The 57671-nt window shown below is 43.5% G+C and carries 46 protein-coding genes, 1 tRNA gene and 2 pseudogenes (1 of these 49 cut by a window edge); 15 read left to right on the plus strand and 34 right to left on the minus strand.

Translation table 11 applies throughout. From position 1 onward, the window contains the following. Positions 1–118 precede the first annotated feature (118 nt). Together NXS09_RS06285 and carA are read right to left on the minus strand one after the other, a co-directional pair. The gene (locus tag NXS09_RS06285; protein WP_259291701.1) at positions 119–1393 is read right to left on the minus strand and encodes an O-acetylhomoserine aminocarboxypropyltransferase/cysteine synthase family protein; all 1275 of its coding nucleotides are present in this window, start codon (positions 1391–1393) and stop codon (positions 119–121) included. Between the two features lie 19 nt (positions 1394–1412). Beyond that, the gene (carA, locus tag NXS09_RS06290; protein ID WP_259291702.1) at positions 1413–2546 is read right to left on the minus strand and encodes a glutamine-hydrolyzing carbamoyl-phosphate synthase small subunit; all 1134 of its coding nucleotides are present in this window, start codon (positions 2544–2546) and stop codon (positions 1413–1415) included. Positions 2547–2993: 447 nt separating this feature from the next. On the opposite strand from carA, the gene pilC reads away from it, so the two are divergent. Together pilC and NXS09_RS06300 are read left to right on the plus strand one after the other, a co-directional pair. After that, positions 2994–6167, plus strand: a complete 3174-nt coding sequence (pilC, locus tag NXS09_RS06295; protein WP_259291703.1) for a PilC family type IV pilus tip adhesin — start codon at positions 2994–2996, stop codon at positions 6165–6167. Between the two features lie 68 nt (positions 6168–6235). Continuing rightward, positions 6236–6311: transfer RNA gene (locus NXS09_RS06300), tRNA-Lys, on the plus strand. A 101-nt stretch (positions 6312–6412) separates the two neighbouring features. Here NXS09_RS06300 and NXS09_RS06305 read toward each other — a convergent pair. The 23 genes and pseudogenes from NXS09_RS06305 to NXS09_RS06415 all read right to left on the minus strand — a co-directional run bounded on the left by NXS09_RS06305 (position 6413) and on the right by NXS09_RS06415 (position 29206). Continuing rightward, a complete protein-coding gene (locus tag NXS09_RS06305; protein WP_259291704.1) occupies positions 6413–6838 on the minus strand; it encodes a hypothetical protein in 426 nt (141 codons plus the stop codon). A 64-nt stretch (positions 6839–6902) separates the two neighbouring features. Further along, positions 6903–8030 carry a glutamate 5-kinase gene (gene proB, locus NXS09_RS06310; RefSeq protein ID WP_259291705.1) on the minus strand — a complete coding sequence of 376 codons (1128 nt, stop codon included), beginning with the start codon at positions 8028–8030 and terminating at the stop codon, positions 6903–6905. 25 nt (positions 8031–8055) lie between these two features. After that, positions 8056–8355 (minus strand): DUF2818 family protein, encoded by a 300-nt coding sequence (locus tag NXS09_RS06315; protein WP_259291706.1) that lies wholly within the window; start codon positions 8353–8355, stop codon positions 8056–8058. Positions 8356–8618: 263 nt separating this feature from the next. Then, a complete protein-coding gene (gene nuoN, locus NXS09_RS06320) occupies positions 8619–10061 on the minus strand; it encodes an NADH-quinone oxidoreductase subunit NuoN (protein ID WP_259291707.1) in 1443 nt (480 codons plus the stop codon). A gap of 9 nt (positions 10062–10070) precedes the next feature. Next, complete coding sequence (locus NXS09_RS06325) at positions 10071–11570, minus strand: NADH-quinone oxidoreductase subunit M (RefSeq protein WP_259291708.1); 1500 nt, start codon at positions 11568–11570, stop codon at positions 10071–10073. A gap of 314 nt (positions 11571–11884) precedes the next feature. Beyond that, positions 11885–13903, minus strand: coding sequence for an NADH-quinone oxidoreductase subunit L (gene nuoL / locus NXS09_RS06330; protein ID WP_259291709.1), 2019 nt, complete (start codon positions 13901–13903; stop codon positions 11885–11887). A gap of 11 nt (positions 13904–13914) precedes the next feature. Further along, positions 13915–14220 (minus strand): NADH-quinone oxidoreductase subunit NuoK, encoded by a 306-nt coding sequence (nuoK, locus tag NXS09_RS06335; RefSeq protein WP_151049666.1) that lies wholly within the window; start codon positions 14218–14220, stop codon positions 13915–13917. Further along, positions 14217–14879 carry an NADH-quinone oxidoreductase subunit J gene (locus NXS09_RS06340; protein ID WP_259291710.1) on the minus strand — a complete coding sequence of 221 codons (663 nt, stop codon included), beginning with the start codon at positions 14877–14879 and terminating at the stop codon, positions 14217–14219. The genes nuoK and NXS09_RS06340 overlap by 4 nt, the downstream gene beginning before the upstream one ends. A 12-nt stretch (positions 14880–14891) precedes the next feature. Continuing rightward, the gene (gene nuoI / locus NXS09_RS06345) at positions 14892–15371 is read right to left on the minus strand and encodes an NADH-quinone oxidoreductase subunit NuoI (protein WP_151049662.1); all 480 of its coding nucleotides are present in this window, start codon (positions 15369–15371) and stop codon (positions 14892–14894) included. A 159-nt stretch (positions 15372–15530) separates the two neighbouring features. Beyond that, entirely contained in the window at positions 15531–16607 is a 1077-nt protein-coding gene (gene nuoH / locus NXS09_RS06350; RefSeq protein WP_259291711.1) for an NADH-quinone oxidoreductase subunit NuoH, read from the minus strand. A 2-nt stretch (positions 16608–16609) separates the two neighbouring features. Further along, the gene (gene nuoG / locus NXS09_RS06355; RefSeq protein WP_259291712.1) at positions 16610–18868 is read right to left on the minus strand and encodes an NADH-quinone oxidoreductase subunit NuoG; all 2259 of its coding nucleotides are present in this window, start codon (positions 18866–18868) and stop codon (positions 16610–16612) included. A gap of 77 nt (positions 18869–18945) precedes the next feature. Continuing rightward, positions 18946–19299, minus strand: coding sequence for a hypothetical protein (locus tag NXS09_RS06360; RefSeq protein WP_259291713.1), 354 nt, complete (start codon positions 19297–19299; stop codon positions 18946–18948). Then, positions 19241–20536: an NADH-quinone oxidoreductase subunit NuoF gene (gene nuoF, locus NXS09_RS06365; RefSeq protein WP_259291714.1), complete on the minus strand. Its 1296-nt coding sequence runs from the start codon at positions 20534–20536 to the stop codon at positions 19241–19243. Before nuoF ends, NXS09_RS06360 begins: the two co-directional genes overlap by 59 nt. A gap of 246 nt (positions 20537–20782) precedes the next feature. Further along, entirely contained in the window at positions 20783–21256 is a 474-nt protein-coding gene (nuoE, locus tag NXS09_RS06370) for an NADH-quinone oxidoreductase subunit NuoE (RefSeq protein ID WP_259291715.1), read from the minus strand. Next, complete coding sequence (gene nuoD / locus NXS09_RS06375) at positions 21256–22512, minus strand: NADH dehydrogenase (quinone) subunit D (protein ID WP_259291716.1); 1257 nt, start codon at positions 22510–22512, stop codon at positions 21256–21258. The genes nuoE and nuoD overlap by 1 nt, the downstream gene beginning before the upstream one ends. Next, complete coding sequence (locus NXS09_RS06380; protein WP_259291717.1) at positions 22505–23092, minus strand: NADH-quinone oxidoreductase subunit C; 588 nt, start codon at positions 23090–23092, stop codon at positions 22505–22507. Before NXS09_RS06380 ends, nuoD begins: the two co-directional genes overlap by 8 nt. Positions 23093–23102: 10 nt before the next feature. Next, positions 23103–23582, minus strand: a complete 480-nt coding sequence (locus NXS09_RS06385; RefSeq protein ID WP_151049648.1) for a NuoB/complex I 20 kDa subunit family protein — start codon at positions 23580–23582, stop codon at positions 23103–23105. Continuing rightward, a complete protein-coding gene (locus NXS09_RS06390) occupies positions 23573–23941 on the minus strand; it encodes an NADH-quinone oxidoreductase subunit A (RefSeq protein WP_259291718.1) in 369 nt (122 codons plus the stop codon). The genes NXS09_RS06385 and NXS09_RS06390 overlap by 10 nt, the downstream gene beginning before the upstream one ends. 382 nt (positions 23942–24323) lie before the next feature. Next, positions 24324–26171, minus strand: a complete 1848-nt coding sequence (locus NXS09_RS06395; RefSeq protein ID WP_259291719.1) for an ABC transporter ATP-binding protein — start codon at positions 26169–26171, stop codon at positions 24324–24326. A 238-nt stretch (positions 26172–26409) separates the two neighbouring features. Then, a complete protein-coding gene (ruvA, locus tag NXS09_RS06400; protein ID WP_259291720.1) occupies positions 26410–26991 on the minus strand; it encodes a Holliday junction branch migration protein RuvA in 582 nt (193 codons plus the stop codon). 397 nt (positions 26992–27388) lie between these two features. Continuing rightward, positions 27389–27838 (minus strand): annotated as a pseudogene (locus tag NXS09_RS06405) (septal ring lytic transglycosylase RlpA family protein); the annotation flags it as partial. 122 nt (positions 27839–27960) lie between these two features. Then, complete coding sequence (gene trmL / locus NXS09_RS06410) at positions 27961–28425, minus strand: tRNA (uridine(34)/cytosine(34)/5-carboxymethylaminomethyluridine(34)-2'-O)-methyltransferase TrmL (RefSeq protein WP_259291721.1); 465 nt, start codon at positions 28423–28425, stop codon at positions 27961–27963. Between the two features lie 64 nt (positions 28426–28489). Next, positions 28490–29206 (minus strand): ComF family protein, encoded by a 717-nt coding sequence (locus NXS09_RS06415; RefSeq protein ID WP_259291722.1) that lies wholly within the window; start codon positions 29204–29206, stop codon positions 28490–28492. On the opposite strand from NXS09_RS06415, the gene bioH reads away from it, so the two are divergent. From bioH to NXS09_RS06450, 7 genes are all read left to right on the plus strand, one after another. Then, the gene (gene bioH / locus NXS09_RS06420) at positions 29205–29948 is read left to right on the plus strand and encodes a pimeloyl-ACP methyl ester esterase BioH (protein ID WP_259291723.1); all 744 of its coding nucleotides are present in this window, start codon (positions 29205–29207) and stop codon (positions 29946–29948) included. The genes NXS09_RS06415 and bioH overlap by 2 nt on opposite strands. A 334-nt stretch (positions 29949–30282) precedes the next feature. After that, a complete protein-coding gene (locus tag NXS09_RS06425; RefSeq protein WP_259291724.1) occupies positions 30283–31086 on the plus strand; it encodes an ABC transporter ATP-binding protein in 804 nt (267 codons plus the stop codon). A 47-nt stretch (positions 31087–31133) separates the two neighbouring features. Continuing rightward, entirely contained in the window at positions 31134–31910 is a 777-nt protein-coding gene (gene mlaE / locus NXS09_RS06430; RefSeq protein WP_259291725.1) for a lipid asymmetry maintenance ABC transporter permease subunit MlaE, read from the plus strand. Between the two features lie 4 nt (positions 31911–31914). After that, a complete protein-coding gene (gene mlaD, locus NXS09_RS06435; protein WP_259291726.1) occupies positions 31915–32424 on the plus strand; it encodes an outer membrane lipid asymmetry maintenance protein MlaD in 510 nt (169 codons plus the stop codon). A 35-nt stretch (positions 32425–32459) separates the two neighbouring features. Beyond that, complete coding sequence (locus NXS09_RS06440; protein WP_259291727.1) at positions 32460–33059, plus strand: MlaC/ttg2D family ABC transporter substrate-binding protein; 600 nt, start codon at positions 32460–32462, stop codon at positions 33057–33059. A gap of 3 nt (positions 33060–33062) precedes the next feature. Next, entirely contained in the window at positions 33063–33341 is a 279-nt protein-coding gene (locus tag NXS09_RS06445) for an STAS domain-containing protein (RefSeq protein WP_259291728.1), read from the plus strand. Between the two features lie 2 nt (positions 33342–33343). Further along, positions 33344–34228, plus strand: coding sequence for an MlaA family lipoprotein (locus tag NXS09_RS06450; protein WP_259291777.1), 885 nt, complete (start codon positions 33344–33346; stop codon positions 34226–34228). Positions 34229–34296: 68 nt separating this feature from the next. Here NXS09_RS06450 and avs4 read toward each other — a convergent pair whose 3' ends face one another. The 7 genes and pseudogenes from avs4 to NXS09_RS06485 all read right to left on the minus strand — a co-directional run bounded on the left by avs4 (position 34297) and on the right by NXS09_RS06485 (position 45131). Continuing rightward, a complete protein-coding gene (avs4, locus tag NXS09_RS06455) occupies positions 34297–39003 on the minus strand; it encodes an AVAST type 4 anti-phage nuclease Avs4 (protein ID WP_259291729.1) in 4707 nt (1568 codons plus the stop codon). Between the two features lie 221 nt (positions 39004–39224). Continuing rightward, the gene (glmS, locus tag NXS09_RS06460) at positions 39225–41060 is read right to left on the minus strand and encodes a glutamine--fructose-6-phosphate transaminase (isomerizing) (RefSeq protein WP_259291730.1); all 1836 of its coding nucleotides are present in this window, start codon (positions 41058–41060) and stop codon (positions 39225–39227) included. A 518-nt stretch (positions 41061–41578) separates the two neighbouring features. Continuing rightward, positions 41579–42241 (minus strand): hypothetical protein, encoded by a 663-nt coding sequence (locus NXS09_RS06465; RefSeq protein ID WP_259291731.1) that lies wholly within the window; start codon positions 42239–42241, stop codon positions 41579–41581. 193 nt (positions 42242–42434) lie between these two features. Continuing rightward, positions 42435–42617: pseudogene (locus NXS09_RS06470) on the minus strand (IS1595 family transposase); the annotation flags it as partial. A 16-nt stretch (positions 42618–42633) separates the two neighbouring features. Continuing rightward, positions 42634–44016: a bifunctional UDP-N-acetylglucosamine diphosphorylase/glucosamine-1-phosphate N-acetyltransferase GlmU gene (glmU, locus tag NXS09_RS06475; protein ID WP_259291732.1), complete on the minus strand. Its 1383-nt coding sequence runs from the start codon at positions 44014–44016 to the stop codon at positions 42634–42636. A 106-nt stretch (positions 44017–44122) separates the two neighbouring features. Then, positions 44123–44386 carry a spore cortex protein gene (locus NXS09_RS06480; protein WP_259291733.1) on the minus strand — a complete coding sequence of 88 codons (264 nt, stop codon included), beginning with the start codon at positions 44384–44386 and terminating at the stop codon, positions 44123–44125. 64 nt (positions 44387–44450) lie between these two features. Next, the gene (locus NXS09_RS06485) at positions 44451–45131 is read right to left on the minus strand and encodes a pyrimidine 5'-nucleotidase (protein WP_259291734.1); all 681 of its coding nucleotides are present in this window, start codon (positions 45129–45131) and stop codon (positions 44451–44453) included. A 104-nt stretch (positions 45132–45235) separates the two neighbouring features. On the opposite strand from NXS09_RS06485, the gene NXS09_RS06490 reads away from it, so the two are divergent. From NXS09_RS06490 to NXS09_RS06510, 5 genes are all read left to right on the plus strand, one after another. Then, a complete protein-coding gene (locus NXS09_RS06490; RefSeq protein ID WP_434803013.1) occupies positions 45236–46240 on the plus strand; it encodes a thiamine ABC transporter substrate-binding protein in 1005 nt (334 codons plus the stop codon). An 89-nt stretch (positions 46241–46329) separates the two neighbouring features. Then, positions 46330–47343: a PTS sugar transporter subunit IIC gene (locus tag NXS09_RS06495; RefSeq protein ID WP_259291736.1), complete on the plus strand. Its 1014-nt coding sequence runs from the start codon at positions 46330–46332 to the stop codon at positions 47341–47343. Positions 47344–47468: 125 nt separating this feature from the next. Continuing rightward, positions 47469–49865 (plus strand): EcoAI/FtnUII family type I restriction enzme subunit R, encoded by a 2397-nt coding sequence (hsdR, locus tag NXS09_RS06500; RefSeq protein ID WP_259291737.1) that lies wholly within the window; start codon positions 47469–47471, stop codon positions 49863–49865. Between the two features lie 17 nt (positions 49866–49882). Next, on the plus strand, positions 49883–51349 hold the full coding sequence (locus NXS09_RS06505; protein ID WP_259291738.1) for a type I restriction-modification system subunit M: 1467 nt from the start codon (positions 49883–49885) through the stop codon (positions 51347–51349). Further along, positions 51346–52962, plus strand: a complete 1617-nt coding sequence (locus NXS09_RS06510) for a restriction endonuclease subunit S (RefSeq protein WP_259291739.1) — start codon at positions 51346–51348, stop codon at positions 52960–52962. The genes NXS09_RS06505 and NXS09_RS06510 overlap by 4 nt, the downstream gene beginning before the upstream one ends. A gap of 100 nt (positions 52963–53062) precedes the next feature. Here NXS09_RS06510 and betT read toward each other — a convergent pair whose 3' ends face one another. Continuing rightward, positions 53063–55075, minus strand: coding sequence for a choline BCCT transporter BetT (betT, locus tag NXS09_RS06515; RefSeq protein ID WP_259291740.1), 2013 nt, complete (start codon positions 55073–55075; stop codon positions 53063–53065). Positions 55076–55287: 212 nt separating this feature from the next. Further along, positions 55288–56973 carry a choline dehydrogenase gene (gene betA, locus NXS09_RS06520; RefSeq protein WP_259291741.1) on the minus strand — a complete coding sequence of 562 codons (1686 nt, stop codon included), beginning with the start codon at positions 56971–56973 and terminating at the stop codon, positions 55288–55290. Positions 56974–57586: 613 nt separating this feature from the next. On the opposite strand from betA, the gene NXS09_RS06525 reads away from it, so the two are divergent. Beyond that, positions 57587–57671, plus strand: partial view of an alpha-hydroxy-acid oxidizing protein gene (locus NXS09_RS06525; RefSeq protein WP_259291742.1) — the 5' end (the start) only. Its footprint extends 1235 nt past the window's final position; only the first 85 of its 1320 coding nucleotides appear in the window; it begins with the start codon at positions 57587–57589; its stop codon lies beyond the right edge, outside the window.

Consider the following 57671-nt stretch of genomic DNA (forward strand, 5'->3'; position numbering starts at 1 on the left):
AATAATTCGATCACTTAAAACCATCTTTTCCGTTTACAAAAATCCTATAAAAAAGGCGGATAAATCAATTATCCGCCTTTTTTAGTTAATGATGATTTTATTTTTGGTCATAAAATACTTAATTACCCGATGCGGCTAAAGCCTGCTGCAAATCGGCAAGTAAATCATCAATATGCTCGATGCCGACCGACAAGCGCACCATGTCTTCACCCACGCCTGCTTGCGCTAATTCTTCCGCATTCAATTGGCGGTGGGTGGTACTGGCAGGATGGGTGGCCAACGATTTGGCATCACCGATATTCACCAAACGGGTAAACAATTTTAGTGCATCAATAAACTTACCACCCGCCTCAATGCCGCCTTTAATGCCGAAGCTCAACAAGCCCGAAGCTTTGCCGCTAAAATCGCGTTCGATTAACGCTTTATACGGGCTATCTGTCAAGCCGGGATAATTGACCCATGCTACTTGCGGGTGGTTTTGCAAAAACTCGGCTACTTTCAGAGCGTTTTCACTATGCCGCTCCATGCGTAAGGCCAGCGTTTCCAAGCCTTGTAAAATCAAAAAGACATTCATCGGGCTAATGGCAGCACCGGTATTGCGCAGCGGCACCACACGGGCACGGGCGATAAAAGCTGCCGCACCGAAATGTTCGCTGTAATTCACGCCATGATAAGACACATCGGGGGTGGTTAATACGCGGAAACGGTCGCCTTTTGTCCAATCGAATTTGCCGCTGTCGATAATCGCACCGCCAATACTGTTGCCGTGACCATTAATATATTTGGTGAGCGACTCCACCACAATATCCGCACCCAATTCTATCGGGCGGCATAAAGCGGGGGAAGCAACGGTATTGTCCACCACCAAAGGCAGGCCTTGCGCATGAGCCGCTTGTGCGAAAGCGGGAATATCCACCACATTAATCGCCGGATTGCCAATACTCTCGCAATAAACCAACTTGGTGCGTTCGTCGGTATATTTGGCAATATCTTCCGGTTTGTCGGCATCGATAAAACGCACTTCGATACCCTGTTTGGGCAGGGTGTGGGCAAATAGGTTATAGGTGCCGCCGTAAAGCGTTTTGGTAGCGATAATATTGTCGCCCGCTTCGGCCAATGTTTGCACGGTATAAGTAATCGCCGCCATACCGCTGGCAACACACAAAGCGGCCATACCACCCTCAATCGCGGCCAAACGCTCTTCCAATACCGCAGTGGTGGGGTTCATAATGCGGGTATAGATATTGCCGGCCACATTCAGGTTAAACAAATCCGCACCATGTTGAGTATTGTCAAAAGCATAGCTGGCGGTTTGATAAATCGGTACGGCTACCGCTTTGGTGGTCGGTTCGGGGCTATATCCGGCATGAATAGCTTGGGTTTCAAGTTTCATCTTGTCATCCTAATGGTTTTCAGACGGCCTTGGCGGCTTTGATATTGTCGATAAATTTATCAAACAGATAAGCCACATCATGCGGGCCGGGACTGGCTTCGGGGTGGCCTTGGAAACTGAAAGCGGCACGGTCGGTTAACTCAATACCCTGCAAAGAACCGTCGAACAGCGAACGGTGGGTCACTTTCACATAATCCGGCAGGCTGTCTGCATCCACTTCAAAACCGTGGTTTTGGCTGGTAATCATCACTTTTTTGCTGTCTAAATCCTGCACCGGATGGTTGGCGCCATGATGGCCGAATGCCATCTTGCGGGTTTTACCACCTACGGCCAAGCCCAATAATTGATGCCCCAAACAAATACCGAATAATGGTTTTTTACTCTCTAATAAAGTTTTCACGGCAGTAATGGCATAATCGCACGGCTCGGGATCACCGGGGCCGTTGGATAAAAATACGCCGTCGGGATTCATCGCCAACACATCTTCGGCAGGCGTTTTGGCAGGCACCACGGTTAAACGGCAACCGCGCTCGGCCAACATCCGCAAAATATTGGTTTTTACACCGAAATCATAGGCAACCACATGATAAGGCTGGGTAGCAGGCTGTTTGAACCCTTCGCCCAAATGCCACTCGCCTTCGGTCCATTCATACTGCTGTTCGCAAGTCACTTCCTGCGCCAAATCCTTGCCCACCATACTGCCGAAAGCGGCAATCAACTCACGCGCTTTGTCTTCGGTAGCATCCGCTCCGGTTAGAATCGCACCGGCTTGTGCGCCTTTATCACGCAGAATACGGGTCAGGCGGCGGGTATCGATATCGGCAATAGCAACGGTTTTGTTGCGTACCAAATAATCTTGCAGGCTTTCTTCGCTGCGGAAATTACTGTGCAAAACCGGTAAATCGCGAATAATCAAACCGGCCGCATGTACTTCTTTGCTTTCCACGTCTTCACCGTTGGTACCGGTATTGCCGATATGGGGGTAAGTCAGCGTTACAATTTGTTTGCGGTAAGAGGGGTCGGTTAGGATTTCCTGATATCCGGTCATTGAAGTATTGAATACCACTTCTCCTGAAGTTCGGCCTTCATAACCGATAGAAATACCGTGAAACACACTGCCGTCGGCGAGAACAAGAATTGCGGGGGTCGTCATGATGGTTTCCTGTAAGATTTGATTTTGTAAGCAGGCCGTCTGAAAAGCATATTAGCAAAAACAATTTTCAGACGGCCTCAAGCATCCGGCTAAAAAAAAACACGCCGCACAGCTGATCGGTAAACTGTGTTACGTGCTTTTTCAGGGCATAACGCTATGCCACACAAGCAATGTATTCTAAGCCAAAAAGGGCCGGAACTCAAGAAAAGAGACAGTACCCCCGCCTTTTGGTATAACCACCCACCCCATCACATAACAACGGCAGATATTGTTTCATTTTTGCAAAAACCACTGCCGAATAAAATCTTGATAACACAAACTAATAAGCCATACCAAATAGATATGCTAAAATCGTTACGAATCCCAACACTTCATTACGATTTCCAACAATAATGATATGCCGCTGTATCCTATAAAAACAGCGCTAAAAATGAAAGACGGCACATTATGAAAAAAACATCACTCCGCTTGCGCACCTCCGTGCGCCCGATTATTTACAGCCTTTTGGCCGCATTCCCGCTACTAGCAGCAGGTGAAGCTGCCGCCCAATTCGCCGATACCCCGCTGTATCTTCAAAAACAAACCACTATTTCCGGCGGTGCCGGGCAAGTTAAGCCTAATGTTATGTTACTGATTGACGATTCGGGCAGTATGCAATGGGTACCGGAAAAGGATGGTACCTTTCCCACCCGAGAAAATGGGTTAAAATCGCGGATGCAGATTACCCAAGATGCCCTCAAAACCGTTGTTAATAAATATACCAATCAAATCAATTGGGGGTTCCAAACATTAAATAACAACTCAAATGTTAATCTTCCAGACTACACTGATGATCATAGTGTTATTTTAAACCATATCAACAGAATTAATCCCGGTGGAGGCACACCGACCACCCGTCGCTACTATGAAGTTTCAAACATTGTAAGAAACAACACACAATATCGCTGTCAGCAAAACTATATTGTGGTTTTATCTGATGGTGATGCGAACCTGAGTTGTGATGACAAAGGCAATCAAATATTTAATCCTAGCGATTCCTACTTTACCAATATAAATAATGTCCCCGGTCAATGCGTACCTAGAAGAGTTAATCCTTATCACTCTTTTTGGGATCTCGACAATGGCACAGAACCCGCCGGCTTAAGATTTCTCAGTCAAATACTTGCTACAAAAGACTTTAAAACATCCGGCACCGACCTTACCGGTAAAAGTTGGAATGGCGATCCGGCAGACCCCAAAGACAGCAGCGGCAGAAGCCGATATACCAGACAGATTGTTGAAACTTATACGGTAGGCTTTGGTAGCGGCCTTTCCCAACAAGGTAGACAGTATCTTGAAAAAGGAGCCAGCCAAGCGGGTTATTTTTATAATGCCTCGAATGAAGATGGATTAATTGAAGCATTCCAAGGTATTTTTAACAGCATCGAAAACCAAAACTTAAACCAAGCAGAAGAAGGTGTCGGCACATCCGCCCCGGCGATTACCGGTAATAGCGGCAACAATAATGTGCCGGATACGGCGGTAACCGTACAGTTGGATCCTCAATATTGGAGCAGCCAACTGCGCTTTTACAATATTAATGCCGACCGCACCATCAGCACATCATACCAACTACCCTATTTCGGCAACCGTAAAACGCTGATTAATAACGGACAAGGTGTTTTCTGGGCAGATGATTTCAACCAATACGGCAGCAATGATTTCTTCGGCCTGCCCGCAGCGCATGCAGATGAATGGCAAGCCGCTTTAATGCCGTGGACCATCCGCAGCAAAAGCAAAAGCGATGCCACCATTAAAAGCGAATCGGAAACCACACCCTATAGCCAAACCTACCGTGACCGTAATTTAGATTCGGAAGGAAACCCTGTACAAGGTAAACGCGACTTAGGCGATATTTTGGATAGCGGTATCGCCACCATCGGCGATACCGGCGGCAATAAAGGCCGCCAAGAGTTTTTAGTTACCGCAGCCAATGACGGTATGGTACATCTCTTCCAACGTTCCGATCTAAGCAATTACCCTTATGAACTTAAGCTCAGCTATATCCCCGCAGCAATGGAGCGTGATCCGGGCAATGGTGGCGAAACACTCGGTAAAACATTAAAAGAAGTAGCCGCCCAAGGATACGGCACCGAGAATCCTCACCGTTATATGGTGAATGGCGGTTTTGTCGTACGCCGCACAGCCAATATGAATACAGGTAACGATGCCGATACCAATCAACGACGTCAAGTCGTTATGTTCGGTGCAATGGGACAAGGCGGACGCGGTGCCTACGCTTTACAAGTCGGCGGTAAAGATCGGAACGGTACACCCGTCGGCTTAAACAGCAATTCCAACGGATGGAATACTCAAGTTCCCTTGTTTGAAACAGAAAAGGGCGAAAACAATACATTAGGCTATACCGTAGGTACACCGCAAATCGGCCGTGTTTCCACCCAACGCAACCCGGATGAAGCCGTCGACCCCAATAAAAATGTACGTTATGCCGCCTTTATGGGCAGCGGATACCGTCGTCAGGATATTAATGACAGCCTGAATGAAACGGCTTTATATGTTTATGACCTACTCGGCCAGGAAGCATCAACAGGCGTGAAAACCGGAGCCGCTGCCGGTACGGTTATTCAAAAAATTTCCGTACCCAACGGCGTTGGCGGCTTATCTAGCCCCACTTTGCTCGATATAGATTTCGACGGTATTGTCGATATCGCTTATGCGGGTGATTACGGCGGTAATATGTACCGTTTCGACCTACGCGGTAAGCCGACCAGTTGGAAAGTGACCCGTATTTTTACAGGCGATAGCAAACAACCGATTACGGCTGCCCCGGCCGTGTCACGCCGTGGCGTCAATAAATATGTGGTAATATTCGGTACCGGTAGCGATGTATATCAATCGGATTTGGATAACAAAGACAGACAAGCCGTTTATGGTATTTTCGAAGATTTAACCTATAACGAAAATGCCCCGGCCGAACAACCTGCAACAGCAGGCGACCTATTGGAACAAACATTCACTACTCAAGAGGTAGACGGCCAATCATTCCGTTTCTTAAGCAATAACCTTATCCGTCCGAATCATAAGGGCTGGAAAATCAGCTTGGGTGAAAATGACGGCGAGCGTATCGTTATCAAGCCGACTATGATTCTCCGCACTGCCGTACTCAGCACTCGAGTCTATTCATATACCGAGAAAAAAACCAATGCCGGTGATGTATGCCTGCCGGAAACCACCGAGGTTTCAACGGATACCAATAGCTGGATATTGGCGGTTAATGCCGAAACGGGTGGCGGCTTAAAACGTACCGATGCGCATATCGACTTTATCCAACGCCCCGTTCTGCTTGATAATTATTATGCCAACGGTCAAAAGAAAAGCGGTATTGTAAACTTCTCTTACGTTGATCCTTTACAACGTCTCACCGACAGCGCAGTTACCTTAGATGGTGATAGCGGCGGCAACGGTACTGATTCCACTGCCAACGGACCGGGTGCGATACCTAAAAACCAATGTTTTGTCCAACAATCGGATCGGTTCTTGGCGCTCAATACCGGCGAAACACCGGCGGTACAAGGTAGAAACTGTGTTATCCGCCGCATCAGCTGGCGTGAAATTTTCTAGTCCGCTAGGAAAACATTAAGATTAGGATTGACAGGCGAATATAAGTTTTATATTATTCTGCTCTCTTCGGGTCGTTAGCTCAGCTGGTAGAGCAGCGGACTTTTAATCCGTTGGTCGAAGGTTCGAATCCTTCACGACCCACCAAATTCAAATAAAAAGCCTAAACATTGAAGTTTAGGCTTTTTTCTTTGTTTTTTACTTCCATTTTACCGCCCCATTAACTTTATACCGATAAAGATTTTCTTTTAAGGTATCGCAAAGGGTAAGAATGATAAATCCATCACATAAGCATTCGGATTGGACCAATCTACCTTAACGGTAATATATTCACTTAAATAAGGCTCGGGATTTTGTTCCATTGGCGGGCTGACAAAGCGGACCATTTCCCCTGTTTGCGGATGATGTGCCGAAGCAATAATTTCATATCGGTTGGCATAGTGATCACTTACTTTCCTACGCCATGTGCGCACCTCCTCTACCATAGCCTGAATTTCTACGCCCTGTGCAATAGCCTGCTGTTGCCCTTTATATTTCGGCAATAAAATAAAGAAAAATAATCCGCCTAATATTATGGTAGCCAACCAAGTAATCGGATGGGGAACAAAAATCGCAGCCAATATAGCAGCTATCAGAAATACACCCGCTATCACTAAAGTAGTCAATGTTATCATCTTAATTCCATTTATATTATACAGGCCGTCTGAAACGATATTTCAGACGGCCTGTGCTTATATTTTACCAATGTGCCATATTATCTCGGTGTATCAACTCCGGTTCATTCACATAACCGAGCTTATTGGCAATCTGTTCCGATGGCGTACGCAAAATTTTACTGATTTCACCACTACTATAATTCACCAAACCTCTGGCGATTTCCTTACCTTCGGTGTTCAAAACAGCAACCAATTCGCCCCGATGAAAATGGCCGTCTACCCGTACACAACCAACCGATAACAAACTACGATGGCCTTGGGTCAATGCTTTTTCGGCACCCTCGTCCACTATAATACTACCTGCCTGTTGGACATGCCCAAGCAACCATTGCTTACGAGCCGCCACTCGACTATGACTGCTGGTAAACAAAGTACCAATCTGCTCGCCAGCCATCAAACGTACTAAAATATTTTCCTCATGACCGGAAGCTACCACGGTGGAAGCCCCGCTCAAAGCCGCCCGTTTGGCTGCACGCACTTTGGTATACATCCCCCCCGTACCAATACCGCTACCGGCTCCGCCCGCCATTTCTTCCAATCCGGGATGTTCTGCTTCAATGCAATGAATAAACCGAGCCTGAGGGTTTTTACGCGGATCACTATCATACAACCCTTTTTGATCAGTCAAAATAATCAGAGCATCGGCATCAACCAAATTAGTGACCAATGCCCCTAAGGTATCGTTGTCACCCAACTTAATTTCATCAATAGTTACCGTATCGTTTTCATTGATAATCGGCACAATGCCTTTAGAAAGCAACATGCGCAACGTACTGCGCGCATTGAGATAGCGGGTACGGTTACTTAAGTCTTCATGGGTGAGCAAAATTTGAGCCGTATGGATTTTATGTGGATAAAAAGCCGTTTCATAAGCCTGCGCCAATCCCATCTGCCCGACTGCTGCCGCTGCTTGTAATTCATTTAAAGCCGTCGGCCGTTTCGGCCAACCTAAGCGCTTAATACCCTCGGCAATCGCACCGCTGGATACAAAAACAACATCCATTCCGTTTTTTTGTAGCTGCGCAATTTGTGTTGCCCATTGATTCAAAGCAGCCTGATCTATCCCGCGCCCTTCGGACGTAACCAAACTGGAACCAACCTTTACCACAATTAATTTTGCATTCTTTAAGCTACGCCCTTTTTTATCCATACTATTCATCCTTTTTCAGACGGCCTTATTCTTTATTACGGCCATTCCAAAAATAACGCCATACAAAAGCCGGAAAAGCGAAAATCAGATAGAGGCACACAGCAACGACATAAAACTCCCACTCCTGATGGTGCACAATCCCTGCTCTTGACTCAAGTAACCATGCTAAAGCCGCCGTAATACAAAAACCCACGAACAGCTCAAACAAATGATGCCCGATATGTTTGCGTTTCAGCTTAAAAACACCCAATAGCCGTTGTGTTAAAAACGGCGCATTGGCAAAAATAAAGGCCAGCAGTAATAAAATATACATTGAGGAAGTCATATATCAAACCTTTTCAGACGGCCTTAAATTATAAGAGACTCATAAAATGCAACAACTAAACGCACGAAAACCCTTCTTTTAATGTTTTGCAAAACTGCTGTATTTTTCAAGTAGCTTATTTGTAGACAGTCAATAAAGTAGATTTATCTAAAATCTATAATTATCACGCTAAATAAACTCGCTATCTAAACAAGACATCATATTAACAAAAACGGCAGCTTTCAGGCTGCCGTTTAAACACTAACCTTTATCCTCAATCAAAATTAAAAGGTTCTTTCCAATGCTTTTAAACACCAATCCATCACACTTTGCGGCAATACGCCCCAAACCAGTAATAAGAGTGCATTCACTGATAAAAATACTTTAGCCGTAATATTGCTTCCGATAGGTCTATCACTGGCAGCCTGATCAAAGTAGATGACTTTAACCACACGAAGGTAGTAGAACGCACCGATCAGACTCATTATTACCGCAAAAACCGATAAGGCAACGAGTCCTTGGGCAAGCAAAGCTTTAATCACTACGAATTTGGCATAAAAACCCATCAGCGGCGGAATACCTGCCATTGAGAATAACGCCAACATCATCAAAAATGCATACCAAGCATTGCGTTGGTTTAAACCGGCCAAATCGCTAATTTCTTCGCATTCAACCGACTCGTTTGACAACAACATCAACACGCCGAAACCTACCAAGCTCATCAATACATAGGTAATCGCGTAATACAACCCGGCAGTAAACCCTAAAATTTCACCCATAAATGCCAATAAAATAAAGCCCATGTGTGAAATAGTAGAATAGGCAAACATACGTTTGATATTGGTCTGCATAATAGCAGCTAAGTTACCGATACCTAGGGAAGCAACGGCTAAAATAGCCAACATTTGCGTCCAGTCTTGACGTACCGTACCCAATGCAGTTACCAACATACGGAAGGTAAAAATAACTGCCGCAATTTTGGGAACCGTACCAACAAAAGCAGCAACCGAAGTTGGTGCACCTTGATAAACATCGGGTACCCACATATGAAACGGTACGGCACCTAATTTGAATGCGGCCGCTACTACAATAAAAATCAAACCAAGTTTCAGTAACCAGCCTTGAGCCTGGCCTTCATAATCGGTTGCCAATACGGTAGCGAACTCCAAAGAACCGGTTGCACCGTAAACCATTGAAATACCATAAAGCAGCAAACCGGATGCCAATGCACCCAATACAAAATATTTCAAGGCCGCTTCAGCTGCTTTGGCCGAGTCTCTACGCAAAGCAATCATGGCATATAGGGAAAGAGAAAGCAGTTCCAAACCGATATAAGCCGTTAAGAAATGCCCTGCACTCACCATCACGCTCATACCCATCAGAGCAAATAACGATAAGGTATAAAACTCGCCCTTAAAGATATTGCGATCCTGATTATAGGGTTTACTATAAATGAAGATGGCAAATATAACGGCATACATCACTAATTTGGATAATTGCGACATGCCGTCTGCAATATACATTCCGCTAAAGGTAGAAATACTTTGGGTAGTCCATACGCTTATTTGTGTAGCGGCAACCGCCACCAAAGAAAGCAGGCTTAAAACATGGGTAATATAACGGTTTTCATCTTTCACCCATAAATCTACTAATAACACGATACCCAATGCCGAAAGCAATACGATTTCAGGCATGGCAGGGATTAAATTTAAATCTGTCCAGTTCATTCACACACCTCAAATCTTGCTTTGTGCCACTTGGCTAATTAAATCATTAGCAGCCTGATGGATAACTTCAATAAAAAAGTTCGGATACAAACCCATGCCCAATACGAATACTGCCAGTACCGCTAAAATTAAAAACTCACGGGCATTAACATCTTTCATGTTTTGAACTTCAGGATTTTTAATTTCACCGAAAATAACCCGTTTATACATCCATAATGTATAAGATGCACCGTAGATTAATGTGATGGCAGCCAGCATACCTATCCAGAAGTTCACTTCGACACCACCCATAATCACCATAAACTCACCCACAAAACCAGATGTAGCGGGTAAACCGGCATTGGCCATACCGAACAACATCATAAAAGCGGCAAATTTAGGCATAACATTTACGACACCCCCGTATTCTGAAATCTCACGGGTATGTAACCGGTCATACATAACGCCGATACACATAAACATTGCGGCAGAAACAAAACCGTGGGAAACCATTTGAATAATGGCACCTTTTAAAGCCCAATCATTCAATTGCCCGTTCAAAAATAAAAACATACCCAACGTTACAAAGCCCATATGGCTGATCGAAGAATAAGCCACCAATTTCTTCATATCGGTTTGAACCAAAGCCACCATGCCGATATAAATCACGGCAATCAAACTTAAAACAATAATAACAGGAGCGAAATAACGTGACGCATCAGGTAATATCGGCAGAATAAAACGCAAGAAGCCGTAAGCACCTACTTTTAACGTAATCGCTGCCAAAACCATAGAGCCGCCTGTCGGTGCTTCAACGTGGGCATCCGGCAACCATGTATGTACCGGCCACATCGGTACTTTTACGGCAAATGATAAGAAGAATCCGATAAACAACAATTGTTGGATACCAAGCGGAATCTGTTTTAAGTTTTGGAAATCAACAATGGCAAAACTACCGCCGGTTTGGTAAGACAAATACACCATACCCACCAGCATCAACAGGGAACCCATTAAGGTATACAAAAATAATTTGACCGATGCATAAACACGGCGCGGGCCACCCCACATACCGATAATCAAATACAACGGAATCAACATACCTTCGAAAAACACATAAAACAAAATTGCGTCTTGAGCAGAAAATGCGCCGTTAATCAAACCGGACATAATCAGGAATGCGGCCATATACTGTGCCGGGCGCTTTTGTACCACTTCCCAACCTGCTAAAACCACCATTAAAGTAATAAAAGCATTAAGGATAACAAATAATACGGATATGCCGTCCACGCCTAATGCATAATTAATATTTAATGCAGGAATCCATTGATGGAATTCGGTAAACTGATAGCCTCCGTTTAAACGATCAAACTCTGTAAACAAGGGGATTGTTACCAAAAATCCGGCCAGCGAACCGATAAGGGCAAGTATGCGTGCCAAAGGGGCGCGGTTATCCGATCCCGTTGCCAGCACCAGCACACCGGCAATAATCGGCGTCCATATTGCCAAGCTGAGTAAGTTGTTGAAAAACATAGTCATAGCCTGTGGTTTATCAAAATAAAAATTTGTTGTTATCGAAGATGCTGCATTTTTTCAGCTTTATTCCAAATTTATGGAAACTGTATTTTTCAGATTGGCCGTCTGAATAAATATGATATACCGGCATCCAACTTCATCAATATTCTGAGTAAATATGATTCAATGAAATTTTAGAGAATCCGGCCAATAGAGGTAAAAGATTAGCAATCATCCAATCTTTTACCCATATTATCTATCATCATTATATTTAAGGATTTTGTTGATACTTTATATTATTCCGTATAAATTGATTTCAGACGGCATGAGTATTACTGAAACCATAAGCTCCAGAAAAATGCCACAATGAGTACCAAAACACCAAATACCATAAATGCGGCATAAGTATAAATAAACCCTGTTTGCATTTTACGAACCTGTGCGGCAACAGCGCCAACCAATTTTGCCGAACCGTTCACAATGCCGTTGTCAATGATAGCGGTATCACCCACTTTCCAGAAGAAAGTACCTAATGCACGGCTACCTTTTGCAAAAACATTGTAATAAATAATATCCAGGTAATATTTATTATCTAGCAGTTTATAAATCGGACTGAAAGCAGAAGCAATTTTTGCCGGCAAATGGGGCGCCTTAATATATAGGAACCAAGCAGAGAGTACGCCAGCTATTGCCAGATAAAGTACAGGTGAATGCAAGCTATGTGACAACATCGCTACAGGACCATGAAACTCTTCTTTCATGTGCTCCATCACAGGATGGATTTCATTATTGACATAAATCACACCTTTAAAGAAATCACCATACAGCATCGGTTCAATCACAATATACCCAATGATAAAAGAAGGAATGGCAAGCAAAATCAATGGAATAGTAACAACCAATGGGCTTTCATGAGGATTATCGTTTTTACCTAAGCCATGATGATGTCCTTCATCATGATGATCATCATGGTGCTCAGGTAATTCACGCCATTTTTCCTTACCGTGGAAAACCATAAAATATTGGCGGAATGCATAAAATGCCGTTACAAATACACTGGCCAATACTGCAAAGTAAGCAAATCCGCTACCCGGTAAATGGCTCAACTGTACAGCCTCAATAATCGAATCTTTAGAATAGAATCCAGAGAATAGCGGTGTACCAATCAAAGATAAATTACCAATTAACATGGTTATCCAAGTAATAGGCATATATTTTTTCATATTGCCCATATGACGCATATCCTGATCATGATGCATCCCGATAATTACACTACCAGCAGCCAAGAACAACAATGCTTTAAAGAAAGCATGTGTCATCACATGAAACATCGCGATCGAATAAGCCGACACACCTAAGGCTACCGTCATGTACCCCAATTGAGATAATGTCGAATAAGCTACAACGCGCTTGATATCGGTTTGAATAGTGCCTAAGAAACCCATAAACAGAGCAGTAATCGCACCAATAATCATAATAAAGCTTAATGCCGTGGTTGAAAGCTCATAAATAGGAGACATCCGCGAAACCATAAACAGCCCGGCTGTTACCATTGTTGCTGCGTGAATCAATGCGGAAATCGGTGTCGGGCCTTCCATCGAGTCAGGCAACCATACATGTAAGGGAAACTGTGCAGACTTACCCATCGCACCCACAAACAATAACAAGCAGGTTACGGTAATCAAATCGGCACTACCAAAAATTTTCATGCCAACCACATTAGGAAGATAGGCAAATACATCTTGATAACGCAAACTACCGCCGAAATAAGCCAATACCAAACCAATGCCTAAAAGAAAACCAAAGTCACCGACACGGTTGGCCAAGAAAGCTTTTAAGCCTGAAAAAATGGCACTTTCACGTTTAAAATAAAAACCAATCAGCAGATAAGAAACCAAACCTACGGCTTCCCAACCGAAGAAGAGTTGGATGAAATTATTGCTCATTACCAACATCAACATGGAAAAGGTAAACAACGAGATATAGCTGAAAAAGCGTTGATAACCGGTTTCCTCATCATGCATATATCCGATGGTATAAATGTGCACCAATAAAGAAACGCTGGTAATCACTACCATCATCATAGCGCTTAAGGTGTCGATTAAAAAACCAACCGAAAACTCAATACCACCCATGGTTAACCATGTATAAGCGTTATCATCGAACCGGGTACGCGAGCCGTCGATAAAACCCCACAATACATATCCGGAAAGAACGGCAGAGATTGCCACGCCTAAAATAGTAACGGTATGCGCACCTGCCCGACCAATCATATTGCCGAACAAACCGGCCAGCAGCGAACCTGCTAACGGAAGCAGGGCAATGGCCAGATATAAACTCATATCACTCATAATTTCTCCGCTTAACCTTTCAGTTTGTTCAAGTCGACAACGTTAATCGTATTACGGTTGCGGAACACCAACACCATAATTGCTAAACCGATTGCTGATTCTGCCGCAGCTACTGTCAACACAAAAAAGACGAAAATCTGACCGGCCGTATCACCTAAATATTGTGAGAATGCGATGAAGTTAAAATTAACCGCCAGCAACATCAATTCAATCGACATTAATAAAACCAATACATTTTTACGGTTCATAAAAATGCCCATGGCACTGATGCCAAACAGTAAAGCGGCAAGTACCAAATAATGTGTAATTGTAATCATGCCTTGCCCTCCTCTTTCGGGCTATCGGAAGTTTCTTCAGCACTTTCAGACGGCTTCTGTATTACTGCATCCATTTTCACCATACGCATACGGCCTTCTTTAGCATTTACCCGAACCTGATCGGCAGGATTAATATATTTCGGATTAACCGTTTTACGATGTACCAATGCGATAGCAGCAACCATACCCAATACCAGCAAAACAGCAGCCAGTTCAAAAGGCAATAGATAAGTTGTATAGATTTGATGACCCAAATCACGCACATTGCTGTAATCAGCAGGAATATCTTTCATCGGACCGAAAGCAGCAAGATTGGTATCGGGCGCAATTAAAATCATAATCAACACAACAGCCATCAATACGCCGACAACAAAAGCAACGGGAGCATTACGCCAGAAACCTGCCCGCATTTCTTCTATATCGATATTCAGCATCATCACCACAAACAGGAACAGCACCATAACCGCACCTACATACACCACAACCAAAGTGATGCCCAAGAACTCAGCCTGCATCAGCATCCACATCATCGATGACATACAGAAGGTCAGCACCAAATACAAAGAAGCGTGCACAGGGTTTTTTGCAGTAACCGTTTTCACTGCGCCAAATAAAATAATGGCCGCAAGAACATAGAACATAATCACAGAAAAAGTCATATTCCTGCTCCTTTAGCGATAGGGTGCGTCTGCCGCTTTACGCTTGGCGATTTCACTTTCGTATTTATCGCCAATTGCCAGCAGCATCGGTTTGGTATAGTACAAATCACCGCGTTTTTCGCCGTGATATTCCAAAATATGGGTTTCTACAATCGCATCTGTCGGGCATGCTTCTTCGCAGAAACCGCAGAAAATACACTTCGTTAAATCAATATCATAACGGGTAGTTCTACGGGTTCCGTCTTCACGCTGTTCAGATTCGATATTAATTGCCAACGCCGGGCAAACTGCTTCACACAATTTACAAGCGATACAGCGCTCTTCTCCGTTAGGATAACGACGCTGCGCATGCAACCCCCTGAAACGTACCGATTGCGGTGTTTTTTCTTCGGGGAACATAATTGTTTCTTTGCGGGCGAAAAAGTTTTTGAGCGTTACACCCATACCTTTTACTAATTCACCAAGCAGAAAAGTTTTTACTAAGTTAGCCATTGTTAACCCTCTCTTGGGGGATGATGGTTATGGTTTATCAAATTTCTTTTATCTTCAGACTACCGAGCAACTTTGCCCTAACAACCTGAAAGCCCGTTGTTTATTACACCTAATTGTTATACCGGGCATTTCTATTTTTCTACGATCAAACAGCCTGATTTACTTCCATAAACTCAATGGTGAAATCATCCATAAACCAAGCAATACGATGCAGACAAATGTTACGGGGATCAATACTTTCCAACCCAAACGCATAATTTGGTCGTAACGATAGCGCGGGAAGGTGGCACGAATCCATAAATAGCCATAGAGAATAAAGGCCATTTTGGCAAACATCCAGAATGCACTTGGCGCACCAATAAAACCCCAGCTTTGCGGGAACGGAGACAACCAACCACCTAAGAACATAATAGATGTCAAAGCACCGATTAAAATCATGAAAATATATTCGGCCAAGAAGAACAGAGCGAATGCGAAGCCGGAGTATTCCACATGAAAACCGGCAACGATTTCAGACTCGCCTTCGGCCACGTCAAACGGAGCACGGTTGGTTTCGGCTACCGCAGAAATCAGATAAACAATGAATACTGGGAATAACGCAAACCAGTTCCAAGAGAAAATCGAACCGCCTGCAATGCCTTTGGCTTGCGCGGCAACAATTTCATTGAAATTCATACTACCGGAAACCATCACAACGCATACTAAAGCTGCACCCATAGCAATTTCATAAGAAATGGTTTGAGCAGAAGAACGCATAGCGCCGAGGAACGAATATTTGGAGTTAGACGCCCACCCGGCAATAATTACCCCATAAACCGACAATGATGTAATCATTAAAATATACAGCAATCCGGCATCCACATTGGTTAGCAACCATTCATCTGAAAACGGAATCACTGCCCACGCAGCAAAGGCCGGCATTAGGGACATCATCGGGCCGATATAGAATAAAGCTTTATTTGAAAGTTTCGGCCGGGTTACCTCTTTAAACAATAACTTTAAAACATCGGCAAACGGCTGAATCAAACCAAACGGACCGGTTACGTTCGGACCGACACGCAACTGCATATAACCGATAACTTTACGTTCGAAATAAGTCAGATAAGCTACGGTCAGAATCAACGGAATCAGGATAAGTACGATTTTTACAATAATCGATACCACCAATCCGATATTGCTGCCGATATCACCCATACCGAGTTGGGTGGCAAATAAGGCCTGGAACCATTCCTGCATGATTAAGCCCTCCCCAATTCAATACTGTCCATCAACGCACCCAACACTGCATTTTCAGTATGCAATGGTAAATGCACCACTTTTTCAGGTAAATAAGCATCGGCTTCAACGGCTACACGAATAAAATCCATACCCTGCCCTGCTTCTACAATAGCACCCTCTTGTAAACCTAACTCGGCCAAAGTAGCCGGATGTAGGCGGGCAACCGGTGCTTTGGCATGGCTTGTTGCCTGAAGCGGTGCCGAACGACGGACAATCGCATCGGAATGATAAATACCTACACCGCCGACACGAATCAGGCCTGAGGCCGTCTGAACAGACTCACCCTGCCACGTTGTTTGGTTATTTAATTTTTCGGCTAAAGCATCTTTATTAACCGCTTCTCTTAAAACTTGTTCGCTACTATCAAATTCAAAGCCCGGCAACTCAAATACATTACCCAATACACGAAGTACTTTCCATAACGGACGAGAATCGGCAAAACCTTTTACAACACCGTGGAATGACTGCAAGCGGCCTTCCATATTGATAAAGCTGCCGGAAGTTTCCGTAAACGGAGCAATTGGAAGCATCACGTCACATACTTCGCGCAATGTTTCGCTTTCAAAAGGTGTAAACGCCATCACACTTTGCGCCTGTTTCAGCGCTGCAACAGCTTTTCCACCGCGAGCCACATCGATTTCAGGCTCTACATTCATCAACAATACTGCTTTTTTAGGTTGTGCCAACATCTCTTGAACAGTATTACCACTATTCACCGCTAAAATATCGGCACCTACACTATTTGCAGCTTGAGGCAAGATGCCAAATGTAGCACCGGTAGCGGTTGCCAAGCTTTGGGCAGCTGCATAAATCGCAGCATAATCAGGATGGTTTTGTACTTCGGCTCCTAAAACAATAGCGGCTTTTTCAGCATTTTTCAGGCTGGCAGCAATACCATTTTCCAAATCTTGGGCAATAGCTTTCAAACGGCCTGCCCATTCGGCAGGATGCACGGTTTCATGTGCCAGCAAAGGCATATATAGCTCTTCTTTACTGCTGGCAATAATGCTGATTTGAGCATCAGTTTTAGCCGCATGACGCAAACGGGCTGTCAGCAAAGGTTGCTCTTTACGCAAGTTGGCACCTACTACCAATATCGCATCGGCACGACCAAAATCCTCAATGCTTTGACCAAGCCATTGCGCACCTTTCAGGGTACCGGTAAGGCGGTTGTCTTGCTGTTGCAAACGGGTATCAAAGTGTTGGATGCCCAATCCATCAGCCAATTTTTTAGCCAAATACAGTTCTTCCACGGTATTCATGGGGTTCGCCCAAATACCGACGGCATCTTTACTGTCTTCTTTCTGAATACAATCTAAAGTTTTACGCACATATTCTAATGCGGTCGGCCAATCAACATCGTGCCATTCACCGCCATGTTTGATCTTCGGATTTTTCAGACGGCTCTCATGATACAAACCCTCATAAGCAAAGCGGTCACGGTCGGCAATCCAGCATTCGTTAATACTCTCATTTTCTAATGGCAGTACACGACGGACGGTGTGCTCTTTGGTTTGTACAATTAAATTGCTGCCTAAGGCATCATGGGCAGAAATAGATTTACGACGGGAAAGCTCCCAAGAACGGGCGTCGTAACGGAACGGTTTACTGGTTAAAGCACCAACCGGACAAAGATCGATCACATTACCAGACAATTCGGTTTCTACTGCTTTACCGATAAACGGCATAATTTCAGAAAATTCGCCGCGGTTTGCCATGGCAATTTCCTGAACACCGGCAATTTCTTCGGTAAAACGTACGCAGCGGGTACAATGGATACAGCGGCTCATTTCCTCCGCAGATACCAACGGGCCCATATTTTTACCGACAACAGAGCGTTTTTCTTCTTGGTAGCGGCTGGAAGATTTACCATAACCGACTGCCAAGTCTTGCAACTGACACTCGCCCCCTTGGTCACAAATCGGGCAGTCCAACGGGTGGTTGATCAATAAGAACTCCATCACCCCTTCTTGTGCCTGTTTTGCCTTCGGTGAATGGGTATGAACGATCATCCCATCTGTTACCGGTGTTGCACAAGCCGGTAAGGGTTTCGGGGCTTTTTCCACTTCTACCAAACACATGCGGCAGTTAGCGGCAATAGATAATTTTTTGTGATAACAGAAATGCGGAATATAAGTGCCCAGCTCGTGCGCCGCCTCCATGACGGTTGCACCTTGCTTCACTTCAATCTGTTTACCATCAATTTCGATTTGTAACATGGTTAATGTTCCTAGTTACGGATTTATTTAAAAATTTTTAAGCTCAGGCACACTGTTATACTGCCTGCAATATCGTATTAATCTTTACTGTAAAACCAATATTGATTCATTTTTGCTAAAAAGTCAGGAGTAAGTGCATAACCACTTTGCTCACCAATCACACTGTCAATCCCACAATAAGGACACCATACAGTTTCTTCACCATCTTGTTCCGGTACAAAATCTTCTGCCTGTAACTCACTTGATGAAAAAATTTTTTGACAGTAAAAGCAGCCACATACTTGTGTTTTCTTGAGCATTTCGCCATTACGACAAGCAAATCTATGGGCATCAAGCAAATGCTGTTCTAATTGGTCATTTATTTCTTCCAAATTAACACCACTTATGTGTTTTAGCCGGGCCACCGTGCTCAATATAATGTTCAAACTCATGTCTGAAGTGCTTCGTAAAGCTGCGAACCGGGAATACCGCGGCATCAGCTAATGCACAAATTGTACGGCCGGCCATATTGTTACCAACAGACTCTAATAATTCTAAATCTTCAGGGCGGCCTTTACCGGTGGCAATTCGGTGAACAATGCGATACAGCCAACCGGTACCTTCACGACAAGGCGTACATTGACCGCAAGATTCTTCATGATAAAAATAGCTCAGGCGTTCCAGTGCTTTTACCATGCATACATCTTCATCCATCACGATAATGGCACCGGAACCAAGCATAGAACCTGCTTTAGAGATAGAGTCATAATCCATATTCAACGTCATCATGACATCACCGGGCAATACGGGCGCGGATGAACCACCGGGAATAACGGCTTTGATTTTTTTACCGTCTTTCATACCACCGGCCATTTCTAACAATGTCGCAAATGGCGTACCCAATGGCACTTCATAGTTGCCGGGACGTTCAACATGACCGGAAATAGAAAATAATTTGGTACCACCGGCGTTTTCAATACCTTTATCGGCAAATGTCTGTCCGCCATCACGGATAATGAAGGGTACAGAAGCAAAAGTTTCGGTATTGTTAATAGTGGTTGGTTTGCCATATAAACCGTATGAAGCAGGAAAAGGCGGTTTGAAACGGGGTTGGCCTTTTTTACCTTCCAGCGATTCCAATAATGCGGTTTCCTCACCACAAATATAGGCACCGTAACCATGGGCTGCAAACAGATCAAAACTGAAATCAGTTCCCATAATATTTTCACCTAAGAAGCCTGCCTGACGCGCTTCATCCAGTGCTTTTTCAAACCGTTCGTAGCCTTCGAATATTTCACCATGAATATAGTTATATCCGGCTTTGGCGCCCATGGCATAGCCGGCAATAATCATGCCTTCAATCAAAGCATGTGGATTGAAGTTGATAATATCGCGGTCTTTAAATGTGCCGGGTTCGCCTTCATCTGTATTACAAACTACATATTTGGCACCGGGGAAGGAACGGGGCATAAAGCTCCATTTCAAACCGGTAGGGAAGCCCGCACCGCCACGCCCGCGCAAGCCGGATGTTTTTACTTCTGAAATTACGTCGTCTTGCGACATTTTTTCAGTGAGGATTTTACGCAAGGCTTGATAGCCGCCACGTTCTTGGTAGGCCGCGAGCGTCCAGCAGTCCGGAGTATGTGTATCAACATTTTCGAAGATGACACCTGATTGGTAGATAGCCATGTGCTTAACCTAACTATTTCTTTAACTTTTTAATCTAAGAATATCAATATGAATTTTTTCAATAACCGAAAAACTCAATAGTGCTTTATATTTAGTATATGAATGACTCATGTTTTACAGACAACTTCATTATTTTTAGCAAATACATACATCTGCTTTTAGTCCGTCTTTCATGACCACACGCACTCCCAAATACAACACTTTTACTCAACCGATTTCTATCAACTCTGACGGCACCCTATTCCGTCAATTCAATTCCGCCAACTTTTTCTCAATGGCTTCTTCAGTCATAAAACTGCACATTTTATGATTGTTTACCAACATAACAGGTGCATCACCACAAGCCCCCATGCACTCACCCTCAACTAAAGTATAGAGGCCGTCTGAAGTGGTTTCGCCAAAACCGATACCGAGTTTTTTCTGTAAATACTCAGCCGCACTAACACCGCCACGCAAAGCACACGGTAAGTTCGTGCATACTGTAAGCTTGTATTTACCTACGGGATGCAAATCATACATATTATAGAAAGTAGCGACTTCATAAGCTGCAGCCGGCGATATACCGACATAATTGGCAACAAACTCTATCACCTCAGCAGAAAGCCAATGTTTTTCTTCTTGCGCAATACGCAACGAAGCCATAATAGCGGAACGGCGTTGATCAGCCGGATATTTGGCCAACTCTCTATCAATTCTTTTTAAAGATTCAGCGGATAACATTATCGGTCTACCTCCCCGAATACGATGTCTTGCGTACCGATAATGGCAACAACGTCGGCCAACATATGGCCGCGTGCCATTTCGTCCATGCCTTGCAGGTGTGCGAAGCCGGGTGCGCGTATTTTCAGGCGGTAAGGTTTGTTTGCGCCGTCTGAAATCATATAAATGCCGAACTCGCCTTTCGGGTGTTCGACGGCGGTATAAGTTTCACCTTCCGGCACATGCATGCCTTCGGTAAACAATTTAAAGTGGTGGATTAAGTCTTCCATACCCATTTTCATTTCGGTACGTTTGGGCGGAGCGACTTTATGATTTTCAACGATAACCGGACCGGGATTGGCTTTTAGCCATTGCACACATTGTTTGATAATGCGGTTTGATTCACGCATTTCATTAATACGGCACAAATAGCGGTCATAGCAGTCACCGTTTACACCAACCGGAATATCGAAATCAACATTGGCATAGGCATCATACGGCGCTTTTTTGCGGATATCCCACTCAATACCGGAACCGCGCAACATCACGCCGGTAAAGCCTTTTTGCAACGCACGTTCCGGAGACACCACACCAATACCGACAGTACGCTGTTTCCAAATACGGTTATCAGTTAACAGGCTTTCATATTCATCTACACAAGCAGGGAAACGATCGGTGAATGCTTCGATAAAATCAAGCATAGTTCCTTCGCGTGCTTCATTCAGTTTTTTCAGCACTTTGGCATTACGGAATTTGCTTGATTCATATTTAGGCATAAAGTCGGGTAAATCACGATACACACCGCCCGGACGGAAATAAGCTGCATGCATCCGCGCACCTGAAACGGCTTCATACAAATCCATCAGCTCTTCACGCTCACGGAACGCATATAAGAATACGGTCATCGCACCGATATCCAACGCATGCGAACCGATACCCATCAAGTGATTCAAAATACGGGTAACTTCGGCAAACATCACGCGAATATAACGGGCACGCTCCGGCACTTCGATACCGACTAATTTTTCCACCGCCAAGCAATATGCTTGCTCGTTTACCATCATGGAAACGTAGTCCAACCGATCCATATAAGGCAATGCTTGCAAATAAGTACGGGTTTCGGCCAATTTTTCGGTGCCGCGGTGTAACAAACCGATATGAGGGTCGGCACGGACAATCGTTTCGCCTTCCAGCTCAAGAATCATGCGCAACACACCGTGTGCTGCGGGGTGTTGGGGGCCGAAGTTAATAGTATAGTTTCTTAATTTATTAGCCACCGTAATTCTCCTCGCGGACGATGCGCGGCGTAATTTCGCGCGGCTCGATGGTTACGGGTTGGTAAATAACGCGTTTCTCGGCTTCGTCGTAACGCATTTCGACATAGCCTGAAATCGGGAAATCTTTACGGAAAGGATGGCCGACAAAACCATAGTCGGTAAGAATACGGCGTAAGTCGGGATGGTTATTGAACATAATGCCGAATAAATCGAATGCTTCACGCTCATACCAATCGGCACTATTGTAGATTTCAACAACGGAATCCACTACCGGAAAATCATCATCAGGCGCCCAAACGCGGACACGGATACGTTGATTGTTTTTTACGGAAACCAATTGGCTGACAACAGCAAAACGTTTGCCCTCCCAAGGCTCGTTTTTATAAGCACTGTAATCCACACCACACAAATCAACCAATGATTCGAAATGTGCCTGCTCATTGTCACGCAGGGTTTTCATGATTTCGAAATAATTTTCGGCGCGACATTCTACGGTTATTTCATCTAAAGCCAAAGTCACTTTATCGGCTTTATCGCCCAATAGATTTTGGACAACCGGATACAAATCTTTTACATGCATCTCAATTCTCCTAGTTACGGGCAATCGTATAAGTACGTTTAATTTTGCCTTGCAGCTGAATCAAGCCATAAATCAGGGCTTCGGCAGTCGGCGGGCAACCGGGCACATAAACATCTACCGGCACAATACGGTCGCAGCCGCGCACAACGGAATAAGAGTAGTGGTAATATCCGCCACCATTGGCGCACGAACCCATAGACAACACCCAACGCGGCTCGGCCATTTGATCGTATACACGTCTTAAAGCAGGCGCCATTTTATTGCACAAAGTACCCGCTACAATCATTAAGTCGGATTGACGTGGGGAGGGACGGAAAATGATGCCGAAGCGGTCAAGGTCGTAACGCGCCGCACCGGCCTGCATCATTTCTACCGCACAACAGGCCAAACCGAACGTTACCGGCCATAAAGAACCGGTACGCACATAATTCAGCACCGTATCCGCACTTGCGGTTACGAAGCCTTTATTCAAAACGCCTTCTATTCCCATTCCAGCGCACCTTTTTTCCATTCGTAGACAAAGCCTACGGTGAGAACCACAACAAACACAAACATAGACCAGAACGCAAACTGCCCTTGGGCAACCATTAAATCTTTAAATACAACGGCCCAAGGAATCATAAATGCCACTTCCAAGTCGAAAAGGATAAATAATATCGCCACCAAATAGTAACGCACATCAAATTTCATACGCGCGTTTTCAAACGCCTCAAAACCACACTCAAACGGTGCGTCTTTTTCGGCATAGTGGTGTTTGGGCCCGAGTACGTTTCCCAAGATAAGGAACAATATACCGGCGGCCAAACCGATAAGTAGAAAAATTAATACGGGAAGATAGCTTGCCAACATGTGCTTGCACCTAATTTGTTAACATAAAATGCTAGAAAATACTTTTGAATTGTATCTAATTTCCAAGTTATTTTAAAGTTGAAGTATTAAAAAAATGCTAGAAAAAGCCAATAATTTCAAGTAATTTTCGAGAACGATTATCATTAATCGATATTTAATGAAAACTGTTATTAGTAACTCAATTTATTGCTTTATTAAAAAAATCAAACTCTATTTTACAAAGAAGCTTCCCACAAAAAAATATGACAATCGCTTGTTTAGCCCTGCTTTTTTTCAAATAAAAAATTCGGTTATACATTGATTAGCGCATTGAAAATAAAATATTAAGGCCGTCTCTGAAATGTTTCAGACGGCCTTAAGCAACGCAATCAATATAAAAAGTTTACAAATTTGAGTCACTATTTAAAAAACCGCCGCTTTGATGCGCCCATAATTTGGCGTATAACCCGTTTTTCTCCAATAGTTCGGCATGACTACCCTCTTCAACGATACGGCCCTTATCAAGCACAATCAATCTATCCATTGCTGCAATTGTCGATAGACGGTGTGCAATCGCGATGACAGTTTTGTGCTCCATCATCTTATCAAGGCTTTCCTGAATAGCCACCTCTACTTCGGAATCCAAGGCGCTGGTTGCCTCATCCAACAATAAGATTGGTGCATCCTTCAGCATCACCCGCGCAATGGCAATACGTTGTCTTTGGCCGCCTGAAAGCTTCACGCCACGTTCGCCAACATGGGCATCATAACCGATACGGCCCTTGGCATCAGAAAGATTAGGAATAAAGTCGGCAGCTTCTGCACGATTGGCAGCAGATATCATTTCTTCATCTGTCGCACTGGGGCGACCATAAATAATATTATCCCGCACCGAACGGTGTAACAAGCTGGTATCTTGTGTTACCAACCCGATTTGAGCACGCAAGCTTTCTTGGGTGACATCGGTAATATCTTGCCCGTCGATAGTAATACGGCCACTTTGTGCCTCATAAAACCTCAATAATAAATTGACGATAGTAGATTTTCCCGCACCTGAGCGCCCGATTAAGCCGACTTTTTCACCGGCTTTAACGGTTAAGTTGAAATCATTTAATAAAGGCTTGTTTAAGTCATAAGAAAAATCGACATGTTCAAAACGGATTTCGCCACGTCCAATTTTTAAAGGCACAGCTTCCGGTTTATCGATAATCGTATGCGGTTTAGAAAGTGTCTCCATTCCATCATTAATGGTACCGATGTTTTCAAATAAGCGCGTAGCTTCCCGCATAATATATTGTGACAATCCGTTAACACGCAACGACATAGCAGTGGCCGTAGCTATGGCGCCAACACCTACTTTCCCATTGAGCCACAACCAAATACCTAATGCGGTAACTGATAAGGTTAAGCTGGTATTGATAATAAAATTACAAGTGCGAAGGGTGGTTCCTAGCCGCATTTGCGCATGTACCGTTGCCAGAAATTCCTGCATAGACCGTTTGGCGTAGCTTGCTTCGCGGGCACCATGAGAAAACAGTTTGACGGTAGCAATATTGGCATAGGTATCGGTAATCCGTCCCGACATCAACGAACGGGCATCGGCCTGACGTTGGGCTGTTTTCGACAACTTTGGAATCAAAATGGATAGCATTGTTGTAAAAACCACAATCCAACCGATAAACGGTACCAACAACCAACCATCCAACACTGACAATATCACGCCCGATGTCATGAAATAGACCAAAACATAAACGACCATATCGGCCAATGTCATTACTGTATCGCGTATAGCCAATGCCGTTTGCATTACTTTCGCAGATACCCTGCCGGCAAATTCGTCTTGATAAAACCCAAGGCTCTGCCCCAGCATCAGACGGTGGAAATTCCAACGTAACCGCATAGGGAAAACACCTTGCAGTGTTTGTAGTTGTACACAGAACTGAACAAAATTCAAAAATATGGCAAACACCATTAACCCGGCCATCGCCAACAACCAAATACCTTTTTCAGACCATAATGTCTGCGGCGTATAGTGTCCGATCCAATCTATAATCTGACCCATAAATTGGAATAACATAGCTTCAATAACACCCGTTCCGGCTGTTAACAACGCCAACCCAAAAACCCACCAACGAACACCTTCCGTACAACTCCAAACAAAACGCAGCCACCCTTTTTCAGGTGTTTGGGGTGGTGCTGCAGGATAAGGATCAATGCGGGATTCAAACCAACTAAAAATTCTTTTTATCATAGAGTGCGCCCTTTATTCTTCTTTATTATTTATTATTGACAATCCGAATAACAACTTGCGGTAAAAGCAGGGCCGAGTTAAAAATAACTTTTCAGACGGCCTAGCAAGCCATCCGTCGCAATATGAAGTCAAAAATATCAATATACTTTTATTAAAAACAAAACTAATCTAACAATTAGCTATCCACTAAAACGATACTTGATAGCGCTATAACTTCTTCAAGCCGTCTAAAAACAACTTATTTCAGTAAATTTTTTAAAGCCAACCGTACGCCTTCACCCACATCCGTTCCCACGGGAATACCTTTCACGGCTGCTTTAGCTTCCCTTTCACTGTAGCCCAATGCCAACAAGGTACTGACAACATCATCGGCAGCCTCGTTATCCACAATGTTCGACGGCATATCAGCCACCCCTTCCGGCACTAACTTACCACGCAACTCTAAAACCATACGCTCGGCTGTTTTTTTACCAATACCCGGCGCGGATGACAGCCGTTTAATATCTTCTTGGGCAATAGCTTGGGCAAGTTCTTCCGTATTCATAGCCGATAAAATACCCAGAGCCGTTTTAGCACCGATACCACTTACTTTCACCAGCTGCCGGAATGTGGCACGCTCACCCGCAGTAGCAAAACCAAATAATAAATGCGCATCTTCACGCACCACCAACTGAGTATAAAGCTGCACGGTTTCATTCAAAGGGGGTAACACATAAAAAGTTTGCATGGATACATCTGCTTCGTATGCTACGCCATTCACATCAATAACCACCTGCGGCGGGGTCTTTTCAACCAGCTTGCCGGTTAATCTGCTTATCATAAAACTCTTCCGAAACTTATTTATAATAATTATATGGCTTATATATTTTAATATTATTTAACCAATATCTTTTTTCAGACGGCTTAAATTTTCCAGACCAATTTATTCCGCACATGTACAAACAAACGAATTATAGCGAAGAATCCTGATAATAAGCACCCCATATAGAAGTTGTTTATTACCCTGCTTCTTCGCCTAAAGCACATGCACTAATATTTTTTAAATCTACACACAATCCATAAAAAAAGGCCTGTATAAATACAGGCCGTCTGAAATATTGGATTTAGAATACACCTGAAACTTTAGCAAGCTTCAAATGCCCTCCGGTTTTTTGTAAATAAGCTTGTGTATCAACTTTTACCGGAGTGTTTTGCGAACCGTTAACATGCATGCTGCGAACTTCATTTTGAACCGCATTATCAGCATGTTTTTCCGGTACAATCTGCTCAATACGCACCTTTGCCGTTCCGGTATGCATAAAGCCCAATCTTTTGGCAGCAGCTTTAGAAACATCTACAATACGCTTACCATGAAAAGGACCGCGGTCATTAATACGGACAACCACACTTTTACCATTTTGCAAATTAGTCACTCTTGCATAGCTGGGAATAGGCAATGTTTTATGGGCTGCAGTCATTTCGTTCATATCATAACGCTCGCCGCTAGAAGTTTTACGACCGTGAAACTTCTTACCGTACCATGATGCACGACCAACCTGACTGAATGAAGAAACTTTTTTACGCGGTGTATAACGTTTACCGGCAACTTTATAGCTCATATTTGCCGCACGGTTAAGTTTTTCAACCTTTACGATTGCATCAGCATTTGCTTGGCTGCTGAAAGCCAGTCCTAAAACAGTGGCAGCAAATACCCCTGAAAAAAAAGTATGTTTGGCTTGTGTCAAAACGGATTCCAATTCTTGAGTTAATCGTGCAATACCTTGTTCGACAAGGTCTTTTCAGACGGCTTCTATATACCGCCTCTATAATCATTTTGCCGCCACGCTTCAAAAAGCATTACAGCAACCGTGTTTGATAAATTCATGCTTCTGCTATCGGGCATCATCGGCAAACGCAGTTTTTGTTCCGCCGGCAGCATATCAAGAACCTGCTGCGGCAATCCCCTTGTTTCAGGGCCGAATAAAAACACATCACCTTCCTGAAAAACCGTTTTATCGGGTCGGGTATGGCCTTTGGTTGTCAAGGCAAAAATACGCCGTCCCTTTAATGCAGCCAGGCAGTCGTCAAAATTTTCATGAACCACTAACTTGGCGAACTCATGGTAATCTAATCCAGCCCGTTTCATTTTACTTGAGTCTAGGGGAAACCCTAATGGTTTGACCAAGTGCAACTCCGCACCGGTATTGGCGCATAAGCGGATGATATTGCCCGTGTTCGGCGGGATTTCAGGTTGATACAAAACAACAGTAAACATATAAATCAAATATTTAAGTGTCGAACTATGCCGCAAACGAAGCGGCACGTCAAAAAGTTTTTCATTATTTTTTCATTGGCGGATGCGACAACGCCCAGCAAAAAACCGCATCAGCCCCCGCCGCTTTTAGCGTTCGGGCCAATTCTTCCAAAGTCGCCCCTGTTGTGGCAACATCGTCCACAAGCAAAATTTTACGCTTATTAACGTATTGTTTTTCTATAACAAAAGCATTCTTTACGTTTTTACGGCGTTCCTTTCTTTTTAGCAAGCTTTGCGGTACATGATGCCGTCTGAATACCCTATGGTGTGAAAGCACCGGCCAACCATAAACCCTACCTATTGCCTCAGCCAATCCTTCACTTTGATTAAACCCGCGAAACAGCCGCCTCTCTTTACTCAGCGGCACAGCCAATACCGTATCAATGTTAACATCGCCCAACCAAGGCGGCGGATGCGCCAACATCAAACGGCCCAAAGGCAGCAGCATACTCAAATCGGCACGATGCTTAAAAGCATAAATCATACTGCTTATAGGTGGTGCATAATAAACCGATGTCCATAAACGTTCAAATGGCGGCGGCCTCTGTTGACATTTCCCGCACCCCACCCCACCTGTACTCATACTTGCACAACTCGGACACGTTGTTGACGGGTCAATACGCAATTCAAGTACATCTGCGGCACACGCCAGGCACAGGCCGTCTGAAACAGCATAATCATGGCATAATACACATCGTTGTTCTATACCCGACACTCCCCACCACCATGAAAGAAAACCCATGTCAAATTCCGTCAAAAAAGTTTATCTGATACACGGTTGGGCGGCAAACCGTCACGTTTTCGATGATTTGATACCCCGCTTACCTGAAAGCTGGGATATCGAAGCACTAAATCTGCCCGGCCACGGCGACGCACCTTTTAACGGTTCGTTCCACATTACCGATATAGCTGATGATTTAGCCGAAAAAATTGACGAGCCCGCTTATTTACTCGGCTGGTCACTCGGCGGACTCGTTGCTTTATATACCGCCGCCCGCCATCCCGAAAAAGTTCGTGCATTATGTATCACAACCGGTTTCGCTAAATTTCAGGCGGCGCCGGATTATCCCGAAGGCATACAAACCTCTGCACTAGACAAAATGATTGAACTGTTCCAACAAGATTATTACAAATATATAAAACAATTTCTACAGTTACAATTTTTATATACAAAAGAGCGGCAGCCTGTTTTAGAAACAATAATGCCCGAGATTGCCCAATATGGCCCGCCTAGCGCCATAAAAGCCGCTTTAGATGCCATAATAGAAACGGATATCCGCCCGCTTTTACCGGATATCGATATACCGACACTGTTAATATTCGGCGCCAAAGACACCATTGCCCCACCGCGTATGGGCAAATATCTGCAACAACACATGCCGCACAGCGACCTACACGTTATCGAAAAATCCGCCCATGCCCCGTTTCTCACGCAACCTGATGAATTTTCTTCATTGCTGACCACATTTTTCGAACAACATTAATTTCCCTTTTTCAGACGGCCCTGTATCTTAAAAAACCTGCATTATTTTTTTATCATAATAAAAACACCATGCTTTTCTTATTATCTCCATGCCGAACAATTATTAACTCACAATATATTCATTATTAAACAAGTATAGTTGAAGGCCGCCTGAAACAGGATAATACTTATAAATTAAAAATATTTAACCTTATTTAGGTATAACACCCATTCCAACGCAGTTATTTCATCAATTTACATACAAATATGTATTTTTATATAAAAAGCTGGCTGGAAAATTGCCCCATGTGGCCCAACTTAATAAAATACAAACATTTGAATAACACAACGCAGGCATGAGCACACCTTTTATCGAAATGAAAAACGTCGCTTTCTCTTATGGAGAAAGACCCGTTCTCAATAATATTAACTTCACCATTGAGCAAGGGCATTTTGCTGCGGTAATGGGTGGTTCCGGCAGTGGTAAAACCACGCTGATGCGACTGATTACCGGCCAACTCAAGCCTCAAAGCGGACAAGTTTTGATTGAAGGGCGCAATATTGTCGAATTCAATGCAAGCGAATTGTACGAACACCGCCGCCGCATGGGTGTATTGTTTCAATATGGCGCACTGTTTACCGATTTATCGGTATTCGACAACATCGCTTTCCCCATGCGCGAACTGACCAAACTGCCCGAACCGGTTATCCGCGATTTGGTTATTTTAAAATTAAATGCGGTCGGGCTACGCGGTGTGGAAAACCTAATGCCTTCCGAGCTTTCGGGCGGCATGTCCAGAAGGGTTGCACTGGCGCGAACCATTGCGTTGGATCCGGAAATCCTGATTTACGACGAACCGTTTACCGGCCTTGATCCGATTTCGTTGGGCGTAATCGCACACTTAATCAGCCGTACCAATAAAGCATTACGCTCCACCAGTATTATGGTGTCACACGATATCGAACAATCTTTAGCCATTGTTGATCAGGTTGTTTTTCTGGCGCACGGTGAAATTAAGTTTTCAGGATCGCCGCAAGAAATGCGAAAACTCGATTCACCTTGGGTACAACAATTTGTCGGCGGCCTGCCCAACGGCCCGGTACCATTCCGTTATCCGGCAAGTACCGATTTAAAACAGGATTTATTAGGCACGGCATAAATAACATTACCGGCCGTCTGAAAAGATGAGATGAATATTAAAGAGCCATGAACTTTATCGCAACCATCGGGCATAACACCCTACAATTTATCCGTGCATTGGGCAGCGTTTGTTTGTTTTTTATACAAATTCTGTCTAAATCGGGAACAGCCCTAATCCGCTTTAGGTTGAGCGTCCGCCAAGTTTATTTTGCCGGCGTTTTATCGGTATTGATTATTGCCGTTTCCGGTTTGTTCGTCGGTATGGTTTTAGGATTGCAAGGTTATACGCAACTATCCAAATTCAAATCTGCCGATGTTTTAGGATTTATGGTTGCCGCCAGTTTATTGCGTGAACTCGGCCCGGTATTGGCAGCCATTCTGTTTGCCAGCAGCGCCGGCGGCGCCATGACCAGTGAAATCGGCCTGATGAAAACAACCGAACAGCTTGAAGCCATGAACGTAATGGCCGTAAACCCGGTTGCCCGTGTGGTTGTGCCGCGTTTTTGGGCAGGCGTTTTCTCTATGCCGCTATTGGCTTCGATTTTTAACGTTGCCGGCATTTATGGCGCCTATTTAATCGGCGTCCAGTATTTAGGCTTGGATAGCGGCATTTTTTGGTCGCAAATGCAAAGTAATATTACTTTTGACTATGACGTATTGAACGGTTTGATTAAATCAACCGTTTTCGGGTTGGCCGTTACACTGATTGCCGTCCATCAAGGCTTTCACAGCGTACCCACTTCCGAAGGAATTTTGCGCGCCAGTACGCGTACGGTTGTTTCTTCCGCACTAACTGTTTTGGCTATTGATTTTATCTTAACCGCATTCATGTTTACCGAGTGATACGATGAAAAAAAGTGTTTTAGAATTTTGGGTCGGCTTATTTGTTTTATTGGGCATTATTGCCGTAGGCTTCCTTGCCTTCCGTGTTGCCGGCGGGGTATCCGTCGGCGGCGGTTCCGGAAAGACTTATACCGTATATGCCGATTTTACCGACATTGGCGGCTTAAAAACCAATGCCCCGGTTAAAGCCGCAGGCGTATTGGTCGGCCGGGTTGGCAGTATCAGCCTAGACCCGCAAACCTATCAAGCCAGAGTCAGCTTGAATTTAAACAGCCAATACCAATTTAGCAGTGACGTATCCGCACAAATCCTAACGTCCGGCCTGCTCGGTGAGCAATATATCGGTTTAATGCAAGGTGGCGATATAGAAAACCTTGAAGCCGGCGATACGATTACCATTACCGCTTCCGCTTTGGTATTGGAAAACCTGATCGGTAAATTCATGACCAACTTTACCGAAAAAAACGCAAACGGTTCCGATACGGAAAATTCTGTACAAACGCCGTCTGAATAATCTTTAATTAGAAAAACATATAGGAAACATACATCATGAAAAAATCAGCTTTCTTCAGTGCCCTGAGCATCGGCCTTTTAAGCATCAGCCTTGCCACAGCGGCACCCGCCGACGCCGTTAACCAAATCCGCACCAATGCAACCCAAGTATTAAATATCTTGAAAGGTGCCAATGGCAGCAATGATGCAGCTATCCGCCGCAAAGCCGAAAATTATGCTATCCCCTATTTCGACTTCCAACGCATGACGGCTTTAGCCGTAGGCAATCCGTGGCGCCAAGCCACCCCAGCGCAAAAACGGGCGTTAACCAAAGAATTCCAAACCCTGCTGATTCGTACTTATTCGGGCACCATGTTGAAATTCAAAAACGCCAAAGTAACCGTTAGCAATAAACCTATTGTGAACCGCGGCGGTAAAGAAGTGATTGTTCATGCCGACGTTACCCCCGAAAACGGCCAAACCGTTAAAATGGATTTCACCACATATCAAAGCGGCAACAAATACCGTGCCTATAATGTGGCCGTTGAAGGTGCCAGCTTGGTAACCGTTTACCGCAATCAATTCGGTGAAACCATTAAAGCCAAAGGCATCGACGGTTTAATTAGCGAACTGAAATCTAAAAACGGCAGCAAATAAAACATGAAATCCGAAGTACGCAACGGTATTTTATATATAAGCGGCGATGTTACCGTGAAAACGGTCACATCGGCTGTTTATACGCAATTTGAACAGCAATGCCGTCTGAAAGAAATCGAAGCCATCGACCTAACAGAAGTGTCTCGTGCAGATTCGGCCTGTATTTCCCTATTACTCACTGCATTACGCCTAAAAGGCGATTCGATATCTTTACGCGGCGTTCCCGATTCCGTGAGTGCTTTATCCGAATTATATGAAATAAAAGAATGGGTAGCCCCATGAATATGAAAAAAACCACCACTATCCCCCTTATTGCACTGAGCTTGGCCATAGCACAACCCGCCCTAGCCGAAAGCAATCCCGCCGACCCCTACGAGCCCTATAACCGCACCATGTTTAAAATAAACGAAAAAGCGGATAAATATATATTCAGCCCGGTGGCACGCGGCTACCGTAAAGTTACCCCCAAACCCGTTCGTACCGGTGTCAGCAATTTTTTCAACAACCTACGCGATGTCGTCAGCATGGGCAGCAACCTGCTCAGGTTGGATATTAAACGGGCCAGCGAAGATCTCGTCCGTGTCGGCGTTAACACCACTTTCGGCTTAGGCGGCCTGATTGACGTTGCCGGTGCTGGCGGTGTGCCCAACAATAAAAACACACTGGGCGACACCTTTGCATCATGGGGTTGGAAAAACAGCAACTACTTCGTTTACCCACTGGCCGGCCCTTCTACCGTGCGTGACGGTATCGGCAACACCATTACTTATGCGTATCCGGTTAAAAATGCCATTTTTGAAACCGATAAAGCCCGTGTCGGCACTTCCGTTTTAAACGCAGTCAGCATGCGCGAACAGTATTTGGATTTAACCGACAGCTTGGATGATGCGGCCCTTGATAAATACACTTATACCCGTGATGTTTTTATGAAAGTGCGCGCACTGCAAACCGGCGCCACTCTGCCCGCAGGAATGGAAGACGATATTGATATTGATGATTTGGTTGACGAACCCTCTCCGGAAGCAGAAGCGCCAACGGTTGATCAACAAGAAGATATATCTGCCGATGCCTATAAACCTGTATCCGATATGACACCACAAAGCAGCCTGGCCATACCCGAAGAAGCACAACCGCAAGCTTTAGGGATTTGGGTTCCTGATGAGCTTTAAGGTTATCAATTTACCTGTATAAAAAATGACCGCATATGAGTTGAATTGTATGCGGTCGGTTTTTTATATTACAGAATATTTTCTCTTAGTAAATACCCATGAGCAGAAGCTCTTTCAACCATAAAAGTTAAAATAGTTATAAGCTTCTCTTTTAATTTAAAATCTCTCTTAATTTTTTCTCTATTCAAGAAAGTAAATTTTCTCAAGATATTTTCTAAATAAAATAAAGTATTAGGCTCCAAACCTCTAAGTTCTAAATCAGGTTTTGAAGAAATTATATTAAACAACCAATCTATTCCCTCTTCATGAAATTGACTACCAATTGAATACAGGACTCTTGTGATACTGTAAAGCACTGCGGGATAACTTGGTAAATCCGTAGAAATTCTTTCATATAACCAAAAGTTTTGTGGATTTAAACTATGCCATTTTTTTTGCTTTTCTCCCCACCATCTCCAAGCTAGTAAATAATTAATTATGATTTGATCACCTGAATCTCGATATAAATTACGGGAAGAAAATATCCCAATAATTTTTGGATAGATTAATGCCCAAATATACCAAAAGTTATCATTGCGTTGTATTCTATCTTCCGACAATACTAAATTCTCAATAAAATCAGATAAATATTCATTTATCTTAAAATGGATTAAAAATGGGTGGATTAATTCATCAATTTCTTGATCGCTTTTTCTATTCAATAAAATCTCACTAATTTTTTGAAAACCTATTATGCGAGTTCTATATAAATTATCATCATGGTTCGATCTATCTTTATCTCTTAATAATTTTTCAGCTAATCGTGGCAAAATTTTATTTAAAATAGCTAAATGTTCTACTTCATCTGTATTATTGGGAAGGATTTGAAGTATAACTTCTAAATCTTGTATTCCATGATTTTCTAATTGCTCAATATCTAATTCTATTTTATCTTCATCGCCATCATAGACTTTGTTATATAACTCTTGAAACTTTTTAAATCTTACTGATGGTTGATCTCTATAGTTTGGACTATTCCTGGGCTCTAAAACAACCTGATTGAATAGTGGCTTATACTGAATATATATGTTTAAAATTTGATTGGCTATATCAGGATTTTTTTGCCAAAGATTTTGCTCATAAATAGAATCGATAGCATAATCACTTACTCTGCTAAATCCATTAATAGGATGCTGATCAAAGAATATAAGTATAAATAGCCCTATAAAATCATCTGTTTCTTTAGGAAATAAGTCGATAAGCTTTGGTAGCGCATGGATACATTCCTCAATGCCATCACTTATTTGGTAGAAATAATAATCTGAAATCAATCTTTCTATACTTCCGACAATCCACTCTTTACATAAAGTTTGATCATCCTTTGTAAGCTTATCACTATGCTCAATAATTAATTTTGCACAAACTTTAAATGGCGTGGCTTTATTGAATTGAACAAACTCAGAAGAATCCTGATTTCTTGATTCTTCAACCAGCTTGTTAATTAACTCTTTCATCTCTTTAAGGGCTAGTAAAGGATTTTCATTATATTTTCTAACACTCTCCGATTTCTTCTCATCAAACTTAGTAGCCCACTGTTGTAATGCAAGATATTTAAAAGTTTCATTAATTTGAGATTGTGAATCCTCACTGAGTTGTTTTTGCGAATCGGTCAACTCTGTACTGAAATATATTTTACTTCCATCTGCATCATCTATAATTTTAGGCTTCAGCTTTCTTTTATCCATCCGAGTAAAAAGAATACTTTTTTTAATATCTTCTTCCGAATCCGAAAATGAAGCTTGATGTTTATCAAGAGTACTAAAAATAGCTTCAATAAATTCAGCATTTTCTTTATCAGAATATCCTTCTACACCTAAAATTTGATATTGCCAACATAACGATTCCAGATCATTCTTTCTATGCGTGTCTTCACAAGTTTTTAAACGTTCTTCGACGTATAGCCCATTAGCTATTACATTTAAGCCATACCCAATTGAGTAAAGAGAATTAGCTTGATTTTCAAAATCTCTTCTTCTTGAATCTGCATGAAATAAATCTTTGCTACTAAATAATATAAGAGCGATTTGGGGAAATTTGTTTGGATATGCCAAAACAATACTACATACGACCGATGTTAGTGAGCTTGATTTAGCATTTACAAGAATTTTTAATAATATTTTCTCTATGATTTCCGGACTTACTTCTACGAATTGCAATAAGAATTTCTCTAACGCCATGTGCATAGATTGAAGTAAATAAGGCGTAACAGGGCTTCCCGTCCCACGATACATCATCCATAACGTTAAGCTATGAAATTGGGTTATTTCTTTGTTATTGATAATAAGCGTAATTTCTCTGACATCATCTATATTGCTAACAGCATATTTTTCTATGGTTTTATTAGTAAATCTCACAATAAAATCAATAGCTGTTAAAAACCCTTTAGAGTTCAATAACCACCATGTTGGCGTTTGATACGCACTTGCAGGAGTATAATAATGCGTAGTTGATCGGTGCAATCCATAATGGATTTCTATATCATGCCTATAATTATATAAGGAAGATTTACTCTCATTTTTTTCTAGCCAAAAAAACTCACATAATGGAATTATAGATTGAGGCAATAATTGAATTAATCTGCCAGCACGATAAGATTCTTCTACAATTATGGAGCAAAGTCTATAATAAGGATGCTCTGATTTAAAACATTCATTTTCAAAAACTATATTGAAGATATCAACTAATTCATCTTGAATCTCATCACAAGCTAAAAAAATAATTGTGTAAGCTAGTTCTTCTGATTTTCCACGAAGAGATAATGTTTTTTCCAACTCAGCTTCTTTTAATATATACAAAGATAGTAAGCCTGATAGTCGAGTAGTAATACCTTTATCATGTGCCTGACTCCAAGCCAATAAAACAGGTAAAACTAAATCGTAGTGAGTTTTAAAAAAGTCATCTTTATCTTTATGATTATAAATAAACGCAATAGTAGTATCCCAACCTTTGCCTTTAGGTTTAGGGCTATAATTAAGATCACCAACATCACTACAAGCAACTTGTAGTAAAAATAATATATGCTTAAGGATATAAAAATTATCGGCCAGCAACTCTTTTTCAAACAATGTGAAAAACTCTTCAGCATAGTCTGATAATAATACAGAGATGAGTACTTCATCTTTCCAAAAAAATTGTGCTGAAGACTTATTTGTAAAATTTATAACAGATTGTTTTATAAAACCTTTAATCTCTCTATTATTTTCTAATAGTTTCTCAGAAAGCCAATACCTAAATGCTCTTCTAATTGGTAACCCTTCACCAATGGTTTGAAAGAACTCATCAACAGAATGATTACAATAAGCCTGCTCAATAATTCGATTTAAAGCCCATTCCTCATAGATATCATGAGTAATAAAATAGCCATCATGTTTTTCATCATAGCCTAAAATATCATCTTGTTTTAATCCTGCAAGTGCCTCTTGAGATAAATCACTACCATCAATATAAAACTTGCCAGTATTTGCTCTTGCCTTAGCTATTTCTAGAAAACAACGACCTCTCTTTATATAGATATTATTCTTCTGAACAGCATTATTTTGAATTTTTTTCTTCCACAATAAATCTATAAACTCCGCGAAACTATTAATAGTTTCATCAGCACTCTTATAGCTAATATATTCATTTAAATAAAATAAGTTTCTAATTCTATCTTTGAAATTCTCATTTGTAGGAAGTTCGATATTAAACTCACCAGATATTTCAGTCAGTTTCTCATTAGAAATCAGCTTTAAATCCAATGTTTCACATTTCAAACCATAACTTTCTTTTAAATGAAATCGTAAGTCATCCAAATAAGATAACCTTGTCGTGAAAACCATTGTCCAATTATGCTCTGATAATTTATCAATCAAATTATTTAAGACATTTTGATTAGATATTTCAGATAGTTTCTCCGCAGAATCAATGATGAATAGCTTCTTGGCCTCATTAGCATAAGACTCAAAAAAATCAGCAAGCGAAAAATTATGATCAAATTTAAATAGATCACTAATATGATTAATATTTAATTCAGTTGCTTTAAATATACAAATAGGTATCTCTTTGGCATATTTATTATAAAAGCGTTTGATAATAGCTGTTTTACCACTACCACCTTCACCTGAAATAATAAGATTCTGCCCTTGATTTATTTTTTCACTAAGCTTTGAAACCCATTCTGTTCTATCTATTTCAATCTTTTTATCCTCTACCATAATTGATGTGCGGATAGCATTAAGAATATTTAAATTATGCTTTTCTACATTGTCTAATAATTGATCAAGTGTAGGCTTGAGGTTGAAAAATAAATCATAAATATATTTATTTTTAGGCAGTGCTAATTGACGTTCCAAATGGCTGGGAACGCGCCATTCCAAAGTTACCCCTAACCCTTTACATGCTTGTTCAATATCAATCTGATAATTAGGCTTTTTATTACCGGCGTTCGAACTTTCAGATAATTCTTGATTAACATAAAAATAAATAATATTGATTTTAGGATTTTTGCTTTTAGCTTTTTGAATATTTTCAATAATCTGTCTTTTTCTATCTTTAATAGGCACTTGATAAAATTTTGCTGAAAAGCCATACCAAACACCATCTTTTTCTAATGGTTCAGTTTCAATGCCTGTTTGATTTTTATATCTAAATAATCCTATATGATTATCAAACTCAGCACAAAAAAGAAAATAAGCCATCTGCTCGAAAGCTCTCTCTTCTTTATCATTATTTTTAACACTGAATAAAGCCCAATTCATAACTATTTTCCTGTAGACAACTATTTCCCAGCTAATATTTTAAATCTAATAAAACAAATAATGCACCCTTAAAATAAGAATAAAGCACACCTCAAAATTCTAATCTCAAAACATAATGAATTTTCTAACTATCACATAATCTACCTTGAAAAAGTTAATATAAAAAAAATCCTTTGTTATCAAAATAACAAAGGATTAAATTTAAATCACAAAATGTTCAATCACTCAACCGTAACAGATTTCGCCAAATTCCTCGGCTTATCCACATCGGTACCACGAGCTAATGCGGCATGATAGGCCAACAACTGCACAGGAATGGTATGAACAATCGGGGATAATACACCGACATGGCGCGGGGTGCGGATCACATGAACGCCTTCGTCTTCGGTGAAATTGCTGTCTAAATCGGTAAATACAAACAGCTCACCGCCGCGCGCGCCGACTTCCTGCATATTGGCTTTGACTTTATCCAATAGCATATCATTGGGGGCAATCACGACAACGGGCATATTTTCATCTACCAACGCCAGCGGGCCGTGTTTCAATTCGCCTGCCGGATAGGCTTCTGCGTGGATATAAGTGATTTCTTTTAATTTAAGCGCGCCTTCCAATGCAATCGGATAATGAATGCCGCGGCCTAAGAATAATGCACTTTGTTTGGAAGCAAATTTTTGCGCCCAAATGGTAATTTGCGGTTCAAGATTTAATACGTGTTGAATGCTGCCGGGCAGTTGGCGCAACTCTTCCGTATAGTGTTGCTCTTGCTCTTCGGAAACATGGCCGCGCATTTTGCCTAAGGTTACGGTTAAGCCGAATAGAACCACTAATTGGGTGGTAAATGCTTTGGTTGAAGCCACGCCGATTTCGGCACCGGCGCGGGTGTAAAGCACAAGTTCGCTTTCGCGCGGCAGGGCGGATTCCATCACATTACAAATTGATAAGCTATGCTTATGCCCAAGTGATTTGGCGTATTTTAAGGCTTCCATCGTATCCAATGTTTCACCGGATTGGGAAATGGTAATCACCATTTGCTTGGGGTCGGCAATCACATCGCGATAACGGTATTCGCTGGCGATTTCAACATCGGTCGGGATTTTGGCAATGCTTTCCAGCCAGTATTTGGCGGTTAAGGCCGAATAATAAGAAGTACCGCACGCTAAAATCTTAATGCTGTGGATATCATCGAAAACCTCGCGGGCATTGCTGCCGAAGTTTTCAGGTTCGAAACCGCCTTCTAGAAACACTTCAGCCGTATCAGCAATTGCGCGCGGCTGTTCGTGTATTTCTTTTTGCATGAAATGGCTGTATGGGCCTAATTCCAATGAGGCAAGGGATAACTCGGAAATTTTTACTTTACGTTCGGCAACTTGGCCGTCTTTATCAATCAGTTTTTCAATGCCTTTGGTGCTGAGCAGGGCAATATCGCCGTCTTCCAGATAAGCAATATGGCGGGTAAAGGCGATGACGGCCGATACGTCGGAAGCAATAAAGGTTTCGTCTTCACCGAAAGCCACCAAAAGCGGGCAACCCATACGGGCGACGACCATATTCTCGGTATTGTCTTGCGCAACAACAGCAATGGCAAAAGCGCCGTGAAAACGTTTGCAGGCTGCTTGTACGGCGGTAAACAAATCACCGGTTTGCAGATATTCGTGATTCACGCTGTGGGCAATCACTTCGGTGTCGGTTTGCGATTCGAAAACATAACCGATTTTTTGCAAGCGCTGACGCTCGCTTTCGAAGTTTTCGATAATGCCGTTATGTACCACCGCTACGGTGCCGCCTGAAATATGGGGGTGTGCATTCGGCTCGGTAACCCCGCCGTGTGTCGCCCAACGGGTGTGGCCGATACCGATACGGCCGAACAGATTTTTTTCTTTGGCCGCCTGCGCCATTAAAGCCACTCTGCCGACACGGCGGACACGTTTGATTTTGCCGTCGATACTGACGGCGATGCCTGATGAATCGTAGCCACGATATTCGAGACGCTCTAAGCCGTCTGTTAGAAAATCCACTACATTGTGATTGGCGCGTATAGCACCTACGATACCGCACATAATTGTTCCTTAGTATCAATTGGTTGATGAAAAACATGCCATCTGACTTTCAGACGGCATGCGGGGAAAGTATCAGTAAAAACTGTTCAAATAGTTGGATACGGTTCTAACAAGATAGTTTGCTGTTTTTCGTATATATTTGAATATTCATTAAAAATTTCTTATCCGATTGATGAGACTGCCGCAGACTGACCGAATATCCAATTATCAATGCAGAAATCGATATCAGCAATAGAAATGTTTTTTCTATTTTCTTTTGATGCTTTGTTACGATAAATATGCTTGTTGCCGTTTTCGCTAACCCAACCTGTTTTTTCAAAAAATAAAGAAAGGAATGAAATACCCTCAAACGATCATCTTGATTGTCTAAAATATGATCGTGGTTACTATCTAATGTAAAAGGGAAACCTTAGAAATTAATGGGAAACACCAAGGTTATTAGAAATTCCTGCATTTTTGCCAATGCTTCTTTAAGGTTTAAAAGTATTTTTATTTGATAAGTTTAAAAAATCCTATCTTTAATTATACCGGTGAAGATAGTAATGCATACTGTCTCTACGGATGTTTTCCTTATTGCCGCATATTGAAGACCCTAAAAAACTGATTTTTGTATCTAAATATGTGGAAACAATTTCTGATATTTCGGTACACTCTGAATTCTGATTCAGATGTTTCATTTTTTGTGTCGGCGGTAAAAATAACGGTAATTTATTTTCCGGAAATAAGTATTTATGTATTGTTAAGTAGGATTCGGTCGGATAAGCGGATAATTGCCCTTTCGGATATGTCCAATTTGCCATGTATGGAGAGGCTTTCGGTTTATCATCGCGAACAATCACAAAACCAGAGCCCGCTTTTTGATACGGTTGATGGTAAAGTGAATAAGCTTGAGTACCGGGTTGATCTTTAGCGGTAATAAAATCACTGCCTATATAAACAGGCAACGCCCATTTTTCAGACAAAATTTTGGGATCTATATCCAATAAACAGCCTGTAAAAGAATTTTCATAGAATTGCTTCGCTAAATCATCCGCACTTCTTACCGGATAAAGATGACTACAATCGGGCTGTTGCGGCAAAATACCGATGGGAGAGGGGGAATTAGGAAATGTTACTTCGGCGGAAGCGAAAGGCAGCATAGCCAAGTACAGTAGTATTGTATAAAGTGGGAATTTCATCATGAATCCTTGTAAAATAGATGGCAGGTATGAAATTTGGAAATATTCAGACGGGTAGTCTGTTATCCTTCCCAGATGTTTTCAGACGGCCTTTCCAAAGTTGGCAACAAGGTTTCAGCTTGTGTAGATTGATATTTTAAATATTGTTTTTGAGCTGTCATAGACAACTAGGCAAACTTCATCTTTGCACTTGTTTTTAAAGGATAATATAGCCTTTATTTCCTGCGTTAAAACGCCATTCGCACACCTTCAACTAAACTCAAAATGCGGCCTTGAGAATATCATTGAACTTACGCAAATGACGTTTCACCTGATTCCAAAAGTTCTCAATACTGTTTATGAGGTTTTGCCTGTCTGCAAAATGTGTACTTTGATTGATATGTTTTTGAATAGCCCTAGTTATCTAGGGTAGTTCCTTTATTTTTTTCAGGCCGTATCCAATCTTCGATAACGGTTTGGCGCGCGCGAGCGAGCACTAAAGTATTGTCTTCACAATTTTTGGTAATCGAACTACCCGCGCCGATGGTAACTTTATTGCCTAAGCTAACCGGAGCCACTAAAACAACATTCGAACCGATACGCACATCATCGCCGATAGTGGTTTTATGTTTGTTTACGCCGTCATAGTTGGCGGTAATCGTACCGGCGCCGATATTGGTTTGGCTGCCGACTTCGGAATCACCCAGATAAGTTAGATGGTTTGCCTTGCTGCCATTGCCCATCGTTGTATTTTTGGTTTCGACAAAATTACCGATATGAACGCCGTTACCCAGTTTGGTATTGGCGCGCAGGCGGGCAAACGGGCCGATACGGCCATCTTCGCCCACTTCGCAGCCCTCTAAATGAGAGAACGGGGCAATTTTCGAGCCTGAAGCAATCGTGGCATTGCGGATAATGCAATTGGCACCGATTTCCACATCATCACCCAATTCCACTTCACCTTCCAATACCACGTTCACATCAATCACCACGTCTTGACCGTGTTTCAGACGGCCTCTTAAATCAAAGCGTTCGGGATCGCGCAGGGTAACACCTGCTTTCAGCAAAGCTTGTGCCTGTTGTTTTTGGAAAATCCGTTCTAATTCGGCCAATTGCACTTTATTGTTTACCCCTGCTGCCAGATAAGATGCGGCAACTTGCACGGGGTGAACGGCAATGCCGTCACGATTGGCTAAGGCGATTAAATCGGTCAGATAATATTCGCCTTGTGCATTATTGCTTTGTAGGCTGTTCAGCCATCCGGCAAGCTTGGCATTGGGCAATACCAAAATACCGGTATTGGTTTCTTGAATGGCTTTTTGAGCGGCATCGGCATCTTTTTCTTCGACAATAGCCACCACTTTGCCGTTGTCGCGGATAATGCGGCCGTATCCGGTCGGGTCGTCCAAAACATCGGTCAGCAGGCCGACTTCATCACCGGCGGCTTCCAGCAAAGCTTCCAAAGTAGCGGTATCGGTTAGCGGGACATCGCCATACAGCACTAAAGTACGGCCTTCTTCCGGCAGATGCGGTAGCGCAATTTTTACCGCGTGGCCGGTGCCCAGTTGCTCGTTTTGCTCTACCCAATTCACATCACGCTTCACCTGCGCCAAAACTGCTTCTTTACCATGCCCGATCACAACACTGATGCTTTCGGGGTTTAAGCTGCGGGCAGTGTCGATAACACGCTGAACCATCGGCTCGCCACCGATTTGGTGTAATACTTTAGGCAGTTTGGAATACATTCGGGTGCCTTTTCCGGCAGCTAGAATAACGACATGTAAAGAAGATTGGCTCATATTATTGTTTTGCCTTATGTGATAAGTTGTAGAAATAGAAATGGATACGATGCTTTGAGAAGGCCGTCTGAATGATTTTCAGACGGCCTCAACATTCTATGCCGCTTTATTGTGCCGCATCGGGAAAACTGGGGGCTTCCCAGTTGGTGCCGCGCACATTTTCCGTATTGTTATCCGGTGTTACGGCACGTTGTTCAGGGCGGAATTGGTTGTAACGCATATTGCGCGAATAAGTACCGTCTTGATAAACCACGGGCGTACCGGGTTGGTATTTTGGTTTTAAAGCAGTGTGGCCGTCGGCTTTTTGATAGGTTTCCCAAGAGCAGGCACTCAGTAGGGAAAAAACAGCCAAAAGGGCAAAAGAGCGCATAATGATTCCTTAAAAATTGCTTCGGTGTGAAAAACATGAATGATTAGGTCTAACCTTATTCATTTTAATCAAATTGTGTACCAATTGATAGTGAACCATTCATTGGCATTTTCGCCCATTCGGATAATGAAACCATATCGGATGCGGCAAAATCCACAAAAGGCAACGCATGTGCTTGTTTACCAAACCATACCGTATGCATGCCCAATGCTTTGGCGGCATGCAGATTGTCGGCACTGTCATCAACCATAATGCAACAGTTCGGGCTTATATTTAATACTTCACACACATGCAGATAAGCCTGAGGGTGCGGCTTGTAATACAAACCGAAATCATCGGTGCCGAACCAAGTATCAAAATAAGCGGCTATGCCCAACTGCTCAACCAATGCCCGCACATAAAATGACGGTGCATTGGAAAACACAACTTTTCGACCACCCAAACCGCTTAAAGTTTCTATGGTATTTTCCATCGGCACCAATGCCGGCAAGATATCTTCTAGCGGGTGGCTTTTTTGTAAAAAGTCATTAACAGAGATTTCGGGATGGTGTTTTTGTAGACCCGCCAGCGTTGCGCCATAGCGGTGCCAGTAGTCTTGCCTTAAATCGGAAGCCGCTTCATCACTTAAATTTAAATGACGGGCCATATATTCCGTCATTCGTTTGTTGATTAAAGAAAAAATACCCGCATCGGCATGATGCAGGGTGTTGTCGAGATCGAACAACCAAACTGTTTGACAATTCATCTTATTTAAAATACTTTACAAATAATTTTTCAAAGGAAAACCCTTTGAAAAATAGCCATTTCCCATAAGGGCATCATCATCTATCCGGATCATACACAATGAAGATAACACAGAAATTATTATTAGGCTTGAGCTTATGCCTACTCACCTTCCAAGCGGCCGCACAATCGGAAGTCCGACTGGCCGTACACGGCGCATTTAGCCTGCCCGACGAACAAATCAAGAAGTTCGAGCAAGAAAATAATGCCAAACTCACCATCATTAAAGTCGGCAGCGGCAATGAAATGCTGAATAAATTGATTTTAAGCCGTGCCAAACCGATTGCCGATGTGGTCTATGGCTTAGATAATGTCAATATCATCAAAGCATGGGAAAACGGCATCTTATCTTCAAAACAGCCTACCTCCGTACCAACCGATGCTTCTTTGCCCGGCGTATTAGCTATTGACTACGCCTATGTGGTGTTGAACTACGATAAAAAATGGTTTGAAGATAAAAAGCTGCCCTTGCCGCAATCACTGGAAGACCTAGCCAAACCTGCTTATAAAGATTTATTGGTACTATCCAACCCCGGCACATCCAGCCCCGGCCTGGCTTTCCTCATGGCCAATATCGGCGGACTCGGCGAAGAACAGGCATTTAAATGGTGGGCCGATATGCGCAAAAACGGCGTAAAAGTCACTCAAAGCTGGAGCGATGCCTACTATACCGACTTCACCCAAAACGGCGGATCCCGCCCCTTAATCGTTAGCTATGCCACCAGCCCGGCCGCCGAAGTCTATTTCAGCAAAGGCAAATATACCGTACCGCCAACCGGAAACTTATTCCTAAAAGGCGGCGTATTCCGCCAAATAGAAGGGGCTGCCGTGTTGAAAGGCGCAGAAAACCCGGGCTTAGCCATGAAACTGGCTGCATATCTGCAAAGCGCCGAGGTACAAAAAACCCTGCCGTCTGAAATGTGGGTATACCCTGCTGCCAAAGGCACACCACTGCCGCAAGTGTTTGAGTTTGCCCAAACACCGAAACAACACTACACCCCGAGTAGCAATATCATGATAGAAAAACAAAAACAGTGGGTTAGCCGTTGGATAAGAACCGTACTCAAATAAACCGGTTATATGCAAACAGGCCGTCTGAAAGGTTTCAGACGGCTTTTATATAAACACCCGACACACATCCATATAACCAAGGAAAATCAATGAAGCTCAAAGCCTTTCTAGCCGAACGGAATATTGAATTTAGTTTGCGCCGTTATGGTATTGATGCACTCAACTTTATGGCCTTAGGTTTATTCAGCTCTCTTATTGTCGGGCTGATTTTAAAAACCATCGGCACATGGGCCTCATGGCAGTGGCTGATAGATGTCGGCACACAAGCACAAAGCGCCATGGGCGCAGCCATCGGTACAGGCGTGGCTTTTGCCCTCAAAGCACCGCCGTTAGTATTGCTCGCCAGTGTGGTCACCGGCACCGCAGGCGCAGCTTTAGGCGGCCCTGTCGGTTGTTTCCTCGCCGCAGCAGCCGGCGCCGAAGCCGGAAAACTGCTTCACAAAACCACACCGATTGATATCGTACTCACCCCTGCCGTTACCCTAAGTGTCGGCATCGCCATTGCCCAATTTATCGGCCCGGCCGTTGCCGCCTTAATGAGCCAAACCGGAGAATTGGTTATGTGGGCGGTAGAATTACAACCCCTACTCATGAGCATGGTTGTGGCCGTATTAATGGGCGTATTATTAACCTTGCCCATCTCAAGCGCCGCTATTGCCATTTCCCTTTCACTCAGCGGGCTGGCAGCAGGCGCGGCTACCGTAGGCTGTTGCGCACAAATGATAGGCTTTGCCATTATGGGCTTTCGGGATAACCGCTGGGCCGGCCTACTCAGCCACGGCTTAGGCACCAGTATGCTGCAAATGCCCAATATTATTAAAAACCCGAAAATCTGGATTCCGCCCACATTAACCAGCGCATTATTGGCACCATTAGCCACTCTAGGCTTTCAAATGAGCAATATTCCCTCAGGCGCCGGAATGGGTACCAGCGGATTAGTCGGCCAAGTAGGCACAATCAACGCTATGGGCAGCACCCCGACAGTCTGGCTCGCCATCGCCCTACTGCACTTCATACTCCCCGCCCTGCTAACCTGGCTGATTGCCGCTTGGATGCGCCGCCGAGGGTGGATTCGGGATGGTGATTTGAAACTGGATATATAATATAAAATTTAGAAAATTGCCCAAGGCGATTACGGCAAGAATAATAAAGCGCCGATTATCCTATAAAATCAAAAGATTATTTTAAATTTTAATAAACAGATAAACGAATACAGAAAGCAAATTTAATGAATAAAAAACATCTTTCAGAACGTGATATTTGTACAAAATACATAACCCCTGCCCTACAAAAAGCAGGCTGGGATATTGCCACCCAAATTCGAGAAGAATTTCCGCTCACCAAAGGCCGCATTATAGTGCGTGGCAAACTACATACTCGAGGCAAACATAAGCGTGCCGACTATGTTTTGTTTTACAAACCCAATATTCCCATTGCCATTATCGAAGCAAAAGACAATAAACACAGCATTGGCGACGGTATGCAACAAGCGCTTGGTTATGCAGAAATGCTGGATGTGCCTTTTATATTCAGCTCCAATGGTGATGGCTTTCTGTTTCACAATAAAATTGCTACCGACGGCATAATAGAACGCGAGCTTGCCCTTCACGAATTTCCTTCTGCAGAAACACTATGGCAATGGTGGTCGGAGCACCGTGGCTTAAATGAACAACAGAACACACTGATAACACAAGACTACTTTAGCGACGGAAGTCATAAAGTTCCGCGCTACTACCAATTGCAAGCCATTAACAAAACAATTGAAGCCATCGCACAAGGTCAGAATCGCATTCTTCTTGTGATGGCCACCGGCACAGGCAAAACATTTACCGCATTCCAAATTATTTGGCGGCTATGGAAATCCAGAGCTAAAAAACGCATTTTATTCCTAGCCGACCGCAATATTCTGGTTGACCAAACAATGACCAATGATTTCAAACCGTTTGGTTCGGCCATGACTAAAATTCAAAAGCGGCAAGTGAATAAATCCTATGAAATTTATCTTTCTCTTTATCAAGCCGTAACCGGTAATGAAGAAGATAAAAATATTTATCGGCAATTCAGCCCGGATTTTTTCGACCTTATTGTTATTGATGAATGCCATCGCGGTAGTGCGGCCGATGATTCTGCTTGGCGGGAAATACTGGAATATTTCTCTTCAGCTACACAAATCGGCCTAACCGCCACCCCCAAAGAAACCAAAGAAGTCTCCAATATCGACTACTTTGGCGACCCTATCTATACCTATAGCCTCCGTCAGGGCATTGATGACGGTTTTCTAGCGCCATATACAGTTGTGCGTATTGATTTTGATCGCGATCTAAGCGGCTGGCGGCCTGATAAAGAAATGGTCGATAAATATGGCAACCAAATTGAAGATCGTATCTATAACCAAAAAGATTTTGACAAAACACTGGTGCTGGAAAAACGCACCCGGTTAGTTGCCAAAAAAATTACCGAATTTCTCAAGCAAACCAACCGTTTCGATAAAACCATCGTTTTTTGTGAAAATATCGACCATGCCGAACGTATGCGGCAGGCGTTGGTTAATGAAAATGCCGATATGGTGGCGCAAAACAGTAAATACGTTATGCGCATCACCGGTGATAACGAAGAAGGCAAAGCCGAACTTGATAATTTTATATTCCCTGAGAGCAAGTATCCTGTTATCGCCACCACTTCAAAGCTAATGACCACCGGAGTGGATGCTCAAACATGCAAGCTCATTGTGTTGGACCAACGTATCCAATCCATGACGGAATTTAAGCAGATTATCGGACGCGGCACACGGATTAATGAAGAGCATGGCAAATATTATTTCACCATTATGGACTTTAAAAAAGCCACCGAATTATTTGCCGACCCTGATTTTGACGGTGAGCCGGTACAAATATACGAACCTGCCGAAGATCAATCACCCGTACCACCGGAAGAACTTACTGAACCGGAAAGCGTTGACGGCACTCCCACGCCCGAAACCGAAGAAAACGGAGTCGACTGGGAAGAAGTTGATATCATCTCCGAACCTGAAGGTAAAAATAGTATTCGCCGTTATGTTGTAGAGGGCGTTGAAGTTAAAGTGGCTGCCGAGCGTGTCCAATACTTTGATGCCAACGGAAAACTCATCACAGAGTCGCTCAAAGACTATACCCGCAACACACTCACTAAAGAATATGCCACACTGAACGATTTTCTCCGCCGTTGGAACAGCGCCGAGAAAAAACAAGCCATTATTAATGAGCTATCCGAACAAGGCATATTTTTTGAAGCCCTTGCCGAAGAAGTCGGGCGGCAGTCCGGCAAAGTGTTCGATCCTTTCGATTTAGTGTGCCATATTGTTTGGGATATGCCGCCGCTTACACGCAAAGAACGCGCCGAACAAGTGAAAAAACGGAATTACTTCACCCGCTATGGCGAGCAAGCCCGCCGGGTATTAGAAGGGCTGCTTGATAAATATGCCGATGAAGGCGTAACACATATTGAAGAACCACAAATTCTCACTATTGCACCTTTTACCGAATTGGGCACACCGATAGAAATCATTCAAACCTTTGGCGGGCTGGAGCAATACCAACAAGCGATTAACGAATTAGAACAAGCTATTTATAGCGCCGAAGCAAAATAATTGGAAATCAAACTACTATGTCACTTTCAACTTTAATTAAGTCGATTCAAGATATTATGCGGAAAGACGTTGGCGTCGACGGAGATGCCCAACGCATCAGCCAAATGGTTTGGCTGATTTTCTTAAAAATCTTTGATGATAAAGAACAAGAATGGCAGTTTACCGTACCCGACTACCGCTCACCTTTAGCCGACCGCTACCGCTGGTCTAACTGGGCGAAAAATCCTGAAGGGATAACCGGCGACGAGCTTTTAAACTTTGTCAACAACGACCTATTCCCCACCTTGAAAAATTTAGCCACCACCGCTAATGCTTCCCCCTATGGCAAAGTTGTCGGTTCCGTGTTTGAAGATGCCCACAACTATATGAAATCCGGCACACTGCTGCGCCAAGTGATTAACACTATCCAGCAAGATGTGGATTTCAATAAATCCGGCGACCGCCATTTATTCAACGATATCTATGAAAAAATTCTTGCCGACCTACAATCAGCAGGCAATGCCGGTGAATTCTATACGCCCCGCGCCGTTACCCAATTTATGGTGGATATGCTCGACCCGCAGCTCGGCCAAACGATTCTTGATCCGGCCTGCGGAACCGGCGGCTTCCTCACCTGCGCCATCGAGCATTTAAGCAAACAAATCACAACCGCAAAAGATCGCGAGCTGCTTCAAAAGAGCATTCATGGCGTAGAAAAAAAACCGCTGCCGCATATGCTGGCAATAACCAATATGATGCTGCACGGCATAGACGTGCCCACCCATATCCGCCACGACAACACCCTCAGCCGCCCGCTTAAAGACTACGGCGCCGCCGACAAAGTGGATATAGTGATAACCAATCCCCCCTTTGGCGGCATGGAAGAAAACGGCATTGAAAACAACTTTCCACGCAAATATCAAACCCGTGAAACCGCCGATCTCTTTATGGCATTGATTATGCATCTGCTCAAGAACGACACCGGCAAAGCGGCAGTGGTATTGCCCGACGGCTTTTTATTTGGGGAAAGCACCAAAACCACGCTAAAACAAGAACTCTTAACGGAATTCAATCTGCACACCATCGTGCGCCTGCCCAAAGGCGTATTTGCACCCTATACCAGCATTGCCACCAATATTCTGTTTTTTGATAAAGGCGGCCCCACAAAAGATATCTGGTTTTTCGAGCACCCCTATCCCGAAGGCTATAAATCTTATTCACGCTCCAAACCCTTAACCATCGGCGAATTCGATTTAGAGAAAAGCTGGTGGGGCGGAGCAGCACGCAAAGGCAGAAAAGCCACCCGACACGCATGGAAAGTATCCGCCACCGAGCTGGCTGATCGCGGCTACAATCTGGATTGCAAAAACCCCTATCAGGAAACCGTAGTTCAAGCCGACCCTGAAACCTTAATAGCCGAGTATCAAAGCATTGTGAAACAAATTGAAATCCTACAAACCGAACTAAAAGCCGAATTGGCCGCCAGCTTGGAGCACCGTGTATGAATACCGCCACGGCCAATCTATTGGCAAAATACTTCGATGCCGCTTTTAATGCACCGGAAGGCATTAAAAAATTACGCGAATTGATTCTTACTCTTGCCATGCAAGGCAAATTGGTTGAGCAAGACCCAAGCGATCCGCCTGCTTCGGAATTGCTGAAAGCAATAGAAGCGGAAAAACAGCAGTTGATAAAAGACAAAAAAATTAAAAAGCCTAAGCCTTTACCAGCTATTAAACCGGAGGAACAACCTTATCAATTACCAAAGGGTTGGGAGTGGGTACGACTAGGAAATGTCTTACATTTCGAATATGGTAATAATCTTCCTAAAAATAAGCGTTCGAACTCCGGTGAATTTCCTGTATATGGTTCAAATGGTATCGTTGGCACTCATAAAGAAGCCTTTGTACAGGATAGATGCATCGTAATTGGTAGAAAAGGATCAGCTGGTGCATTAAATCTATGCCTTTCTTACGGTTGCTGTGTAACTGACGTGGCTTATTACTGTGTCCCACCATCATGCATCGATCTTAATTTTTCTTTTAAGTTGCTTTGCAATTTGAAACTGGAAACCCTTGGAAAAGGCATAAAACCGGGCCTAAATCGAAATGATGCCTATAATTTATTAATTGCCATTCCTCCATTTTCTGAACAACTGCGAATTGTCGCCCGTATCGATCAGTTAATGGCTTTATGCGATAAGTTAGAAAAACTGCGTGCGGAAAGAGTAGAAAAACGACAGGCCGTACATGCAGCCGCTATTCAACAGCTCCTCGAAGCTCCAAATAGCTCTGCCTGGAATTTTATTCAACAGCATTTTGGCGAACTCTACAGTGTTAAAGAAAATATTACTGAGCTACGCAAAGCCATTCTCCAACTGGCCATGCAAGGCAAATTGGTTGCGCAAGATCCAAGCGATCCGCCTGCTTCCGAACTGTTGAAAGCCATAGAAGCGGAAAAACAGCAGTTGATAGAAGACAAAAAAATTAAAAAGCCTAAGCCTTTACCAACTATTAAACCGGAAGAACAACCTTATCAATTACCAAAGGGTTGGGAATGGGTGAGATTAAACGATGTGCTTGATGTACGGGATGGAACTCATGACACCCCTAAATATGTGAACACTGGGTATCCACTGGTTACTAGCAAAAATATTTATGCTGGCCAACTCAGCTTGGATAATATTAAATATATATCCAAAGAAGACCATAAGAAAATATCTGAACGCTCAAAAGTAGATAAAGGTGATATCCTATTTGCAATGATTGGCAGTATCGGTAATCCTGTAATTGTGGATTTAGATATAGAATTCTCAATAAAAAATATTGCACTATTCAAATATTTTATAGAAGGTACACCAAATAATCGATATCTTCACTATTATCTTATTTACGCTCAAAAAAAGATGAAAACAATGTCTTCTGGGGCTGTCCAAAGTTTTGTATCTTTGAGTTTCCTTAGAAATTATCCATTCCCCCTCCCCCCCCTCCCCGAACAAAAACGCATCGTAGCCCGTATCGACCAGCTAATGGCTTTATGCGATAAGTTGGAACAACAAATAGAAGCGGCAACAGATAAACAAACCGAACTACTCAATACGGTAGCCGCTCGGATATAGAATACATCTACGATAATCGCTGTAATAACAAGAGGCCGTCTGAAAAAGATTTCAGACGGCCTCTTGTTTATTCAGTTGTATAGCAACCTAGTTTTTTACTTTAACGCTCCAAATGCAAAAACTGGATATGCCGTTCATACTGATTCAGAATATCAATAATGATTTGCTCTTTGGTATAACCGACAATATCGTAATCCTGACTGCCTTCAACCAAGAATACTTCGGCGCGGTAATAGATTTCCTGCTCGCCTTTTGATGCCAGATTAGTAGCCTGACTCAAAGCGAATACCGGTTTAACGGCTTCCAATAGGCGGACTTCATATAAGAAATCGATTTCTTCACCATGCAACACGGCCAATTTCAAGGCACGGTTTTCTTTGTCTTCCGTGAGCTTGCTTTCAATACCTTTTTCCTGCAACTCATGTGCTACTTCCAGCATCGCCGGTTGTAAGCTATGGGTCATAAAGCGTGATGCGTCTTTGCTATCGGGGAATGTTACCAAGCGGCTCAAACGGTTGCGCCAGTTGCGGCCGTTATCCAATACCATTGCACGGTCGATAAGGTTGGCTTTGCGTTTATTGCCTTCCTGTTGCAGGCACATCCACAAAGAAATCATATAGAGCACCAAAATAAGCGAGAACGGCAAACCTGCGACAACCGATACCGATTGCAACGAACCGAAACCGCCGGCAAAAAGCAGGCCGAGGGTGATTAAGCCGGTGGCCGCTGCCCAGAATAGGCGCATCCAAATCGGTGCGTCGGCACCGGAGGCAAGGTTTTTCGAGCTTAAGTTTGCCAATACCAGCGCACCTGAGTCGGCAGACGTTACAAAGAAAATCAAACCGATCACCACTGCCAACAATGACCACATAGAAGCAAGCGGGTAATGCTCAAGTAGTGCGAATAAGCCCATTGCCGGGTCTTGCAGGGCGGTTTCGCCCAAAGCCACTGCGCCGTTGTTCACTATTTCAATGGCACTGTTACCAAAAATCGAGAACCAGGCAAAGATAAAGCCAAGCGGAATAAACATCACGCCGAACACAAATTCACGCAAAGTACGGCCGCGTGAAATACGGGCGATAAACAGGCCGACAAACGGCGCCCATGCTACCCACCATGCCCAGAAAAAGATGGTCCAACCTGATTTCCATTCCGCGCCCTGTTCGCCATTGTAGGCATATACTTGGAAGGTTTTCATCACGATGGTTTGAAAATAATCGCCGATGTTTTCAGTAAGCGCGTTCAGTAGGAACACGGTAGAGCCCATAAACAGCAGGCCGATTAGTAGAACGGTAGCACCCAACATATTGATTTCGGAAAGACGGCGTACACCACGTTCCACACCCGACATCGCCGATAATCCGGCCACAATCACCACCGAAACGATAATGGTGGCTTGCACCAGTTTATTGGTCGGAATACCAAATACATGGTTCAAACCGGCATTGGCTTGCAATACGCCGATACCGAGACTGGTGGCAATACCCAGCAAGGTACACACCACGCCGAAAGTGTCGACCGTGTGCCCCAGCCAGCCTTCGGTACGTTTACGGCCGAAGATAGGCATCAATGCACTACGCAGGGCAAGCGGCATATCTCTACGGTAAGCAAAATACGCCAGCGCCATGCCGATTAAGGCATAGATACCCCAACCGTGCAAACCCCAGTGTAAGAAGGTTTGCGCCATTGCCGCGCGTGCCGCTTCGGGCGTACCGCCCTCACCGATATTGGGGGTGAGATAGTGGGTTAGCGGTTCGGAAGCACCGAAAAACAGCAAATCGATACCGATACCGGCCGAGAACAGCATGGCCGCCCAAGCCAGATAGGGGAAGTCGGGGCGGTCTTGGTCTTTGCCCAACTTGATATCGCCGTATCGCGATGCGCCGACAAAAATGGAAAAAATCGAATAAGCGGCCACAACCAGCATGTAATACCAGCCGAATTTATCCGATATCCAGCGCAAGGCGCTGCCGAGTACATTTTCACTGAGCTCGGGGAACATAATCGTAAATACGATAAGGGCAACAGATGCTACCGAAGCGGCGGTAAACACGGTTTTATTCACCGCCAGCTTAGGCAGCTCCGCTTCCGTGTGATTAGAGGCATTATGCATGCGTTCTCCTTATATTATTTTAAGATCAAGAACAATAAGTTTCAGACGGCCTCAAACAGCCTGAAGGCCGTCTGAATAAACATGATTAAACTGTTTGTTATGTTCTCCTTTTTCAGACGGCCTAAACCATAACGGCCATCCGGCGGCAATCTATTCATGCCGCTTGGTTTTCAGACGGCCTAAAGTATCTATAAAGGCCGTCTGAAAAATATTTAACTGCGCTTGGCTTCGCCACGCACCGGCGCATCACCGGCCACATAATAAGCGGCAGTTGATTTGGGCAACGGTTGGCGGCCACGGATTTTGTCGGCGATTTTTTCCGCCAACATAATGGTGGTGGCATTGAGGTTGCCCGTAATAATGGTCGGCATAATCGAAGCATCGACCACGCGCAAGGCTTCAATACCGTGTACGCGGCCTTCATTATCCACTACCGCATCGTTGCCCTCACCCATCGCACAAGTGCAAGACGGGTGATAGGCGGTTTCGGCATGGTTGCGCACATATTCGTCTAGCTCGGCATCGCTTTGCAGATTGGCGGCCGGTGTTATCACGTCGCCGCGGTAACGGTCGAGTGCGGGCTGATTCATAATCTCGCGCGTAATACGGATGGCGGCACGGAATTCTTCCCAATCCTGTTCGTGGCTCATATAGTTAAACAGAATGCTCGGATGCTCGGCCGGATCGCGTGATTTCAGTTTAATACGACCGCGGCTGGGCGAACGCATCGAACCGACGTGTGCTTGGAAACTGTGCGACTTGCTGGCATTGCGCCCGTCGTAGCGCACGGCGATGGGTAGAAAATGATATTGGATATTCGGCCAAGCGAATTTCTCATCGCTGCGGATAAAGCCGCCGCCTTCAAAATGGTTGGTCGCGCCGAGGCCTGTGCCCATAAACATCCATTCGGCACCGATAGCGGGTTTGTTCCACCAGTTGGTTGCCGGCGCAATCGAAACCGGTTCTTTACATTCATACTGCATGTAAAGTTCGAGATGGTCTTGCAGGTTATTGCCTACACCGGACAAGTCGAGGATTTCGCTCACGCCTGCTTCTTGCAACCATGCGCCGGGGCCGACGCCGCTGCGTTGCAAAATCTGCGGCGAAGCAACCGCTCCGGCACACAACAACACTTCACGGCGCGCATCAATGCTATGCGTTTGCCCTTTATGGCTGAATCGTACGCCGCGCGCCCGTTTGCCGTCGAATAAAATCGTGTCGGTTAGCGCCCCGGTGAGGATGGTTAAGCGGTCGCGGTGTTTGGCCATATCCAGATAACCGCGTGCGGTTGAAGAACGGCGGCCATTAGGCGTTACAAAACGATCCATCGGGCCGAAACCTTCTTGTTGATAGCCGTTTAAATCATCAGTGTGGGGATAACCTGCATCTACACCCGCCTGAATCATGGCTTCGAATAGCGGATTCACGCCGGGTTTGGCCGTGGCCACATGTATCGGGCCGCTGCCGCCATGATACTCATTTTCACCGGCATCACGGTGCTCGGCTTTTTTGAAATAAGGCAGGCAATCAAGATAAGTCCAATCTTCCAAACCGGGCTGTTGCGCCCAGCTATCGAAATCCATCGCATTGCCGCGGATATAACACATGCCGTTAATCAACGACGAACCGCCCAAACCTTTACCGCGCCCGCAATCCATCTGGCGGTTGTTCATATGCGGTTCGGGGTCGGTTTTATAGCCCCAGTTATAAGTGGTGCCTTGCAGCGGCATCGCCAAGGCGGCCGGCATTTGCGTGCGAAAATCCAAACGGTAGTCCGGCAAGCCCGCTTCCAGCAGTAATACGGATACATTTTCATCTTCGGTTAGCCGTGCCGCCAATACATTACCGGCACTACCGGCACCGATAATAATGTAGTCGTAAGCAGTTTTTAATGACATTAAATTTCCTTCTTTCTTTTATCTTCTAACATAAACTTTTATCTTTATATAGCGAATTCATTTAAACGGCGTTTGTATAAAATAATTAGAAAATCACCGTGCCGTATGTCAAACAGTATGTTTACTTCCGTTTATCAAAATTAAATCTATCCCGGCTATCAATCAAATATCGGTTTTGCAAACATTATGCCGGGATTCATCAGCATAAATATGACAAAAACAAATTCATATTTATATTAATCAAAAATAAACTAAAAAATAAACCCAATATTTACAAATTGTTAATTCACAATTAATAGTCTATTTCACTATATTTATTGTATTGGTCGAAAATTTGTTTACTATTACGGCAGATAGTGAAATGGTTGGATGGAAACACCAATATCAACATATTTACAACCATTGCTAAAATTAACAGCTTGGTAAATTTGCTTTAAGCAAAATATCATCTTATGATGGTTATCGTAAATTATTTCGAACAGTAATGCGCAGATATATCATGTAACACTGATATTTCATTTTATAAATATTAGCATATTTAATATTTTATAATATCTGCTTCGATACAATTTACTTATGCCTCCAAACAATTTTATATATTAAGGATATCAGCATGAGTTCAAACAACGATTTATTAAACACGCCGTCAGAAGAAGAGGAAAAATCCGCTTCAACCAATCTGAAAGACAGCGGCATCT

The sequence above is a fragment of the Neisseria montereyensis genome, from assembly GCF_024834045.1.
Taxonomy (GTDB): Bacteria; Pseudomonadota; Gammaproteobacteria; order Burkholderiales; family Neisseriaceae; genus Neisseria; species Neisseria montereyensis.

Excerpts from the sequence above, each read along its gene's own strand:
- NXS09_RS06285 (WP_259291701.1), bottom strand. The coding sequence starts at position 1,393 with ATGAAACTTGAAACCCAAGCTATTCATGCCGGATATAGCCCCGAACCG.
- carA (WP_259291702.1), bottom strand. The coding sequence starts at position 2,546 with ATGACGACCCCCGCAATTCTTGTTCTCGCCGACGGCAGTGTGTTTCAC.
- pilC (WP_259291703.1), top strand. The coding sequence starts at position 2,994 with ATGAAAAAAACATCACTCCGCTTGCGCACCTCCGTGCGCCCGATTATT.
- NXS09_RS06305 (WP_259291704.1), bottom strand. The coding sequence starts at position 6,838 with ATGATAACATTGACTACTTTAGTGATAGCGGGTGTATTTCTGATAGCT.
- proB (WP_259291705.1), bottom strand. The coding sequence starts at position 8,030 with ATGGATAAAAAAGGGCGTAGCTTAAAGAATGCAAAATTAATTGTGGTA.
- NXS09_RS06315 (WP_259291706.1), bottom strand. The coding sequence starts at position 8,355 with ATGACTTCCTCAATGTATATTTTATTACTGCTGGCCTTTATTTTTGCC.
- nuoN (WP_259291707.1), bottom strand. The coding sequence starts at position 10,061 with ATGAACTGGACAGATTTAAATTTAATCCCTGCCATGCCTGAAATCGTA.
- NXS09_RS06325 (WP_259291708.1), bottom strand. The coding sequence starts at position 11,570 with ATGTTTTTCAACAACTTACTCAGCTTGGCAATATGGACGCCGATTATT.
- nuoL (WP_259291709.1), bottom strand. The coding sequence starts at position 13,903 with ATGAGTGATATGAGTTTATATCTGGCCATTGCCCTGCTTCCGTTAGCA.
- nuoK (WP_151049666.1), bottom strand. The coding sequence starts at position 14,220 with ATGATTACAATTACACATTATTTGGTACTTGCCGCTTTACTGTTTGGC.
- NXS09_RS06340 (WP_259291710.1), bottom strand. The coding sequence starts at position 14,879 with ATGACTTTTTCTGTGATTATGTTCTATGTTCTTGCGGCCATTATTTTA.
- nuoI (WP_151049662.1), bottom strand. The coding sequence starts at position 15,371 with ATGGCTAACTTAGTAAAAACTTTTCTGCTTGGTGAATTAGTAAAAGGT.
- nuoH (WP_259291711.1), bottom strand. The coding sequence starts at position 16,607 with ATGCAGGAATGGTTCCAGGCCTTATTTGCCACCCAACTCGGTATGGGT.
- nuoG (WP_259291712.1), bottom strand. The coding sequence starts at position 18,868 with ATGTTACAAATCGAAATTGATGGTAAACAGATTGAAGTGAAGCAAGGT.
- NXS09_RS06360 (WP_259291713.1), bottom strand. The coding sequence starts at position 19,299 with ATGAGTTTGAACATTATATTGAGCACGGTGGCCCGGCTAAAACACATA.
- nuoF (WP_259291714.1), bottom strand. The coding sequence starts at position 20,536 with ATGGCTATCTACCAATCAGGTGTCATCTTCGAAAATGTTGATACACAT.
- nuoE (WP_259291715.1), bottom strand. The coding sequence starts at position 21,256 with ATGTTATCCGCTGAATCTTTAAAAAGAATTGATAGAGAGTTGGCCAAA.
- NXS09_RS06380 (WP_259291717.1), bottom strand. The coding sequence starts at position 23,092 with ATGCATGTAAAAGATTTGTATCCGGTTGTCCAAAATCTATTGGGCGAT.
- NXS09_RS06385 (WP_151049648.1), bottom strand. The coding sequence starts at position 23,582 with ATGGGAATAGAAGGCGTTTTGAATAAAGGCTTCGTAACCGCAAGTGCG.
- NXS09_RS06390 (WP_259291718.1), bottom strand. The coding sequence starts at position 23,941 with ATGTTGGCAAGCTATCTTCCCGTATTAATTTTTCTACTTATCGGTTTG.
- NXS09_RS06395 (WP_259291719.1), bottom strand. The coding sequence starts at position 26,171 with ATGATAAAAAGAATTTTTAGTTGGTTTGAATCCCGCATTGATCCTTAT.
- ruvA (WP_259291720.1), bottom strand. The coding sequence starts at position 26,991 with ATGATAAGCAGATTAACCGGCAAGCTGGTTGAAAAGACCCCGCCGCAG.
- trmL (WP_259291721.1), bottom strand. The coding sequence starts at position 28,425 with ATGTTTACTGTTGTTTTGTATCAACCTGAAATCCCGCCGAACACGGGC.
- bioH (WP_259291723.1), top strand. The coding sequence starts at position 29,205 with ATGTCAAATTCCGTCAAAAAAGTTTATCTGATACACGGTTGGGCGGCA.
- NXS09_RS06415 (WP_259291722.1), bottom strand. The coding sequence starts at position 29,206 with ATGGGTTTTCTTTCATGGTGGTGGGGAGTGTCGGGTATAGAACAACGA.
- NXS09_RS06425 (WP_259291724.1), top strand. The coding sequence starts at position 30,283 with ATGAGCACACCTTTTATCGAAATGAAAAACGTCGCTTTCTCTTATGGA.
- mlaE (WP_259291725.1), top strand. The coding sequence starts at position 31,134 with ATGAACTTTATCGCAACCATCGGGCATAACACCCTACAATTTATCCGT.
- mlaD (WP_259291726.1), top strand. The coding sequence starts at position 31,915 with ATGAAAAAAAGTGTTTTAGAATTTTGGGTCGGCTTATTTGTTTTATTG.
- NXS09_RS06440 (WP_259291727.1), top strand. The coding sequence starts at position 32,460 with ATGAAAAAATCAGCTTTCTTCAGTGCCCTGAGCATCGGCCTTTTAAGC.
- NXS09_RS06445 (WP_259291728.1), top strand. The coding sequence starts at position 33,063 with ATGAAATCCGAAGTACGCAACGGTATTTTATATATAAGCGGCGATGTT.
- NXS09_RS06450 (WP_259291777.1), top strand. The coding sequence starts at position 33,344 with ATGAAAAAAACCACCACTATCCCCCTTATTGCACTGAGCTTGGCCATA.
- avs4 (WP_259291729.1), bottom strand. The coding sequence starts at position 39,003 with ATGAATTGGGCTTTATTCAGTGTTAAAAATAATGATAAAGAAGAGAGA.
- glmS (WP_259291730.1), bottom strand. The coding sequence starts at position 41,060 with ATGTGCGGTATCGTAGGTGCTATACGCGCCAATCACAATGTAGTGGAT.
- NXS09_RS06465 (WP_259291731.1), bottom strand. The coding sequence starts at position 42,241 with ATGATGAAATTCCCACTTTATACAATACTACTGTACTTGGCTATGCTG.
- glmU (WP_259291732.1), bottom strand. The coding sequence starts at position 44,016 with ATGAGCCAATCTTCTTTACATGTCGTTATTCTAGCTGCCGGAAAAGGC.
- NXS09_RS06480 (WP_259291733.1), bottom strand. The coding sequence starts at position 44,386 with ATGCGCTCTTTTGCCCTTTTGGCTGTTTTTTCCCTACTGAGTGCCTGC.
- NXS09_RS06485 (WP_259291734.1), bottom strand. The coding sequence starts at position 45,131 with ATGAATTGTCAAACAGTTTGGTTGTTCGATCTCGACAACACCCTGCAT.
- NXS09_RS06495 (WP_259291736.1), top strand. The coding sequence starts at position 46,330 with ATGAAGCTCAAAGCCTTTCTAGCCGAACGGAATATTGAATTTAGTTTG.
- hsdR (WP_259291737.1), top strand. The coding sequence starts at position 47,469 with ATGAATAAAAAACATCTTTCAGAACGTGATATTTGTACAAAATACATA.
- NXS09_RS06505 (WP_259291738.1), top strand. The coding sequence starts at position 49,883 with ATGTCACTTTCAACTTTAATTAAGTCGATTCAAGATATTATGCGGAAA.
- NXS09_RS06510 (WP_259291739.1), top strand. The coding sequence starts at position 51,346 with ATGAATACCGCCACGGCCAATCTATTGGCAAAATACTTCGATGCCGCT.
- betT (WP_259291740.1), bottom strand. The coding sequence starts at position 55,075 with ATGCATAATGCCTCTAATCACACGGAAGCGGAGCTGCCTAAGCTGGCG.
- betA (WP_259291741.1), bottom strand. The coding sequence starts at position 56,973 with ATGTCATTAAAAACTGCTTACGACTACATTATTATCGGTGCCGGTAGT.